Genomic DNA, 57,671 nt, shown 5'->3' on the forward strand with positions numbered 1-57,671 from the left:
CATTTTAAATATTAATATACTAAGTATAATTAAAAGAATAATGACAAAAATGGCTGTAATAAGGCTAGATATTAATGTTAATAAAAATAATTTCATTTTTCCTCCTTGTTTTTTAATATGGTTTATTATATCATAAAAATATATTTTAATGAAAGAGGTGGTAATGTGAACTACGGTTGGCTTTTAATTACAATAGGAGCTACTATGTGGGGGATAGATGGTGTACTTTTAACACCTAGATACTTTATGTATGGTTTTTTTGATGTTAGATTTATTGTATTTATGTCACATTTTGTACCGACTATAATTCTATCAATTCTATTTTGGAGACAATACAAATATTTAAAAACTTTTAAAAAGAATGACTTCATATATTATGGACTAATTTCCTTATTTGGAGGATGTATAGGGACTTTAGCTATAGTTAAAGCATTACAATTAAGTAATTTTAGTTTAAGTATGGTAACACTAATACAAAAATCACAACCAATATTTGCAATTATACTTGCATATATTCTGCTTAAGGAAAGACCTAAGAAAAAGTTCTATATTATACTAGTAATTACTTTAGTTGCTTTATACTTATTGATATTTGGACTTAAAAATCCTTTATCTTTACCTAAACAAAATTTACAAGCAGCTATTTATTCATTCATAGCAGCAGTATCGTTTGGTAGTTCAACAGTTTTTGGTAAAAAAATAGTATCTAAACATTCTTTTTTGACCACAACATTTTATAGATTCCTATTTACAAGTATTATAACATTTTTCATCCTTCTATTATTCCCACTAAATACTATTGCTTCATGCAAGCAGTACTTTAGTAATTCAAACATCTATATATTAACAGTAATAATTGCAGTGTATAGTTTGATTGGGTTAATAATATACTATAAAGGAATGATAACAACAAAGGCTACATATGCTACTATTTGCGAATTAGCATATCCACTAACATCAGTTGTAGTAGAAGCATTAGTATTTAAACACTACTTGAGTGTAATACAATTGATATCTGCGACTGTATTAGTTTTAGCTATTGTATATTTAAATTTAGATAAAGAATAAAGTTAGCAAAAATACTTGCACACGTTAGTGTTTTGTGCTAATATACCATTAAAGAGAGTACTTCCTTAGTGCATAAGCATGATGAGTAAAGGCTCTTTTTTTGGAATATATTCAAATGACAAAAATGTATAATTGTGATATAATTAAAAAAATAAATTGGAATTGAGGAGAAAGATGGCTAAGAATTGGGAAGAACACATTGTTAAAACACTAATTTCTAGGGAACAAATAGCGACTAGAGTAAGAGAATTAGGTGAACAAATTACTAATGACTATAAGGATGATGACGCTCCTTTTGTAGTGGTTGGAATTTTAAAAGGTTCTGTTGTATTTATGTCAGACTTAGTAAGAGAAATTAAATTACCATTAACTATGGACTTTATGGAAATTTCAAGTTATGGAGATAATTTTACTACATCTAGAGAGATAAAGATAATAAAGGACCTTGAACACAGTGTAAGAGGTAAGAATGTACTTGTAGTTGAAGATATAATAGACTCTGGATTAACTTTAAAGAAAATATTAAAAATGATAGGTAAACGTGAACCCAAGAAGGTTATACTTTGTACCTTATTAAATAAAGAAGAAAGAAGACAAGCAGATGTTGATGTTCAATATATAGGCTTTGATATACCTGATGAATTTGTATCTGGTTATGGATTAGACTATAAGCAAGAATATAGAAACATACCATATGTTTGTGTTTTAGATATACATGAAAACAAAGAATAATCATAAATTTAAGAAAAAGTATGGTCAAAATTTTTTAGATGATAAAGAGCTTTTAGAAAAAATTGAATCTGTAATTTCATTAGATAAAGATACAAGTTCAGTATTGGAAATAGGTCCAGGTAGAGGATTTCTAACTGGAATGTTGATTGATAATTCAAAAAGTGTAACGTCATATGAAATTGATGATGATTTGATACCATATTTAACAAATAAGTTCTCAAGCTACACTAATTTTAACTTGTGTCATGAGGACTTTATGAAAGCTAAAATAAGTGGTGATCATTTAAAGGTTATTGCTAATATTCCGTACTATATTACTTCACCTATCTTGCAAAAATTAATTGAAAATAGAGATAAAATAGATGAAATATACTTAATGGTACAAAAAGAAGTCGCTCAAAGAATATGCAGTAATGATGATGTTAGTATATTAACACATTCTGTAAACTTTTTTTGTGAGTCAGAATACCTGTTTACGGTTAATAAAGAATATTTTACTCCAAAACCTAAGGTAGATTCTGCATTTATTAAGCTTTCTGTTAGAAAAAGTGATAAGTATGAAGATAAAATTGATAGTAAAAGATATTTCAATTTCTTGAAATTAGCTTTTTCTAATAAGAGAAAGACCTTAGTAAATAATTTAAAAGGATATTTTGATAAAGATTTACTTGAAACAAAAATAAATAAAAATATACGAGCAGAACAGCTTAGTATAGATGACTTTATTTCTTTAATTAAGGAGCTACATTATGACTGAATATGAATACATTTTAAGAGTAGGTAGAGAAAATATTGATATAGTTAACAAGATAACAGAAGCATATGAGGGCATAGGAAATGTTAGAACTATGGATAATGTTGATGGAATAGTAAAAATACTGACAAATTCACATTTTTTAAATGATATTGATGAAATGTTAGAAAAAATATATAGAGTCTATGGTATAAAGATTGATATAATAGATAAAAGAGAATGGCAAGGTGTAATATAATGAGTAAATATCTAAAAACTGTTTCATTTTGGATAGATGAACTAATACAAGATAAAGACAAATATGAAATTAAAGAAGAAACACAAGGTAAAAACCTTAATATATATGTAGATGTTCAAAAATCATGTATGGGTAAAATTATTGGTAGAAATGGTAATATAATTACAGCAATAAGAAATCAAATTAATACTATTTCTAAAAAAGATAAGATGAATGTTAAAATTATAGTTAAGGACATTTAATATGGAAGAAAAATTTAATACCTATGTAGTAATGGGACTACAATGGGGTGATGAAGGTAAAGGTAAAATAATCAGTGAAATAGCAAAAGACTCTGATTATGTTGTACGTTATCAAGGTGGTAATAATGCAGGACACACTGCATATTTAGATAATAAAAAATATAGACTAGATATGTTACCTTTAGGAATATTAAATACTAAAGGGAAATGCATATTAGCACCAGGTATGTTCATAGATATAGAAAGTTTGTTTGATGAGATAGCTTTTCTTGAAAAAGAAGGTAAAACAATACATAACCTATATATCGATGGTAGAGCACAACTAATAATGCCTTATCACAACTTATTAGCTAGTTTGAGTAATAAAAAGACTAATGTTGCCTTATGCAATGAAGATAAATTCATGAAAGTTGGCATAAGAATGGCTGATCTTTTATCACTTGAAACTTTTTCTAATAAGTTACTGCATAATATTAAAGAAAAGAATGAAATTCTAAAAAGCTATAACGAAGATGTTTTAGATTTTTCATATATAAATTCAAAATATGAAGATTATGCAATGAATTTAAAAAATATAATAATTGATTCTACAAGTGAAATAAATAAAGCTATCAATGAAGGTAAAAAAGTACTTTTTGAAGCATCAGAATCTATGATGTTAGATGTAAATTTTGGAACTTATCCTGATATTTCATCAAATATTACAACTGTAGCAGATGTTATGGTTGGAGTAGGGGTTGCACCTAATAAGATAAAAAATATTATAGGTGTTTTCAAACCATATAGTACAAGAGTAAATAAGGGAATTTTACCAACAGAAATTGTTGGACAAGTTTCTAATTTTTTACGTGATAGAGGTAATGAATATGTTTCTGCAACTGGTGCTGCAAGACGTTGTGGTTGGCTTGATTTAGTAATATTAAAATACGGTTGCATGATAAACGGTATAACTAGCCTTTATATGACAAAATTAGATGTACTAACAGGATTAAAAAAGATAAAAATAGCTATAGGTTATGAAATAGATGAAAGAATTTACCAAGTATACCCAATAAATTATGATGAAGCAAAGGAAATTAATATACTATATAAAGAATTTGATGGTTGGGATGAAGATATTAGTAATATCACTGATTATGATGATTTGCCATATAATTGTAGAAGATTTATAGAATATATAGAAGGGTATTTAGAAACAAAAATAGAACTAATATCTGTTGGTGCTAAAACAAATCAAAGTATAAAGAGATAATAATAGCCCATATTGGGCTTTTTTTTTAGGAGAAAATATGAGTTATTACAAAGATTTTTTTGAAAGTATTAAAATTAAGGAGGAAACAATGAAGGGTACTATATGTATAGAAGGTGTTGTAGGTGTTGGAAAGACTACATTAGGTAGATTAATTGCAGAACGTTATGGAGTAAATCTTTATGAAGAACCTGTAGTCAATAACCCTATACTAGATAAATTTTATCATGACAAGAATAGATGGAGTTTCACATCGCAAATTTTCTTTTTAAATAAAAGATTTAAGATGATAAAGGATGCAAGTAAAAAGAATGCTTGTGTTTTAGATAGATCAATTTATGGTGATGTAATATTTAGTAAAATGCTTGTTCATGATGGATTTATGACTCAGGAAGAATTTGATATATATGAAGAACTTTTATACAATATGCTAGAACACGTAGAAAAACCAAGACTTATGATATATCTTGAAACTTCAGTTGACTGTGCTGTTGCTAAAATTAAAAAAAGAGGAAGAGACTATGAACAAATAGTTCCAAGACAATATTGGGAAAATCTTGATAAGAATTATAGGGAATACTTTAAACACTATAATCTATCTGATTTAATTGTAATTAATGTAGATAATAGAGATTTTTTAAATAATCCTGAAGATAGAGAATATATATTCGAATTATTAGATAAGAAGTTGAAATAATGTTAAGAACAAAGATAATAAGACCATATAAGGGAATAGAAAAGGCTTTTGGACTAGACAGTCTAGAAATTGTAGCCGTTAAGGTTATACCCTCACATATTAATGAACTATTAGTTAAAATTAAAGTAATAAATGCTAGTAAGATAGATGACTTTTTCAGATTAAATAGACTTATCACTAACTATTTATCAGAATATGAAAATAGTTATAAAACAGTATATTACATAGAGTTTGATAAAACTGCTAGCTATTTTGACGTAATTAAATATACTATAGCACAAATGACACTAGAAAAACCTGGTATAGTGCCTCTTCTATTAAACTATGAACTAATTACTGACATTAGTGGTATCATAGTTAAATTACCTTCTAAACTACAAGTCAAAGAATGTTTAGATAATACGATAGACATTGAATTGAGAAAAAAAATTGAAAAGATTTATCCCGATAGAAAAGTATCTATTACTTTTAAAGAACAAGGGGAAAAAGAAAAAGAAGTAGTTGAAAAAAAGAAAGTTGAACCTGAAAAAGTTTTAATAGTAGACTTATCTGTTGGTAAATTTATTGAATCTAGTGGTGAAGTATTTGATATTGTCGAAAAAGAAATTAAAACTAGAACTGGTCTTTTTAAGAAGATTCTAACTTTCTATATCACTGACTACAACACCTCATTATCTTGCCGTAAATTCTATAATATAGACGACAATATTGGAATTTCAATAGGAGATATTGTTACTGTAAAAGGGACTTACAAAAAAGATGACGCCTATACAAGAGAATATTATGTAGATACAAAAAGTATAGTTAAAACAGGTGTTGCAAACCACGAAATTGTTGATACTGCACCTAAAAAAAGAGTAGAACTTAATATTAAGACTAATATGAGTGAAATGTATGCGAATATAAATCCAAAAAAATTATCTAGTATGCTAGAACATATCGGATACACCTCATATGCAGTAGCAGATATTGGTGTTGTACACGCTTTCCCCTTCCTATACAATAATAGTAGTGAGAATATGAAGGTCATATTTGGAGTAGACGCATTTATGGTTGATGATGCTGAACAATTAGTTGTAAATCCAAGTGATAATAGTATAAAAGATGAAACTTATGTAGTATTTGACATTGAAACTACTGGTTTGTCACCATATAATGATAAGATAATAGAAATAGGGGCTGTTAAGGTTAAAAATTTTGATGTAATAGATACATATTCAGTATTTATTAACCCTGAAATACCCTTATCAGAATTTACAACACAACTTACAAGTATAACAAATGAAGATGTTAAGAATGCTAAAACTATAGATCAGATACTACCTGAATTTCTTGAGTTCATAGGTCAAGCTACACTAGTTGCACAAAATGCAAAATTTGACGTTGGATTTATGTATGAAAAGAGTAGACAATTAGGTATTGATGTTAAATTTAAATATATTGATACTATACAGTGGGCAAGATTGACTATACCAGATCAAAAGAAATTTAATCTTGATGCATTATGTAAAAGATTTGGCGTAGTAAATGAACATCACCATAGAGCGATAAATGACGCTGAGGTTACAGCTAAAATTTTTAAGTGCTTAATGGAACTTGTAATAAAAATGGGGGCTAATACTCTAAAAGAGGTTAATAATCTACATATAGATGATAAGATAGCACCCGTAAAAAAGACTACAATATTAGTTAAGAATAAAAGAGGATTAAAAACACTATACAAGCTAATTAGTGAATCATTCCTAGACTATTTTGGTAATTCTAAACCAAGAATACCTAAGAGTGTTCTAACGGAAAATAAAGAAGACTTTTTAATTTCACCATCACCATCATATGGTTTTAATGAATCTGGTGAATTAGTTGAACTATACTTTAGAGGTCTTCCTAAGGAATATATAGAACAAAAAGCAAAATACTATGACTATATCCAACTATTACCTGTTAGTTGCTATGAAAAAGAAATAAAAGAAGGGGAAGTTAGTAGCGAAGAACAAATACAAGAAATGAATCGTTACTTCTATACACTTGGTAAAAAACTAGGTAAAAAAGTTGTTGCTGTTGGAAATACCATGTATATGCATAAGTATGAGTATAAGTCAAAATCAGTATTACAAATTGCAAATGCAGATTTTAAAGCAGCTAAGTATAACGCTAATGCACATTTTAGAACTACGACTGATATGTTAGAAGAGTTTAAATATATGGGTGAAGATGTTGCTTATGAAATAGTTGTAGAAAACACAAATGATATATCTGATAGTATTGATAGAATACAACCTATACCTAGTGGATTTTATCCACCTAAAATTGATGGTGACAGGGAAATGGTTAAAAAATTAACCTATGATAAAGCATATGAACTATATGGTGAAAATATACCTGAGTTAATTAAAAAAAGAATAGAAAAAGAATTAAATGCAATAATAAATAACGGTTTTGCCGTTCTATACTTAATAGCTCAAAAATTAGTTAAAAAATCAGTAGATAATGGATACCTTGTTGGTTCAAGAGGATCTGTTGGTTCATCTATAGTTGCATATTTGATGGGAATAACTGAGGTTAATGGTTTGTCACCACATTATAGATGTCCTAATAAGGAATGTAAAAATATTGAAATATATGATCTTGAAACATCAGGTGTAGACTTACAAGAAAAGAATTGTCCTAAATGTGGTACAAAATATATACGTGATGGACACGCTATACCTTTTGAAGTATTTATGGGATTTAATGGTGAAAAAGTACCAGATATAGACCTTAATTTTTCTAGTGAATATCAAAGTGAAATTCATAAATACACTGAAGAAATTTTTGGTAAAAAATTTGTATTTAGAGCTGGTACAATTTCAACAACAGCAAAGAATAATGCAATAGGTTACGCTAAAAAATATTATGAAGAAACTTTAAAAGACTTTTTAAAGAAAGAATCTATAAAAAAATTTGGTACTTTTGAAAATACACCAATACAAGATAACTTTAGAGATACCTTACTAAAAAATGAATTAAGTAAAAATATGGCTGAAATAGTTAGACTAGCTAAATTAATAGAAGGTACTAGAAAAACAACAGGACAACACCCTGGTGGTATGGTTGTAATTCCTAATGATATGTCTGTATTTGACTTTACACCAATACAAAAACCCGCAAATGATTTAACATCAGATTCTACAACTACGCATTTTGATTATCACGTTATGGATGCACAACTTGTTAAATTAGATATATTAGGACATGATGATCCAACTACCTTAAAAATATTAGAAGATTTAACTGGTATAAGTCCATATACATTACCACTAACAGATCCCAAAGTATTAAGCCTATTTACCTCAACAAATGCACTAGGTGTAACACCTGAACAGATTGGTACTGAATTAGGGACAAATGGAATACCTGAATTTGGAACTAACTTTGTTAAGGAAATGCTAAAAGATACAAAACCTACAACATTTACTGAATTAGTACGTATATCAGGATTATCACATGGTACAGATGTTTGGTTAAATAACGCAAAAGACTATATTAATGCAAATGTTGCAAGTCTTAGTGAAGTTATTACCGTAAGAGATGACATTATGAACTATTTAATCTTACAAGGTATGGATAAGAGTTTAGCATTTAAGATTATGGAATTTGTAAGACGTGGTAAACCATCAAAATTAAAAGAACAATGGGAAGAATACAAAAAAGAAATGCGTAAATCTGGTGCAAAAGAGTGGTATATTGAATCATGCGAAAAAATTAAGTATATGTTCCCTAAAGGACATGCTGTTGCCTATGTTATGATGGCAATAAGAATTGCATACTTTAAAGTATACTATCCACTTGAATTTTATACTGCTTACTTAAATAGAAAAATTTCATCATTTACCATGAGTAAAATGTTTAAACCCGTTGAAAAATTAAAAGAACGTTTAAAAGAACTAGATATGATAGCGAATAAGAATGCAAATGATAAAGCAGAATTTGCCTTACTTGAAATTTTAATAGAAATGCATTACAGGGGTATAGAGTTATTGCCAGTAGATTTAGAAAAATCTGCTGCAAGGTCATTTATAATAAATGATGGGAAAATTAGAATCCCCTTTATAGGCATAGACCAATTAGGAGAAATAGCTGCTACTAATATAGTAAAGGCTAGACAAGTAAAGGCATTTACATCTCAAGAAGATTTAATGAAAAGAGCTGGAATCAATAATTCTGTAATGGAAACATTGAGAAAGTATAATATAATAACAAACTTATCACTTACAGAACAACAAACTTTATTCTAGGAGGAATAATGATAAAATATATTTACCACGATATTACAGAAAAAATTAATATACAGGGTAATGATAATACTGAGCTTGTTTTAAATAACAAGCTCGAATTATATAATTTCTTTGATAGAATACATATAACTAAAAAGATAGACTTAAAAGAAGAAAAAGAAGTTATCTTCTTCTATAATTCCCTTGATGATCAAGATAAAAAGCTTTTTAATATAAAGGAATATTTTGACTGTATAGATATTGCATACAATTTCTATAATTTAATGCAAGATATACACAATAATATGATAGAAAAAGAAGATATAGTTAATATATTGGATAGTTGGCAAGAAAAATATATAGATACAATATATAAAATAGATGCGAAGATGAAGTCTAATAAAAAATATTGTCCTAAATATTTAAAATATTTTGATTGTCGTATTGTAAATAACTATACAAAACTTTATTTAATTAATATCTTTAATATATCGAAAAGAGAAAAAGAAATTTTAAATAATCTTGGTATACCTGTAGAGTTTCACCTATATGTCAGTAAAGAAGATTATGATGAAACAAATAATATTTTAAAAAATATTACATATAAAAAAATAGATAATGTTAAAGCATATTCATTTAATAATACCGACACATTTTTAATATATTTAACTCAATACCTACAAGATAATATTCAAAGAAAAGAAAAAATAAGTCTTGTAGATTTTTCTGATAATAAGAAAATATATAAGCAGGTTTCGCAAAATTTACTAGACTACAAAATTGATAGAAAGTTTAATGTTTCAAAGACTGTTACCTTATTAAACCATATATATAGTATACTGGAAAATAATAATTTAATATATCCCATATTTTATGCAATTCTTGATAAAGACTTTGTTAATTTTTTTGAAATTAAAAAAGATGAGATAGAAAAGATTAATTCATATATGGAAAATTCTAAAAAGTATATAAATACAGATTTAATAGATAAAATTCATAGTACTAGTCTTGATGAAATATATGATAAGATAATAGATACGTATACAGATGAAGCAAGCACATTTGTTGAAGCTCTTACAGAAATAAATAGCATAAAAGATTTTGAAGGATTTAATATCTCAGATGATGAACTATTTAATTTAAAGTTATTAATCAAGTATCTAAATGATAAACCGTTCAAAAAAGAACTAGCTAGTACTAATTTTTCTTTCTCAACTATTAATAATATAGAAGAAAGTGATGAATTAATTTTACTTAATTTACAAGACGATTTATTAAAAAAAGAGAATAATTTTATACTTTCTAATCTGCAACGTTCTAAATTAAAATTAAGTAATAATCTAGATATGAAATATGAGAAGTACTATCCATATATTCGAAAGATGTATAATAAAAAAAGTGTCTTACTCTTTTTCATACAAAATATAGAAGAAGATATAGAAGTTTGTTCTGTTTTTAAAGATCTTATTTACCAAACTAACATAGATATTAAAAATATTTCATATACGCCAAAGGAAAAGATAGACTTTTTAAATTCTGCATATAGTCCTAGAAATATTGAGAAAAATGAAATATTCTTAACCAAAAAAGATAATATTACATTAAATAATGAATTTGATAATATACACATTAATGCATACAACTTCTATGAATTTATGGAATCGAATATAGAAATATATTTCTCAAATCTTTTAAAGAAAAATAAGATAAGAGACATTAATGTAGATGAAATTTCAATAGGTGCTAATGTAATAGGAAATATTGTACATAAAATCTTTGAAATTGCCATTAATAGAAAAGAGTATAATAATCTTGATAAAATAAAAGACGAAGTACTTGAACAATACCGTTCGTATATTATAACCGATTACTTCAATCTATATAACACACTTTTATTCACACCAGTTTTAAGTGGTATTTTAAAATTTTTAAAAGATAATATGGAAAATAACCTATTATCAGAAATAAAACTACTATTAGACTATAAGAATTTAAATATTAATATAAGACAAGATATATTAGTAGAAAGTGAAAATGGTGTAGATATAGTGGATATTAAAACAGGTAAGTACAACAAAAAAATTGATAAACATCAAAAGTATCAGTTAATGGCATATAGACTCTTTAATGAATTAAATGGTAAGAACATTAATGATACCTATCTATATTTTCCATTTAATAAAAATAGTGTAAAAGAAAATGAAAATATTACAGTAGTAGAATTAAATAAACGTATAGATGAAATAAATAAATTAACTAAAATAGAAATGGATGCTAAGGATATTAACTACGGTCTAATAGATATTTTAAGGGGGTCAGATTATGAAATGTGATATAATAAGTGCTAGTGCTGGTACTGGTAAGACATATACAATGGCTATAAAATATCTTTTAGCCCTAAATGAGGGTGTAAATTTTGAAAATATATTAGTAATAACTTTTACAAAAAAAGCAACTGCTGAAATTAGAGAAAGAATAATAATATTTTTGAAAAAAATAATATTTAAAGAACCAGGATATGAAGATATACTAGCTAGTATGTCTACACAAATAGACTATAAAAATTTAAAAAATGCATATGAAAATATGTTGAAAAATTCTGAAAATATTAAAATTTTTACAAACGATAGCTTTATTAACAAAATTTTTACTAAAACTATTTGCCCTAGATATAATATATATAACTTTGAAACAGAAGAAACTAATTCAGAAGAATATCTAAAAAAATTATTGAATGCTTTAGTCTCTAATAAAGAATATTTTAAAATTTTTAAAACTTTCTATAACCTAGATGAAAACTCTAAAGAAATTGATAAATACTATGATGTAATTAATAATATCTTAGAAAATAGACCTAATATATATAATTATCTTGATGATTTATCAAATGTACAAAGAGAAAGAGTAGAAGATTTTTGTGAAATAAAAGGTGAGATTATTCAATATCTTAGTGATAAAACTAATCTTACAAAATTAGCTAAAAGTTTTTTAAGTGCTAATAATATAACTGAGCTTGAAGACTTTACAACTTCAGGTCTAGTATCAAGAGCAAAGAATGAATTTGAAACATATTTCAAAGAAGAGTTAGTGCCTAAATTAGCTAAAATTTATATTAACGAGGTCATAATACCATATAATATAGCGTATAAGAAATTAGCTAAAATTTGCTATACTCTTGATGAAAAATTAAAATTTAACTATCATAATTTCACATTTTCTGATAAGGCTTTTTATACATATAAGTATAATATAGATCCTGTAGATGTATTTCCAAATATAGATATTATCATGATAGATGAATTTCAAGATACAGACCCTATACAGTTTGAAATTATCTTACGTCTTGTAACATATGCAAAAAAACTTTTCATAGTAGGAGACGAAAAACAAGCTATTTACTCATTTAGGGGAGGGGATGTAAGTCTATTTAGAAATCTTGAAAATATATTATCTGATAGATTTAAGGATATATCAATAAAAAGATCTACATTAACAACTTGCTATAGAAGTACTAATAATATAATAGACTATGTTAATAACTATTTTAAAGATATACCTAATTTTAATTATGATAAGGTCCTATGTAAAAAAACTGGTGGTTATGTAAAAGTCTTTAATAACGATGACCTTATTAACCACTTAGTAGAAAATAAGCTATACACCAATACTGCTATATTAGCAAGAACAAATAGTGACCTTGATGTATATAAAAAATATCTAGAAAAGAACAATATACATTATGAATCTATACAAAGTATAAGACTATATAACGATAAAAATGTCATAAATTTAATGTACTTAATTGACTATCTAGTAACAACTAATAGTTATTCCTTGTTTAAATTTTTAAGATCTGACTTAGTAGGATATACATTAGAACAAATAAAAGAAATAATTAATGGGGAAAAAGTATTAGAAGTAGAAAAATTAAAACTAGCAAAAAATAATTTTAAAAAAACATATTTAAAACTATTTGGTTATGGAATTAACTATGATAATGAAGATGTATTGAATATAAATAAATTTTTAAATCTAGTTGATCAGTATCCAAATTTAAAAGAATTTTATGACTACTTCAGAACTAAGGGTAAAAATATTTTAAAAGATAGTGCTAGTATAGAAAATGGTGTTAGCCTAATTACTATGCATAAATCTAAGGGTCTTGAATATGATAGTGTTTATGTACCTGTAAAATATAGTGAAGAAAACTTTTCTAAATTTACTCTAGTTAAGACAGATGATAATGTAATATTCTTAAAAAAGAAAAAATATGTTGTTCTTACTCAATTTGAAAAATATATAAATATTTATCAAGAAAAAGAAAAGTTAGAATTCTATAACCTAATATATGTAGCCCTAACAAGAGCAAAAAAGAACCTAATTATTATCCCAGATAAAAAAAGCATAGGAATATTTTCTGACTATGAAATAGGTAAAATAGAAAACAGTGATACTGTAGAACAAAATACTAGTACAGCTGTGTTTACAAATAAAGATTTCTTTGGTGTTACGGAGTATAAGAAAAAAAATTATGAGAACACCTCAATTTCTAAAGAAATAAGTAGAAAAAAAGGGCTTGCTGTACACTATTTCATGGAAAATATTAAGACTAAAAAAGACATAGACTTTGCTTATTCTATGTTTTTGCGAAAATATGCTAATCTTGTTGGTCCAATATTAACTGATAAAATTTATAAGGCATGTATAGAGTATATAAAAAAATATGAATATATATTTGCTGATCAGTTTGAGGTATACAATGAATACGAAATAGAAGATAGTATGGGAAATAAATTTAGAATAGATAGAATGAATGTTGATAGAAAAAATAATGAAATAATAATCTATGACTATAAGACTAAAAAAGATGCGGAATTATCAGAAACTTACCAACAACAACTCGACAATTATAAAAATATAATAGAGAATACAGAAGAATTTAAAAATTTTTCTGTAAAAACTAAAATTTTGCCTATTATTTTTTAAAAAATGTGGTAAACTAAATGTGAGGAGTGATAATATGGAAGTACTTGCAATGATTTTAGCTGGTGGTAGAGGATCTAGATTAGACATTCTATCACAAAATAGAGTAAAACCAAGCGTCCCATTTGCTGGAAAATTTAGAATTATAGATTTTGCACTAAGTAATTGTAGCAACTCAGGAATATATAATGTTGCACTTTTAACACAATATTTGCCCCTATCGTTAAATGAACATATAGGTGCAGGTAAACCATGGGATTTAGACAGACGTGATACATCTGTTACACTATTACAACCATTTCAAAATGCTAGTGGAACAATAGAATGGTATCATGGTACAGCCGATGCGATAAGACAAAATATTAGATTTATCCATCATCAAATGCCTAAATATGTACTTATATTATCAGGTGACCACATATATAAGATGAATTATTCAAAAATGTTAGAAAACCATAAGAAAAATGGTGCAAGTTTAACGGTTGCAGTACATAAAGTTCCTGAAAATCAAGCAAAAAGATTTGGAATATTAGGAACAGATGAAACAAATCGTATAACTTCATTTGAAGAAAAACCAAGTAAGCCTAAGAGTAATCTTGCTTCTATGGGTATATACATTTTTAACACTGACATCTTATTGGATTATCTATTAGCATCAAAACAAGTTGAACTTGACTTTGGTAAGGATATAATACCAGAAATGCTTAAAAACAATGAAAAAGTTTATGCACACTACTTTGAAGGTTATTGGATGGATATTGGAACATATGAATCATATCATGAAGCTAACCTAGACTTAATAAAAAAATCTGAAGAAGTAGGGATTAACCTATACGATAAAGATTGGAAAATTTATACAAAGAGTATAAATTCTGCACCAGTTAGAATAGGTGAAACTGGAAGTATAATCAATTCGTTAGTTTGCGATGGTTGTAAAATTGAGGGTAGAGTTGAAAATTCTGTATTAGGTCCTGGAGTAACAGTTAGAGTAGGATCTACAGTTACAAACTCTATAATATTTGAAGGAACTTATGTATCGGAAAATGCACATATCGATTATGCTATTATTGATAAATATGTAAATATAGGTAAATTTAGTTTAATAGGATATGGCGACGATTACACACATAATATAGAAAAGCCAGATTTACTTTATACAGGTCTTAGTGTTTTAGGAAAGAACACTATTGTGGGTGATAATGTAATTATCGGACGTAATATTAGAATTTATTCTAATATTAAAATAGATAGTAATACTAAAATAAAGAGTGGAGAAACAATAAAATGAAAATTCTATACTTATGTTCGGAGGCTTATCCGTTTGTAAAAACAGGTGGACTAGCTGATGTAATGTATGCATTGCCAAGAAAAATGCGAGGATTAGGACATGAGATTTCCTTATTCCTTCCTAAATATGATTTAATACCCAAGATATATACGGATAAGATGAAATATGTTAATAGCATACAAATACATGATGAAATATATAATCTATATACCTTAGTACAAGATGAAATTAATTACTACTTTATCGAAAATAGAACATTTTTTGAAAGAGGACATATTTATGGAGATCTTGATGAAGATGTACAATATACTAATTTTTGTGAAGCAATACTAAAGTTTTTAATTAAATTAGGTCTTGAATTTGATGTAATACACTGTAATGATTGGCAAACAGGTGTATTCCCATATTTCATGAAAACAAGATACCATATTCCTGCAAAAACAGTATATACTATACATAACTTACTATATCAAGGTAAATTTAACAATTATTCTTTCAATAAGTTAGGATATATGACAGATAGATATAATCTTAATTTTATGGAAATAGGAATAGAATACTCAGATGTTGTGAATACTGTTAGCCCTACTTATGCAAAAGAAATAAAATATCCATACTTTGCACAAGGACTCGAATGGATAACAAATAAGAAAAATATATTAGGTATATTAAACGGAATAGACTATGACTACTATAAACCTATAGATAACAAAAAAGAATATAAGACAAAATTATTAAATACTTTTAACTTACCTGATAATGGCAATATGCTAATTTGTGTCATATCACGTTTAGTTGAAGGTAAAGGAATTGATTTAATAGTCGCAAGACTAGAAGACATCCTTATACACGATAAAATTTCTATAATAATAATAGGAACTGGTAATAAATACTATGAAAACTTCTTTAGCTATTTAGAAAGTAAATATCCTGATAAGATTAAAACATATATGGGGAATAGTGAAGAATTAGCACTACTTACATATAAAGGTGCAGATTGTCTTTTAATGCCATCAAGATATGAACCATGTGGACTATCTCAAATGATAGCAATGAGATATGGAACTGTCCCTATAGTTAGAGAAACAGGAGGATTAAAAGATACTGTTAAAGCATTTGACATTGGAACTAAAAAGGGGAATGGCTTTACATTTTCTAATTTCAATGCCGATGATATGCTATACACTATACGATATGCCAAAAAAATATATTTTGAGCAAAAAGAAAACTTCAATATCTTAAGAAATAACTGTTTAAATACTAACAATTCTTGGAATATTGCTGCAAAATTATACGAAAAACTATATAAGAATTAAAATATTGACAAACCTTCATATTTATTATATCATTTGATGTATTAAATTTATGGAGGTTTTTCATGATACTTGGAGATAATATTTGGACCTTATGGTCTATAATCCTCGTTATAACAGCGTTAAGTATTTATTTGGAACAAACATATACAGTAGCAGCAAAAATTAGTGGAGCTATTATTGCATTAGTTTGTGCTTTATCATTATCAAACTTAGGCATTATACCAATAGAATCTACAGTATACGATACTGTTTGGTCATACATAGTGCCACTGGCTATACCATTACTTTTATTTCAATGTAATCTTTTACAGATATATAAGCAAAGTCAACGCCTTATTATAATATTTTTACTAAGTTCAATAGGAACAACAGTTGGAGCAATTGTAGCATATGTATTACTACATAAATATATTCCTTCTCTTAATTCCATCGCTGGTGCAATGACTGCTTCATATATAGGTGGAGGAGTAAATTTCGTAGCAGTATCAACTAGTTTAAAAATAGATCCAAAACTAGTTTCTGCAACTATTGTAAGTGATAATCTATTAATGGTACTATACTTTTTAGTATTAATTACTATGCCTAGCTTAAAATTCTTTAATAAGCACTTTAAAAGAGAGTATACAAAAGAAGAAGAAAGTTGTATAAGTATGGAGAATAAAAAAGCTTCAATTAGCTTAAAGGACTTAGCATTATCTTTTGCTGCTAGTATAGTGATAGTTACAGTATCATTTAAAATTTCTGATATAATCTTAGGTAATTTTAATAATAGCTTCGCATTATTTATAGGTAATAAGTACCTAATACTTACAACAATTAGTGTCTTATGTGCAACAGTATTTTCAAAATTCTTCGAAAACCTATCTGGTACACAAGAACTAGGAACATTTTTAATATATATATTCTTTGTTGTAATAGGTATTCCAGCATCAGTAACATCTATTATTAAAAATTCACCATTACTTCTAGTGTTCTGTTTGATAATAGTTGTAATAAACATGATAGTAACTTTATTCTTTGCTAAAATACTTGGATTTAGTTTGGAAGAAGCCATATTAGTTTCTAATGCTAATATTGGTGGACCTACTACAGCAGTTGCTATGGCAATGTCTAAAGGTTGGAAGAAATATGTAGCACCTATTATGTTAGTAGGAACTTTAGGGTATGTTATCGGAAACTATGTAGGGTTATTTATAGGATATCATTTAGTGTAAAAAGGAGTATATTCATATGTTGATAATTACATATATTGCAATACTTTTAATATTTTTAAAATTTATACTTGCAATCATACTATTTTTAGGTCTATTTTCAAAATTGAAGGAAATAAACTATATATCTATATTCGTTCTATTTATAGAGTGGATAAGCATAATTTTTTCTTTCTTTACGTATAAGTTATCAGTATTATTACCATTTTACTTAACTGTATTTGAAAGAGCATATTATCCATATGTAAATATAGGGTTTCTTGTAGTTGTAAGTATACTTTTAATTCTATTTAGAGGTATAGATGACAATTTAATATATATACACAAATTATTAATATCAATATACTTATTATTCTCAGCACTGCCATACATATTACTTTATATATAATGGAAGATTTTTCTTCCATTTTTTTTTAAATATTGATATAATAACTGTATAAGAACTATTGCGATATAACTAATTGCCTAGTTAGGAGGAATGAAGTTGAAGACTATGGACGGTAATCAAGCCGCCGCATATATTGCTTATGCTTTCACAGAGCTTGCAGCTATATATCCTATTACACCTTCATCAACAATGTCAGAATACATTGATGATTGGGCTAATAAAGGAAAGAAAAACATCTTCGGTCAACCTGTAAAATTAATAGAAATGCAGTCTGAAGCAGGAGCTATTGCTGTTGTTCATGGTGCATTACAATCAGGAGCTTTAGCAACAACTTTTACAGCATCGCAAGGGTTATTATTAAAAATACCAAATATGTTCAAAATATCAGGTGAATTACTTCCAGGTGTTATACACGTAGCATCAAGAAGTATATCAACTCATGCCCTATCAATTTTTTGCGATCATCAAGATGTATATAGTGCAAGAACTACAGGATTTGCAATACTAGCGAGTGGCTCAGTACAAGAAGTTATGGATATTGCACCAATTGCACACTTATCTACCATAAAAGGAAGAGTACCTTTTATGCACTTTTTTGATGGATTTAGAACTTCACATGAAATACAAAAAGTAGATGTACTTTCTTATGATGACCTTAAATCTTTAGTAGATAATGATGCAATAGTTAAATTTAGAAATAGATCACTAAACCCTGAAAACCCTGTTATACGTGGTACTTCACAAACTGAAGATATCTTTTTCCAAGTAAGAGAATCACAAAATCTTTTTTATGAAAATTTACCAGATATCGTTAATGATTACATGAAAAAAATTAAAGACTTAACTGGAAGAGAGTACAAACCCTTTGTATACCATGGTGCACCTGATGCAGAGTATATAATAATTGCAATGGGATCTGTAACACAAACAATTAGAGAAGTAGTAGAATATTTAGTAAAAAAAGGTATGAAAGTTGGAGCTATTAGCGTTCATTTATATAGACCTTTTTCTACAAAATATTTATTTAATGTAGTACCAAAAACAGTAAAAAAAATAGCTGTATTAGATAGAACAAAAGAACCAGGAGCTTCTGAGCCCCTATACCTTGATATACGTAACGCTTTTTATGCAAGTGACTTACATCCAATAATTGTTGGTGGTCGTTATGGATTATCATCTAAAAATACTAATCCTAGCCATATTATGAGCATCTTTGAAAACTTATTCCAAGATGAACCTAAAAATGATTTTACTATAGGTATAATAGATGATGTTACATTTAAATCACTAGCAACTACAAAGGATTTTGATATAGAAAAGGAAGATATAGAATGTATTTTTTATGGACTAGGTTCAGATGGAACTGTAAGTGCTAATAAGAATACACTAAAGATATTAGGTGACCATACGGACCTTTATGTTCAAGGTTTCTTCTCATATGATTCAAAAAAAGAAGGTGGACTAACTAGATCTTATGTAAGAATTTCTAAAAAACCTATTAATTCACCATATTTAATAGAAAAGCCTAGTTTTGTAAGTTGTTCTAGCTTTGCATATTTAACAAAGTATGATCTTTTAGAAAATATTAAAGATGGTGGAATATTCTTACTTAATACACTATATGATAAAGAAACAATAAAACAAAAATTACCAGATGACTTTAAAAAGAAATTAGCTGAAAAATCTATTAAGTTGTATATTATAAACGCAACAAAAATGTCATTTGAATTAAAGATGGGAACAAAGATTAACACCATAATGCAGTCAGCATTCTTTAAATTAATAAATATACTAGATTTTGAAACAGCAAAAAAATATATGAAAGAATTTGCAAAAAATGTTTATTCAAAAAAAGGTACAGAATTTATACAAAAAAATTATGATGCTATAGACTTAGGAGATAGGGTAGAAGAAATAGAAGTAAATCCTGCATGGAAACATCTAGAATTAATTATGAAAGAAATGAAACTAACTACTTTCATGCAAAAGATAATGAATCCTATAAATTCATTACATGGTAATGAGATACCTGTATCAGCATTTAAAGGCTATGAAGACGGTACATTTATGCCAGGATCTAGTGCATTAGAAAAAAGAAATATTGCAACTATGGTGCCACGTTGGAGACCTGAGGCATGTATACAATGTAACCAATGTGCTTTTGTTTGCCCACATGCAACAATTAGACCTTTCCTTTTAGATGATGAGGAATTAAAAAAAGTACCAAATGTTATACAAACTCTAAAACCTGTAGGTAGAGGAATGGAAAATTATAGATTTGTTATACAAGTTTCTCCTGAAGACTGTACTGGATGTAGAGCCTGTGTTGATGTATGTCCAGTAAAGAATAAGGCATTAGAAATGGTGCCTATAGAAGAAGAAATTGAAAACGGTACAGATCAAAATGCAAGATATATATATGAAAATGTAACGTATAAGAAGACACCATTACCTGATGCATCAGTAAAAGGTTCTCAATTTAAAAAGCCTTTATTTGAATTTTCTGGTGCTTGTGCTGGTTGTGGTGAAACACCATATATTAAACTATTAACACAACTTTATGGTGAAAATATGATAGTTGCAAATGCAACTGGTTGTTCATCTATATACACTGCATCTGCACCTTCAACTGCTATGACAACAAATAGCTGTGGTAGAGGACCAGCATGGGCTTCAAGCTTATTTGAAGATAATGCTGAATATGGATATGGACTATTTGAAGGTAGTGAAACGGTAAGAAGAGAAGCACTTACCCTCATATCTCAAGCAATTAACGAAAAAATTGGTAGTGAACAACTACAAAATGAACTTAATATTTTCTTCAACGAACAAAATGATGAAAATATGAGAAAATTAATCGAAGTGTTAGAAAAAGAAAAAATGAATAACGAAGTATTAGCTAAGATATATAACTATAGACGCTATTTACTAAAAAAATCAATATGGATTATAGGTGGAGATGGATGGGCATACGACATTGGATATGGTGGATTAGACCATGTACTTGCTAGTGGTGTAAATGTTAATGTGTTAGTACTTGATACAGAAGTTTACTCAAATACAGGTGGTCAAGCATCTAAGGCTACACCTCTTGGTGGTATAGCAAAATTTGCTGCAGGTGGTAAAAGAACTAATAAGAAGGACTTAGCTGCACTAATGATGACATATGAAAATGTTTATGTTGCCAAAATTTCCATGGGTGCAAACCAAAATCAAACCATTAAAGCTTTTAAAGAAGCTTATGAATATGATGGTCCATCACTAATAATTGCATATTGTCCATGTATAGAACATGGTCAAAAAGGTGGTTTATCTAGCCAAAATGAAGAAAAACTCGCAGTTGAAGTTGGATATTGGAATCTATTGAGATATAACCCTTCTTTAATAGAAAAGGGTAAAAACCCCCTACAAATAGATTTTAAACGTCCTAATTGGGATAAGTACCAAGACTTCTTAATGAATGAAAATAGATTTTCACGTCTAGTTAAGGAAAATCCTAGTGAAGCAGAACGTATACTAGAAATTAATAAAAAAGATGCTATAAAACGTTTTGAATATTATGAAAGATTGTCCAAACTAGAGTATTAGGGGGACAAATATGAAATTAATTGAACTTAGTTTAGCAGCCTTTTTGTTTGTTGCAACTAGTTACCTTATTGTTAGCAATTATACATACAATATTAATAGGGCAAGAAGTCACAATGTTAAAACAAAGATAATTAATGCTGTTAACTATACACAAAAAAAGTCTTTAGTAGATGATAAGGAGTATAATATACGGTTTAACTTAGATAATAGTCAAATCGATTATATTAACAACACCTTAAAACTTGATGATGTATTCTTATATGAATGTAAAAACAGTAGTAATAATTTTACTCGTACAATGACTAAGAAAAATAACTTGGATAAAGGTTTTACAATAATCATTAAGGATAAAAAAAGTAAGAAGATTTACGATACTATAACATACAATACAACTAATGGTTTAAATCTTGCGGTACTAAATCATGAAGGCTAAAAGCTTTGTTATTTTTCTTTTTATATTCATATATCCAATTTACCTATATTTGTATACGTATAATAACGAAGAAGTTCATACAAAATCAGTATATGTAGATGGTGATAATGTGATTGTAAAAAAAATTAATGGTAAATTGCTAATGAAAAAAGAGCATGATTACAATTTATATAATTTAGAGGGTAGTGGTTCATATACCCTCTATTTTGAAAATGATGAATTAATAGGTACAAGAGAAAGCTATTTTAATTTTTTGCGAAAAAGCCTAGATAGAAGATTAAGAAAAATCTTCAATAATGACTTGTACTATTTCTCAAAAGCAATATTACTAAATGAGAAGTATTATTTAGACACCAAACTAAAGTCAAGATTTAAAGCAATAGGGCTTATGCACCTTATAGCCATATCTGGTTTACATATGTCTATAATATATTCTTTTATACTATCAATATTTAGATATTGTAATTTTAGAATAAGAGAGTTTATTTCACTTATTTTTCTAACTGTTTATTCATTAGTTGTTGGTTTTACACCTTCAATTACAAGAGCGTATATAATGATACTTTTACTTATAATATCAAAAATTCTATATGAAAGTATTGATAATAGAAGAGCCTTTTTAATATCCTTGTTAGCTAATGTGATATATAACCCATATCAAATTGCAGAGTATAGCTTTATACTTACATATGCTTGTACATTTTGTATTATTTATATACCTATAAAGAATATATTAGTTAAAAATCTTTGTATGCAAGTCATATTATTACCTTTAAACTACCTTTTCTTTAAGAAAGTCTATTTACTGTCATTTATAATAAACACTATATTTATACCTTTATTTACTATTTTAATATTTTTAATATTATTCAACATTTTTTTACCAACAAAACCTAGTCTTGAGTTATTATATGCTTATTTTTATGGTTTACAAAAAATTGTAATTAATGATATAATACCTTGAAAGAGGGGTAAATATGTACGAAACTAACTTTAATAGGGAAGCATTAGAATTTATTTACAACGAGGTAACAAACCATTTTGGAGAATATAAGTATATAGGTCCTGACTACTCAATAACTGGATACTTTTATGAATTACTTGTTAGGACAATAAAAAAATTTAATATAGATAATGAGGTATTTATTTACATAACAAAAATTGATGATGATGAATATGATGAATTCTGTGATAAATTAGAGCATAGGATGGTAGATTTAAATATTCTACCTTATGATTAATGCATAGTTTTAGATATTTTGAACCTTTACATATTCATGCATTACTTACATGGATATTTATCTCATTTATAATAATACTTATACCTCTTTTAAAAAAAGGGCTTGAAAAAGGAATATACACAAAACTTTTAGGAATATTTATGTTATTTGCTAAGGTATTTGACATATATTTTAGAATAGTTTTTGAGCGTGAACCTTGGTATAGCACTATGCCTTTAAACCTTTGCAATATCAGCTTAATTCTAGCTGGTATATACCTATTAACGAATAATAACTTAATTTTTAATATAGTTTATTTCTATTTTACAGGAGCTATATTAGCTGTAATATTACCTAATACTAATCCATATATGTATAGATTCTACATCTATGTATTTATTGGAACACATATATTAGAAATATTAGCAGTTACTTATGCATTTATATTATTAAACGCAAAAGTTACAAAAAAAGGACTTTATGTATCTTTAGTGCTTTATTTAATACTTTCATTTATTGCAAGAGTATATAATAATCACTTTGGTACTAACTTTATGTTCTTAAATGACTATGTAATATCTGCAGTTAATTTTATAAAGCCATTGAATTTATATGCAGTACTATACACATTACTATTTATGACATCAATGATAGTAACTTATCTACCATTTATTTATGTAGATAATACAGAATTAAGGAAGAGAATATATAAAAAAACTGGATTTACTATCCAGCTTTTTTTATAACATAACCTAATATGCAAAATACTATTAAAAATAGGCTTCTAATAAAATGATCCTTATCTTTTTTTATACCAAAATATGCGATTATAATACAAGATATAACTATTGCTGTAGCAGTCATATATGTATTAATTGCTGATAAACAAATAAATATAAAGTATAAGATACCCATCCGTAAATTTGTTCTTTTTTCACTTTTCTTTTTAGAGAATAATTCTGAATAATCTCCAGTAGAACAACAAGGACAGTGATCTAAATTATGTTCATGTTTAAGTTCCATACCAACCTCCACTAAGATTATAACTTTAAAATTAAAAAACTCAAGTACGTGTTGACTAATCCACTTTTATATGTTACTATATAAGTGTAATAGCTATTTTATCTATTTTATGATATAATAAACCTAAAAAAAGGGGTAATTTATGGATAGAGTAGCAATTTTAGGTAATTTTGATGGAGTTCATATGGGCCATCAAAGATTGATAAAAAAAGCAATTGATTTTGCTAAAAAAAATGGTTATGAAACTGTTGTATACACATTTTCTACCTTACCTAATAATAAAAAATATATAATGACAGTAACAGAAAAAATTAATGAAATCAAAAAATTAGGAGTTGATAAAATTTTTGTTGATGATTTTTACAATGTAAAGAACTACACACCAAGTGAATTTGTAACGGAAATTTTAATGCACACACTAAAAGCAAAAAAGGTATTTTGTGGATATAACTACACATTTGGTGTAAATAAGTCAGGAAATATTCATACCTTATCAAAATTAATAGATACTACAATAGTAGATGAGATAAAAGTTGATGATATTATCACATCCAGTAGTGTAATACGAAGTTTTTTAGAACAAGGTAATATAGAACTTGCAAATAAGCTATTAGGTAAAGCATATAAAATTTCAGGTGTAGTAATACATGGTAAAAAATTAGGTAGAACTATAGGTTTTCCCACTGCTAATATACGTCCTAATGCACTTAAGGTCTCTATACCCCTAGGTGTTTATGGAGTTAAACTAACTATAGATGGTGACGAAAAAGTATATACTGCAATAATGAATATAGGGAAAAATCCTACTGTTAATACTACTGATACCATAACAGCAGAAGCTAATATTTTAGATTTTAATGAGGACATATACGGTAAGAGTATAACTATTTCTATACTAAAAATGCTAAGACATGAAAAAAAATTTGATAGTTTAGAACAATTAAAAGAACAAATAAGTAGTGATAAAAAAATGTGGAGGTCTATTGCTGATGATTACAATCAAAATTGAAAATTTTGAAGGTCCATTAGATCTTTTATTACACTTAATTGAAGAAAAAAAGATGGATATACAAAATATTAGTATAAGCGAAGTTATAGACGAGTATTTAGATATTATTAATACCTATGAGAAAAATAATCTAAAAGTTAAAGTAGAATTCTTGCAAATGGCTTCTATACTTATTGAAATTAAGGCTTTTTCTATTCTAAGAAAAGATACACTTAATGAAAATAAGGTAAGACTTGAAAGTAGATTAAAGGAGTACAAAATATTTAAAGAATTTTCTGAAATATTTTCTAACAATGAAGATAGATACTTTAGAACTTTTTCTAAACAAGGTGATATGGATTATGATTCGTATATAATAGAACATGATAATACCATATTATCTAGTAAAAACTTACAAGATTGCTTAAATAATATAGTTTTAAAGTTGGTTGGTAATAAGAATAGTATCAAAATAGATACAGAAGAAGATTTTACAAAAGAAGATGCTATAAGTATAATAAATAAAGTACCAATAAACACAAAAACTAATTTTATAGATCTACTTAACGGTAAGTTTTCCAAAAAATGTATAGTTGTCCTATTTACAGCAATATTAGAACTGTACAAAGAAAACTTATTGGATATAATAATAGAAGAAAATAGTTTTTCAATAAGAAGGGATTATTAATGTTTAAATCAGGATTCATAGTTATGGGTATAAATATGTTAAGTAGAATACTCGGTCTAATAAGAGAAATACTTGTAGCATATTTTTACGGTAGTACAGGACTAACAGATGCATATTTTGCAAGTGCAAAAATATCTAATTTTTTTACAACTTTACTAGGTGAGGGGTCACTTGGTACGGTTTTCATACCACTATATACAGAAAAAAAAGAAAAACTTGGTGTAAAAAGTGCTAATGATTTTGTTTATTCAATAATGAATTTAGTATTCAATTTTACATTAACAACATCAATAATAACAATAATTTTCTCGAAGTTTATACTTAAATACTTAATTGGTTTTACAGATACACAAAGAATGCAAACTGCTAATATATTACTTAAAATTATGGCAGGTTACTTAATATTCATTGCTTTATCAGGAGTAATTGCTTCATTTTTAAATAATCATAAAAAATTTATTGTTTCTACATCAACAGCATTAGTATTTAACATCACAATAATTACTGGAACACTTTTATCATACAAAACAATAGGAATAGTAGGACTTGCAATAAGCTTCTTACTATCTGGTGTATTTCAATTTTTAATACAAGTTCCAAGCTTTATTAAAATAATAAAGACATATAAGTTTACGATAAATATTAAAGACCCTTACGTTAAAGAGTTCTTTAGACTAATGTTCCCTACATTAATTGGAATATTTGGTTATCAAATAAATGAGTTAGTTGATACTAACTTTGCTGCCTATTTAAAAGTTGGTACAATAAGTGCAATAAATTATGCTAGTAGACTATACCTATTACCAGTTGGAGTATTTGCAATATCATTATCTGTTGTAATATTCCCAAGTTTATCTCTAGCAGTTGTCAAAGAAAATACAGACTTAGAAAAAAGTATTTTCACAAAAGGACTTAATATGCTTGTATTTTTAATAATTCCTTCATTAGTAGCATTATTCTTTTTCTCTAATGATATTATTAAACTAATATTTGGTTATGGTAAATTTAATAAAAATAGTATACTAATGACCTCAGAAATACTTAAGTGCTATTCTCTAGGTTTACTATTTTTCTCAACAAACCACCTTTTAACAAGAGCACATTATGTTCATAAAAACAGAAAAATTCCTGTTATAGCTTCATTTATTTCTATTGCAATAAATATATTCTTAGACTATATGCTATACAAGAATTATGCACATGTGGGTATTACTTTAGCAACAACTTGCTCAGCAATGATAAATTTTTTAATATTATTTGTCTCTGTAAAAATTCAATATATAGATTTTTCACTAAAAAAATATCTAATTTTTACTGGAAAAGCACTAATTTTTTCTCTAATATGTGTGAAGGTTTCTTCATATCTACACAATATATTTCTTAAATTAATAGTATTTTCTCTAATTTACTTTATACTTTGGGGATATGATCTAATCACTAAAAAGAATAAGATTTTCAATTAAGGAGGCTTTATGAAAACTAGGTTTATAGTTTTTTCACTTACTCTTATTCCGTATATTGCTCTAGCTAATATACCAACACCACCTAACTTTACAAAATATGAAAAACAAAAACGTTTAGGTGCAAAATTATATGACTTTAATGATGTAAATGAAGAATTTAATATTGACTTTGATACTAATAACAAAGTTTTATTTAAAAATACAGTAACATTTGGAGTATTATCATATAGTTTGGGATATAATCAAGATCATAATCAAGGTCTTTCAAATACAATAGGAATTTCCAAAAATTTAAAAGACTTCTTTTTAAGCAAAAAATATCTATCAATTAATGAATATTATGAAAATAAGGAAAAAGTTCTAGAAGAATACAACAATATTTTAGATATTTATTCAAATCTAATAATTAAAAAACACGAACTTGAATCTTTAAGTGAAATGATAAATAAACTTAATAGTGATAGAAAAATATTTAAAACTGAATACAGCGTAGGTAAAATTTCAAAAATAGATTACGAGTCTTTATTAGTAGACTTATTAACTTTCCAAGAAAAGATTGAAAGTACTAAGGATGAAGCAAATGACTTATTAGATCAATTGCATGAGTATGGATATAATGAATCAATTGAAAATATAGAAGACTTTGATATAAAAGAAGTGGATAATGAAAAAATTGAAAAGTATGTCAGTGAACAAAATGAAAAACATCACATACAAGAAGAATTAGCTAAACAATATAGAATTCATAAGCTTTTACCAGATATGAACCTATACTCATCCTATAACTTCGAATCTAAAAACTTCGGTATAGGATTTAAAGTTAATAAGTCATTCAAAGTAGATGGTAGTGATATTACTGAAGCTAAAATGGGATATGTAAAAAAGGCTAAAGTTTTAACTAGCAATGATATACTAAAAAAATATAATGCTCTTATGCGTTACAACAGAGTATTAGAACAAAAATTAAGTCTACAAGAAAAAATATATAAGATAAATAAGGTTAAGTATAGCGTGGGTAATATAAGCTATAAAGATTTAACAGATTCAAAAATAAAAGAGAATGATGCTAGAATAGAATTATTAAAAAATAAGAATAATATAGCCTTATTCTTCTTAAAGAAGGGGATGTAACATAATATGAAATTTAAGATAAAAAGAAAAAAGACTGTAATAGCTATTTCATGCATTGCTATAATTCTAATAGCATTGGGTGCAAAAAAAGTACTTATAGGGAATAAATTACCACGTCCTGAAATTTATGAAGTAAATAAATCAAATATGAATTTCTCATATAATGTTACAGGTAAAGTAGAGTCACAAAAAGTTATTTCTGTTTTCTCAACAAATATGTCTGAAGTAGAAAATGTTGTAGCTAGATTAAATGATACTGTTAATAAGGGTGATGTCTTATTAAACTTCAAAAAAGATACTAGTAACACTCAAGCACTAAATATAGCGAAAGCAAATTCAGTTTTACCTAATTTAAGACAAAACTATGAAGCTGCTAAAAAAATATATAGTGTTGGTGGTATATCAAAAGAACAACTAAATGATGCAAGACAAGCCTTACAATCTGCAGTAATTGATTCAAAGATTGCAAGTAGTGGATATAAAACACAAGAACGTGTATTACGTTCCCCTATATCTGGTGTAATAGTAGAAGCTAATGCAGATGATAACTATAAAATAGACCCAACAAAGCCTTTGTATAAAATTGCAGATACAGAAAATTTAAAAATAACTTTAGATGTTCCAAACTATATGGCTAAAAATTTAAAAGTAGGACAAACTGTTGATATAACTTCTGACTCTTTAAATGATGATGAAGTTCTACATGGTGTTGTAAAAAATATAGCTAAAATATCAACTAAGAGTGAAACTTCAAATGATGCCATCACAAGTGTTGAAGTTAGCCTAGATAATTATTCTACATTAAAACCTGGTGATATAGTTGATGCAAAAATTAATTATCTAACTCTAAATAATAATATTATTATCCCATTACAATACATAGAATTTGAAAATGATAAGACATATGTATATATTTTAAATAATAAAAATATAGTAGAAAGAAGAGAAGTTAAATTAGGTAAAAACAATACAATAAACTATGTAGTTAAAAGTGGATTATCTGTACATGATAAACTAATTAATAATTCTTCAAAAATATACAAACAAGGAGATAAGATAAAATGATAATATCAGTTAATAACGTAACCAAAACATATATAACTGGTAAATTATCTGTTGAAGTATTAAAAGGTGTTAATCTTTGTATAAATGAGGGTGAATTTGTATCTATTATGGGACCATCTGGTAGTGGTAAGTCAACTCTATTAAATATATTGGGTTGTCTTGACCTATTAACTAGTGGTGAATATATTTTAGACAATACAAATATAAAGGATTTAACTGAAGATCAATTATCTAGTGTTAGATGTGAAAAAATTGGATTTGTTTTTCAAGCATATAATTTACTACCTAAACTTACAGCACTTGAAAATGTTGAACTTCCTGCTATGTATCTAGGTACAAAAAAAGAAGTACGTAGAGAAAAAGCAATAGAACTACTTAAATTGGTTGGATTAGCTGATAGAATAAATCATAAACCTAATGAAATGTCTGGTGGGCAAAAACAAAGAGTTGCAATAGCAAGATCCCTTATAAATAGCCCCAAAATTATACTTGCAGACGAACCAACTGGAAATCTTGATAGTAAATCAACAGAAGAAATACTAGAAATATTTAAAAAATTAAATGATAGTGGAGTTACAATAATTATGGTAACACACGAAGAAGACGTTGCAGAACACACAAAAAGAATCGTGCGTTTAAAAGATGGAGTAATAAAGAGTGATACACCTGTATTAGAAAGAAGAGGTGTGTAAATGAATATACTGGAAATAATAAAATTATCTATAGAAAATTTATTAAATTTTAAATTAAGATCATTTTTAACAATGCTTGGTATTATCATAGGTATAGGTTCAGTAGTATTAATATCATCTCTTGGTGCAGGATTTGAAAAAAAGATGCTTGCTGATGCTAATACAGCTCTAAATTCAGTACTTGATGTAACAATAAATGAAAAGTATAGTGGTGATCAATCAAAAATATCTGAAAAAGAATATATTACTGATGAAGATATTGAAAATATTTCTACACTATCTTTAGTAAAAAAAGCAGCACCAATGATAAATCTTGATACTATGGTAGTCGAAGAAAAGACAAATACTTATACATACCCCTCTGTAGTTTCAAAAAATTCATATGAAGTTATGAAACCAAATATACTTGAAGGAAGATATTTTACAAATGAAGAAATGAAAACAGGTGCAAATGTTATTTTAATTAACAAAGCAAGTGCTGTTAGCTTATTAGGTCCAAATCCTTTAGGTAAAGAAATTACACTTAAATTCTATGATACAGAAAAAATAACATTTACTATTATCGGACTAACAAAGGAAATTGGAGAAGATATTTCAAGATCATTTGGAGATAGAACAGTTCGTGCAACACTAACTAAAAAAACTGCTGAATTAATTAGTGGACAAAAATATACGAAATATAAGGAAATACTTGTAAATGCAAAGAGCGAAAAGGATATAAAAGAAGCAAAAGAAGAGGTTGAACAATATCTAAAAACTAAATCTAGTAAGACTGATTTATATAAAATAAAACCTTTAAAAGAAGAAACACAACAAATTACAGGTATATTGCAAAAAATTTCGTTATTTATAATGGCAATAGCTGCGATATCAATAATAGTTGGTGGTATAGGTGTTATGAATATAATGCTTGTTAGTGTAAAAGAAAGAATTACAGAAATTGGCTTAAGAAAAGCAATTGGAGCTAAAAACAAACAAATTATCGGACAATTTATAATCGAAACCATAATATTAACAATTATAGGTGGACTTATAGGAATATTATTTGGATTTAGTTTATCATTATTAATTGGCTTATTATTAAAAATCTTACCAGTACTGAAAATTAAAATCGTTATGTCTGCATTTATAGTATCTACAGTAACAGGATTAATATTTGGTATATATCCAGCAAAACAAGCTGCGAAGTTATCACCAATGGAAGCATTAAGAAAAGAATAGATAAAATTACATAAGATACATTATCGGACTTAAATTCTCTCAAAATAAATTGGGAGAATTTTTTTTATTTCTTTATAAAAAAGCACCCATAAGGATGCTTAAATTGCAATTAAGTTAAATATAATAATGCCTTTTGGTATTTATTATATCTCTTTTTATCTTTATCAGTTATTTCTTTTAATCTACTTAAATCTGAATTATGTGTTAGATCTGCTATTTTTACTTTTCTAGCTAATTCATTATCTTTAATTTTTGCAACATAATCCATATATGGTACATTTTTATTATGTGTCAATAATTTTACTGCTTCGACTATTTTATTTGAAAATCCATAATTCAATAAATCTTGTTCAGTAATATTTGTATCTTCAATAGTATCATGTAATAATGCAACTATCTTTTCTTCTTCTGTATCAACAAGACTTGCTACAGTTAAAGGGTGATTAATGTAAGGTACACCTGCTTTATCTACTTGTCCTTTATGTGCTTCAGTTGCTATTTTCAAAGCTAATTCATAATTACTCATAATATTCACCTAATCTCATTTTAGCTTCTTGTTGTGTTAAAATTAAAAAATCGTACCTATCTTCAAAATGTGCTGCGAAATATGTATCATCATCTTCTTGCCATTTATTATTTTTAAAGACATATGCTAAACTATACAATTGATTAGCAATTCTTCTATAAATATTTCCGTTTATATCAAAATAATTATATTTCATTTTATCAACTCCACTCCTTTAGAATCAAGATGTTTTTTACAAAAAGCACCCCTAAGGATGCTTAAATTGCAATTTATCTGGTACAGCGGTTGTGTTTGTACCCGCATTTCCATTCATGCTTTCGCAAGGGTGATAGCAACACAATTCTCTATCTTTGTACCACTATAATTTTACTTCTTTTTTTTTATAAAGTCAATTTTTTTAATACCAAGCTATTATACCTTTTTTACTTAATTTATTATTTTTTTTAAAATCTGTGTAATAGTTTAACATAAATTTACTCCAACCGCCAAAAATATCTTCTTTTGCTTTTTCTAACAATTCTACACTTTCAAATCGATTATCAGTTGTTTTATTAAATTTAATTTTTCCTTTTGCATTTTTATTATTTTCAATATAATATTCAATTATAGCATAATCTTCATATTCTTCAATAACTTCATATGTAAGCATTAACTCCCACCACTCTTCATTATTTCCTTAACTAATTTAGCGTAATTATATTTTAATTCTGCTTTATTATGTGCAGTAATATAATCATTTTTACAAACATTCATATATTCATATTCTAGCCTTTCGTGTAGTACCATAATTAAATCATGATACTTAGGGATGCCTTGGCTTAATCTTTCCCATGATACTGCCATATAAAAATCAGGTATAAAATTAGTGACTTTCCCATTTAATTCGTATTTATTTATAAAAATATGTTCATAAACTTTAGCAACATCTTTTCTTGTTAAGTGTTTTGTTTCTTTATGTAATATTGTTGTTTTATAAATTCTATCTATTTCTTTTTCTAACACTTTCGTAATATTGTAACTGAATGTATACTTCTTTTTATATATTTAGAGTCATTTACATTTTTAAAGTACCACTAATTTTTGTATCTTCATTATACTTTTTATTTCTATCAATTTCAACTTCTTTTTTAATAAACTTCTCTTTGTATTGTCTATATGTCATATCGCTAGATACATAAACATTCTTGTTGCTTTCATCTCTTGCTATTATTCTATCTTCGTAAGTTCTATCATCTAATGTAACTATTAATAGTATCTTCTTAAAAAAAGTTCTAAACTCTCAAGATCCGTTATTTTATATATTTGTACATTTATATATTAGCATATACAATAAAAGACACCCCTAAGGGTGCTTTTTTTGAATAGGTTGGGACAGCTCCCCCAACGTCTCTTTCTACCATAAAGGTGTGATAGCGCTATAACTCCTATCCTCTATTCAAATGCAGTCTATCACATATTTTTATAATAGTCAAATTTTACTTTATTTTTTATTTTTTTATTATTTCTTAACAAACTTTTCAAAATTCTTTTTCTTTTTTCATTACATATTATTAAAGATAAGGATTCTTTATATAAAAAACGCCTCTAAGGGTGTTAAAATAATTTTATTTCTTTTTATTTATAGTAATTCCATAAAATATTCTACCAAGTTCTAGTGTACATATCCTTTCACTACAAGGTAACATTTTAGATTTTTTTTCTTTATAATCATTAAAAATAAAATCAATTTGTTTTTCCCATTCTTCTTTAGTTAGATTTTTAGGTGTCATTTTTTTATAATATTCTATATTTATTATACCCCCCCTCCCGAAAAATTTTTTGCAAATGTTTTTATTTATTTAATATATTGTTATTTAACCAAATTATAACTAACCAATTATCCTTTAATATATAATTTAAAGCAGTCTTTACGATTTATTAACTTAATAAAAAATAACTTTTTAATACTTTTCAACAGGGGTTGTTGAAAACTTGTTTGTTTATTTTTGTGAACAAGTAAAATTGGTGTTCGTGGTGGCTGTACACTGAAAAAGTTTTCAACTTTTCAACAAAAAAATGTAAACCTTTTTAAAGTTTACATTTTAATCTTCTATTTATTATTTATTAGGCTTAATATATCTGTTGGATTTATTGTATCCTTTTTTTCTGATAAATGCCTTCCAATTTTCGCTTGTTGATATGTTGCATATATTACTGCATCTCTTGTCTTATACCCTTGTGCTAAATATGAAGCTATCATGCCCGATAATAGATCTCCCATACCTGCATTTGCCATTTTACTATTACCTATGTTTACAATATAGAACTTATGACCATCATAGATTATATTATTCTTCCCTTTTAGTATAATTGTTCCTTTGTACTTCTTACCAAACTCTTCCATTTTCTCAAATGGTTTTTCTAATATCTCGCTTAAATCATAGCCACTTATACGTGAAAACTCTAGTGGATGTGGTGTTAATACACAGTCTTCTGTTAAGCTATCTAATATTTTTAAATTATTTGAAATATATGTTAGTGCATCAGCATCTATAACCATTTTCTTATTTAGATTCATATATATAATAGAAGCATAATCAAAATCTACTCCATTATTAGGACCTAGGCATATTACATCATATTTTGTAGTATCACCATTTATACATTCTGGATTAAATGATAAATTAGCTTTTCTTGTTTCATCATCACTAATTAGATAAGTATAACCTGAACCAGATTTTACACTTGCACGACTTGCAAGTAATGCTGCACCTTTTTTTGCATATATCTTTACTCTACCAAAATCACTCTTATTACAAAATTCATTTTTCTCTTTTTTTATTGACCTTATATATTCTTCATCGACTATATATTTATTACTTACACACTCATATATCTTTTCATTTACCCCTATTTTCAAAACCTTTTTAGGTATACTAGAATTAAGTAGCGTCTGCTTATATGTCGACAGCATTAATACATAATCTGAATTAATATGTGCTGTATTCAAATCAATAGATACTATCTTATACTCCTTCTTTTCATTTATTTCATCTATTAATTCCTTATAGTACCCCTGAATTGGTCCACTAAATCCAAAGCCAAATATTGCATCTATTAGAATATCACAGCTTTGTACATGCTCTATACTAGGTATTCCAATTTTTAAAGCAATTTTATGGTATATAGACATATTTTTCTTGCATATTATCTTTACATCCTTATTAATACTATGCAGCAGTATAGCTAACGCTAACCCATCTGCACCGTTATTACCAGGTCCTACTGCAACTATATACTTATTAACCGTCTTATCTATTTCATTAAAAAGAGAATGTGCTGCATTTTGTATGAGCACATCTTCTGTATAGTTATATTCATTTAAAAGTAATGTATCTACCTTTTTAGCTTCAATATTATCTGTAACATTAATCATAATTTATCAACCAGACCTTTTAAATATTCTCTTATTCTATCCTTTAATTCAGGGTGTCTTAAACCAAATTCTACATTTGCTTTAAACATACCAAATTTATCCCCTGTATCATATCTTAGAGCATCAAAATCATATGCGTATAATGGATTATTATCCTTTGTCATTGCTAATATTGCATCTGTTAATTGTATTTCTCCATCAGCTCCTGGCTTTATTGTCTTTAAATATTTAAATATTTCAGGTTTTAAAACATATCTACCTAATGCCGCATAGTCACTTGGTGCCTTATCAACACTAGGTTTTTCAACAAATTCTTTAACTAAATATGTTCTATCATCAATTTGTTCTTTAATATCAATAATACCATACTTACTTGTTTGATCGTGAGCAACTTTTTGTATTCCTAATATATTTCCACCACCAACTTCATAATATTTATTGACAAGTTGTTTAGTTACTGGCATATTTTCAGTATACATAATGTCATCACCTAATAGTACAACAAACGGTTCATCACCAACAAAGCTTTCTGCTTTTGAAATTGCATGTCCTAATCCTAATGGTGCTTTTTGTCTAACATAATATATATTAGCTAATTTTGAAATTTCTTCAACAACATTTAAAAGTTCTGTTTTACCTTGTTCCTTTAATATACTTTCTAATTCATATGAATAATCAAAATGATTTTCTATAGATTCCTTATTTCTACCAGTGATAATTAAAATTTCTGTTATCCCTGAATCAATTAATTCTTCAACTAAATATTGCATAGCAGGCTTATCAATTATAGGTAACATTTCTTTTGGTTGTGCTTTAGTTGCTGGCAATACTCTACTTCCTATTCCTGCTGCAGGTATTACAGCCTTTCTAATCTTTTTCATAATCCTCCCTAGTTAAAAAGAACTTACTTCTTTTTATTTTCCCACGACAAATTACATCTACTATTCCTAAGTATCTATTATTCTTATCATAGCAGTGTAGCATCTTATCATCACACTTTTTATCTAAGTTTAAAGTCATACCATTTAATATACTCTTTATTTTTTCATCACATAACACTATATTATTTAATTTAAAATAGTCATGTATGCTATACATTTCAACATTATCACCAATTGGTGCTTTAAAAATATCAATTTGTTCTCTAAATAAATATATCATTGTGGCACAGGTATTTAATTCATACGCAATATCTCTTACCAATGATCTTATATATGTTCCACTTGATACACTGGCTTCAAACTCAATTACACCATTATTATACCTTATATTTTTGATATAGTTTATATTTATTTCACGTTCTTTTATATCTACCACTATATTTTGTCTTGCTAATTTGTATAGCTTTTGCCCATTATGCTTTATTGCTGAATACATAGGTGGTTTTTGCTTTATTTTACCCACAAATTTATTCATAGCCTCATTTATTTTATCTAAAGTAACATCTTCATAAGGCATACTTTTAATTACACTACCCTCACTATCTAGTGTATCTGTTTCACTACCCAACTTCATCTTAACAAAATAAACCTTATCTTTTTTCATAAGTAAGTCCGATAATTTTGTTGCGTTATTACTCATAGCTACTATTAATCCTTGTGCCATAGGATCTAATGTTCCTGCATGACCAATTTTTTTAAATCCATATTTAGCTTGTATTTCTTTTATAACCTTATGAGATGTTATGCCATGCCTTTTATTAATTAATATTATTTTTGAATCTTCCATTATCTCTTCTTTCTGTTAAAAAAAAGCTAGTTTTTTCTAGCTCTTTTCCTTATGAATTTTTGATGGTATATGTAGTATAAATTCTGAACCCTTATTTATTTCTGATTTTACTTCTACACTACCAGAATGTATAGATATTATCTTCTTAACTATTGATAAACCTAATCCTGTTCCACCAGTATCCTTTGTTCTAGATTCATCAACTCTATAGAATCTTTCAAATATTTTATCAAAATATTTTTTATCTATACCTATTCCTTCATCTTTAATTGATATTACAGCTTCTTTTTTCTCTTGATCATAAGATGAATTTACATATATACTAGAACCCTTAGGTGAATATTTTACACTATTTTCTATCATTGTTCTAATAGCTTGTAATAGCAAGCTTCTATCTGCTAGTATAGTATATTTTTCATTTCTATCTATTACTATTTCATGATCTTTAGCAAAGAACAGTGCATCTGTATACACTTGATTGATAAATCCAACTGAATCAAATGTTTCTATATTTATCTTAACAGTATTTGCATCTCCTTTTGCTAAGAATAGTAATTTATCTACCAAGTTCTTCATATTCATTGATTCATTAATAATTAAATCAACTGATTCATTTATTAAATCATTAGTAGATGATCCATGACGTTTCATAAGTTCTGCATAACCTTTAATAATGGCAAGAGGCGTTCTTAATTCATGTGAAACATCTGAGATAAACTTAGACTGATTATCAAAAGCTATATTAAGTCTTTCTAACATATTGTTTATTATATTAATTAGAGTATCTAATTCGTCACCAGTATTTGTATTATTAATTCTCACTGTCAAATCGTTAGTTGATATTGAAGATGCAGTTTTAATAATGCTATTTACTGGTTTTAAAATTTTAGATGTTAATATATTAGTCATGAAAACAATTATCGCAAGTGATAAAAGGGTGTATAGTAAGAATAAAAGTATTAATGTTTTTATTATCGTAATATCACCTGTCACATCTTTAACTATATACACATCAAATACATTTCCACCTATATTTCTACTAATTCTTATTACATCATAAATATGTTCATTCTTTTTGTAGTGTATAGGATGATTCTTATTAATTTTGTTTTTACCAATCAACTTATTAATTTCAGATATATCCTTTTTTATATCATGAACTTTTCCTGTATTCTTAGATGTAAAAGTATTTAATGCGATTTCATCATAATTTTTTGCATTTCTTATTCTAATTATATATTCATATTTTTCTATACCTGGTTCAAATGGTTTTGAATAAACAACTGACTGATTTTCTATTTTAGGATTAAATTCAAGTGTTATTGTATTGTATTTTTCAGAAAAACTTGAAACCTTATTTAAAAAGTCATTAATCTCAACCATTTTTTTCTCATATGATATCTTGTTGTTATTCTTATTTTGAAAATTAAAGAAATTTACAACGAAAAATCCACAAAAAAACATGATTATTAGGAAAAAGATAACAAATGTTACAGATATTCTATCTGCTAATTTTAATTTAATTCGCTTAATCATTTAAATACAAAACCTACCCCTCTTACAGTTTGTATAAATTTTCTGCGATGATTTTTATCAATTTTATCTCTAACATATTTTATGTAAAGGTCTAATATGTTATCGTTTCCTTCATATCCATATCCCCAAACATCCTCTAGTATTCTATCTCTAGAAAGTACAATCCCTTTATTTGTGACCAAGCAGTCTAAAAGGTCAAATTCTTTCTTTGACAATGTTATTAACTCTTTTCCCCTATATACTTCGTATGCCTTGTAGTCTATTCTTAAATCCTCATATTCAAAAACATCTGGCTTAACCATTGTTACTGTTCTACGTAACAATGCCTTTATTCTAGCGATAAGTTCTTCATTAGAAAAAGGCTTAGTCATATAGTCATCTGCACCATAATCTAATCCTATTACTTTATCAGTAATATCATCTTTTGCAGTTAGTATTATGATAGGAACAGTTGATTTTTCTCTTAACCTCTTACATACTTCCATACCATTCATTTTAGGTAACATAAGATCTAGTAAAACTAAGGCATATTTACCTGTAGAAGCTTTTTCTAATCCTGTTCGTCCATCAAAGGCCTTTTCAACATCATAGCCTTCAAATTTTAATTCCATTTCAATCAATCTTGCGATTTTTTCTTCATCTTCGATGATTAATATTGTTTCTTTCATAACTACCTCTAAATATTTTCAGTATCTATATCTGATTCAGCTTGCCCTATAGGCAATTTTATCCTTAATAAATCAAGTTCTCCCATTTCTACATCTGTTGATATGATAGCAATTGTGTTTGGATTAACAACTGTAGTAAATTCATCATTTTTTGTGTTAATAAAACCATCAATTCTGAATTTAATAGGATCAACATTTGGTCTTATTAACTCTAATTCTTCTTTAGTTGCATCCAACTTATTTCTAATATATATCTTGTACTTATTATCTCCCAAGACTTCCATAACATTAGCAACTAACTGATAAGTTTGACTATATGATATATTTGTATCATAATTTTGGTCATTTTCATTAGTTTTTCCAAAGAAGAATCCTTTAGAATACAATCTATGACTTATTGTTTGAAGTTCATACTTCCAATTAGGGTCATATTCGTAATTACCTGAATAATATTTATCTATTGCCTTTCTGTATTGCTTTGTTACAGTAGAGTTATAGTAAATACTCTTCATACGACCTTCAATTTTTAATGAGTCAACTCCTGCTTCTATTATTTTATCAATAAATTCTATTGTACACAAGTCTTTAGCATTAAATATATATGTACCTTCTTTATCTTCAATAATATCATGTGCACCATGTGCCTCATGATCTTCTGCAACTACCTTATACTTCCATCTACAATCTTGAGCACATACTCCTCTGTTTGCATCTCTATTTGTAAAATAGTTACTTAATAGACATCTACCAGAATATGCCATACACATTGCACCATGTATAAATACTTCAATTTGTATTCCTGGAACTTTATCCTTAATTTCTTTAATTTCCTTTAAAGTCATTTCACGTGCTAGTATTACTCTAGTTGCTCCCATATCACGCCATGCTTTAACGGTCGCCCAATTTATACTATTTGCCTGCGTACTAATATGTATATCAAGGTTAGGACCATATTGTTTAACTTGGCTAAATACCCCTAAATCGCTTACTATTACACCATCTGCTTTTACACTATCCAGAAATTTTATAAACCGTGGCATATAGTCTATATCTTTATTATGTGCAAATATATTTAGTGTTACGTAGATTTTCTTACCTAATTTATGTGCATATTCTATAGCTTCCTCTAACTCCTTATTTCTGAAATTAGCTGACATTCCTCTTAAATTAAATGCACCTCCACCTATATAGCAGGCATCTGCCCCGAAGTGAAATGCTTCTTTTAATTTTTCCATGTTTCCTGCTGGTGATAGTAATTCTACTTTATTCAATTATTCCCTCCTTGTGTATAAATATTGTCTTTAAATTTTTGACAACTTAAGTCAAAGCTTAAAAATAGTGTGCCTGTTGAACCATTTCTGTGCTTTCCTATTATAACTTCAACCTTTTGTACATTGTCATTACCCTTTTTTTCCCCTTTATCTTCTTCTCTTTCGTAATAATCATTTCTATGTAAAAAAATGACTTGATCGGCATCTTGTTCTATGGCACCAGATTCTCTTAAATCTGATAACATTGGTCTTTTATCAGATCTATTTTCAACTCCTCTTGATAATTGCGATAATGCAAGTATAGGAACATTTAACTCTTTCGCTAATAGCTTTAATGATCTAGAAATTTCTGATACTTGTTGTTCTCTTTGCTTATTTTGTGATGTACTACTTATCAATTGCAGATAGTCTATTACTATAAAGTCAAGATTATTATTCATCTTAAACTTTCTTGCATAATTTTTAATATCTAGAACTGTTACAGTAGCATCACCTGCAATATATATAGGATAATCCTTTATAACTTCTTCAGTTTTTGTACTCTTAAAAAGTTCTTCTTGATTTAAGTTATTTTCCTTTATTTTCTTAGCAGATAAACCTGAACAAATTGAAAGTATTCTATTATATAACTGTTCATTACCCATTTCTAGTGAGAAAAATAGGACAGTCTTTTTTTGCTTTGCAACATTTATTGCAAGATTTATTGCAAATGCTGTCTTACCCACAGCAGGTCTTGCTGCTAATATTAATAAGTCTGACCCATGCAATCCTCCAGTTATTTTATCATATTCACTAAATGAAGTTTGTATACCTAGTATGTCTTTATTACCAGTTTCACTAAGCTCTATTATCTTTCTTCTTCTTTCTTCACCTAATGACTTTATGCTAACTATAGGATCTTTGGTTTTTTCAGCTTCAATTGAAAATATTTTTGCTTGTGATAAATCAAGTAATTCCTTTGCTTGCTTATAGTCTCTATTTATCTCGCTAACAATGGTATCGCAAGCTTCTTTTAATCTTAACTTTATGGATTTATCCTTCAATATATCAACATAAGCTTCTAAATTAGTCGCAACTGGTGCATTTTCTAGCAATTCTGCTATTTTACTACGCCCACCAAATAAATTTAATTTACCATTTTTTGATAACTCTTTTTCTAATACTAAGGCATCAAATGATGTATATTCATTATATAAATTTACCATAACTTGGAATACATCACCATTAATCTTTTTGGTAAAATCTTCAGGCATTAATCTTTCAATTATTGGCATTATACTATCTGAATTTGATATCATCATACCTAGTATTGCTTCTTCAATATATTCAATGTTTAAATCTTCTGACATTTTAAACACCTACTACAGTAACTTTTATTTCTGCACTTATCTTATTATGTAACTTCAATACTATTTTATGTATACCAATTTCTTTTATACGTACATCTGTTGGCATTTGTTTTTTATCTACACTGTAATTTAAGTCTTGTTTTATCTTTTCAATAATTTCCTTAGAACCTATAGAACCAAACACTTTACCGTTTTCTCCTGATTTTACACTCAATGTTATTGACTTACCATCTAATTTTTCTTTAAGTTCTAAGGCTTTTTTTACTTCTTTTTCTTCATCTTTAAGTTTCTTTTCACCTTTTTGTCTTAACTTATTTAAGTTTTCTGGTGTAGCAGGTACACCTTTTTTTGATGGGAAAAGGAAATTATTTGCATATCCGTCTTTAACTTCTACAATTTCATCTTTTTTACCAATTCCCTTAATTGTATCTAGTAATATTACCTTAATTTTCATTGTGTATCCTTTCTAAATCTTTTCAGCTTCAAATAGACTTCTAACCTTGTCATAGAAACCGTCAAAATTTTTCATATATTTTTTATCTATAATCTCTAGCGTGTATCTAACACCTAGCATATCATATATTTGCTCTTCTATTTGGCGTCTATACTCATAGTCACTTATTATCGCTTTCGTATATTCTCTATTAGTTGTTTGCTTAATATATATACTTGCATTTTTTATCTCAACAAACTTAAACTCTGATAAAACTGAATATGGTATTAACATCCCTTGTTCTTTTAATTGATTTAAGAATTTCTTGTAGTCAAATTCAACATTTTTAACATTAGTAGATACACTAACTGTACTTACAGTCTTTTTAACCTTAAGTATATTGTATATTATGATATAGACTATAATACGTATATCGTCTTCATTCTTAAATATATTTAAAGAAGAATAGATGTTTGTTATTACCAAACTAATGTAGTCTATATCTTTTTCATTTGCTTTTAGAAAATCACAAAAATCTTTTAAAAACTGTTCAATCTGTATTCCATCTTCATACATTTCATCAACAAATTTAATTAACTCTTCTTTTTGTTCATTTTTCAAGTATTCATTAAATTTAACAAAATATTCACGAGGCACCATACCTAAAGTCTTTTTAACTAATTCTTCTGTAATATCTTCTCCAAAATTAGTTGATGATATTTGTTCAAGTATAGAAAAGGCATCCCTTGCACTACCACCTGATTTTTTAAATATTAACTTTAGACTGTCGTCATCTATTTTAATATTTTCTTTTTCTACACAATTTCTCATCATATCTATTGCTTCATTTTCACTTAATGTTTTGAAGTTATAGCATATACAACGAGAAATAATAGTATCTGGGAGTTTATTAATTTCAGTAGTTGCAAGTATAAAGATTGCATGTTTAGGTGGTTCTTCTAATGTCTTAAGTAGTGCATTAAATGCTTCATTAGTTAACATATGTATTTCATCTATAATATACACTTTCATTCTGCATCTAACTGGTTGGTAATTAATACTTTCTTTTAATGAACGTATTTCATCAATACCTCTATTAGAAGCAGCATCTATTTCTATTATATCTAAATTATTACCCTCTGCTATACTTACACAATTTTCACAACTAAGGCAAGGTTTTGAACTTATTCCATTTTTCATGCAATTAACAGATTTTGCAATTATTCTTGCAATTGTAGTTTTACCTACACCTCTTGGACCACTAAATAAATATGCGTGTGCTAATTTATTTTGATCTAATGCATTTTGTATGGATTTTTTAATGTATTCTTGCCCAAATACAGTATCAAAATTATTGGGTCTATACTTTCTGTATAAAGTTTCACTCATTTCTTTCTCCCATAATTAAATATTTTGCTAATAAATCTTGTAAATATACTTTGATTTTTAAAGAATATATCTAAACTACCTGTAAATTCATCAAAAATCTTATCACTGTTTGTTAATATATATTCTGGTATATTATCTATTGAAATTTTATCGTTGCAATAAAAGTCTATACGTAAAAAATTTTTTTCTAATAAGTTTTCAGTTAGTATATTTACTGCCTCTACATTAGTTTTTAGACTAAGTGGTACAATGTCTTTAGACCATGAAATTAAACCACTTTTTTCATTTTTTAATTCTTCACTATTCTTACCTGTGCCTATAGATAATATCTTTATATCCCTCATCTTTTTAGCAAAACCTTTTTTAGATATAGCCTCTACTAGTGCTACAAGGCTTGGGTTATTAGACCATATACAACCATCTATATATTTTTTACCTTTAATTTTATGAGGTTCAAAATATATAGGTGCTGATGCTGATGCCATAACAGCATCAATTAATCTAACTCCTTTAGAATCCCATGACTTAAATATTTGAGGTTCTGAACTTAATATATCTGTTGCTGTAATTAAAAGATTGGTTTTTGCATCTTTAAAATCTTTGTTCTTATAGTTATTCTCAAGCAAAACTCTTAGCTTATCACTCTCATATTTACTTGAAAAAATACCTTTTAGTATTGATGATTTAAAAACATTTTTATACTCTTCTAGGTACATTCTAGTAATATCTTTTGCATCAACATCCACTGCTATTGCACCTGCTATTATTGCTCCCGTACTTGTACCTACAATTAAATCAAAATACTCATTAACCTTTATATTATATCTTTTTTCAATATTTTCTATTATACTTGCTGTAAAATATCCTCTCGATCCACCACCATCAAGACAAAGTATTCTAAACATTATAGGTAAAGCTCCATTTTATCAGTTGGTATGCTTTCAATAGTATAATTTTGTCTTGTCTTATTATCAAATAAGGTACTGTATGAATCTTCTTCATTTGGTATCTTTTCTACAAAGTCCCCTATTTTTACATCTGGTGCATCTTTTATTTCAGTTTTTAATTTATATATTTCTCCATAAATTTCTTCCAACTTTTGACAATCAAAAACAATAAAGTCATCCATAGCTTTTAATTGTTTTAAAGTTTCTTTAGGTAAGACATAATATATCATTGATTCATAACCAACATTAAGTCCAAAAATATCCATAGTCTTATCCACCATATTGTATCTTACATCACTTACTAAAATATCGAATAAAGTTTCTGAATAGTAGCTTTCTTTTTCACCATAATCATCAAAGTCTACATAATTCATTTTTACCTCATTATTATTTAAATATTTTTTAATAACCTTAACATAACCCTTTGCTCCTACATTATGAAAGAAACAATTTGTATTATCGGCTAGATAATAGTACCAGAATTGTGCAAATTCTTGTATTTCACCATCATCTTCATAGCCTAAATAATCTGCTATGCACATATATTTATCTTTAAAAAACTCTTCTTTTGCACTATAATATTTATCCATATCTGCACCCAAAAGTTTAGCTGCTTTATCTAAATTTTCATATTGATTCATCTACATTTCTCCTTTTCTAATATATAGTCATATATCTTACTTACTTGTGAATAGTCATCACAATTTATACTCTTTAACACCCTATAAATTAGGAGTATAAGGCCTGAATAAACTTTTGCACCTTTTAATTCATATTTTCTTAATAAGCTTGTTTTAAAAGGATAAGTAATTAAATCAAAAGCATAGTTAGTTGGTATTAAGTTCACACCCTCTAACATACATGTATTAATTGCCTTTACATTACCCATCTCTGTTGCGTTAATAATGTAGTCTGCTTTTAATAGATTGACAATTTCAATCTTACGTATTTTTCTATCCCCAGGTCTTAACTTTATATCTAATTCATCAGTAATAGTTGCAATATATACAACAGGATCTGATATATCCTTTAGAGCGTTGTATATTGAAATTGCTTGTTTTGTACTTCCAAGAATTAATATTGTTTTTTGTGAAATATCAAATTTTTCATCTAGTAAAAACTCTTTAAATCCTTCATATATTGTATTTCTTGGATTAATTTCACCATTTTCTAAAGAAATATAGTTTATATACTTATACAGTCTATAATACGTCTTTTTAAAATTACTTTTTAAATAATCTTTGTAATTATTATCTAAAAAAATACCCTCATATTGTTTGGATTCAATTAAATCTAATACTTCTTCAGTTGTCTTTTCACAATATGTATATTCAATATTTAAATAGTCTAGTATCATAGAAATTAATTCATGCTCATCATTCTTATTAACAATATATACCATAATTATTCCTTTAATAATTTTAATTCACTGTCACTTAATTCTCTATACTCACCTTCATTAAGATTTGCATCTAGAACTAAATTATTCATTTTAACCCTTTTTAAATAGGTTACCTTATTACCAACTGCATTAAACATTTTCTTTATTTGATGAAATTTACCTTCAGATATTGTAAGATAACATGAATTACTAGATAATACCTCTATTTTTGCATCACTTTTAGTAATATATCCTCCAATATCTACACCCTTTTGCAAATTAAGCTTATCTTCATTACTAAGTTCATTCATATATTCAACATAATATGTCTTTTTTATATGTTTCTTAGGACTTAATAAATTATGAGCTAACTTGCCATCATTTGTTAAGATTAATAGCCCTACAGTATCAATATCTAATCTTCCAATAGGAAATAGTTCATATGTCTTGTAATCACCATTTAATATATCTATTACTGTTTTTAATTTTTTATCAAATGTTGCACTTACTACACCATTCGGTTTATTTAACATAATATACACATATGGCTTATATGTAACCACCCTATTTTCAAAAAGAACTATATCATTTTTTTCATCTACATTAAATGATGTATCTTTAACTAATACATCATTAACATATATTTTTTTCTGTTTTATAATTTTTCTTACTTCTGATCTTGAACCAACACCAGAATTTGCTAAAAATTTATCTATTCTCATACCGTTCCTCTTAGGAAATTATAGCAAAAAAAAGGCTTTTAGTCAAAAACTAAAAGCCATATTTAACTACAATCTAAATGAACCTACTTCACCTTTTTTTGCTTTATCTTCTAAAAATCTAAATAATTCTTTAAAATCTGATGAATAATTATTATTACCTAAATCAATTTTAACACCATCAATAGTGTTGCGTTCTCTTATACTTTGTGATAAGCTCAATGTTTGATTGGCAAAGAAATTATCACTTAATTTTAAACTATTCCCATTTGCCATCTTTTCATCAAATGATACAGACATTATCTTACCATTTCTACATATGATTGTCATTTCTGAAGTTGATGAACCATTACTTTTCTTAGCAGAATAAGTTCCATTAACAAACGAAAAAGATAGAATTGTAATTAAAGTTGATAATAGCACAATTAACTTTTTCATATCTATCACCTCAACATATTTTAGCATATTTTTTATTATTTTTCTAATTAATTTTTACAATTTTCTCCTTCTATATCTCTTATAAATCTATTCTTTATTAAAATATACATTGAACTAAATAATACTAGAATTATAATTCTACTTAAATATAAATAAAGTATATTATCATCTAATAATTTTATGGTCAACACTAACGATATCCAACATTTATTAACAACTAAACCTGATATTAACAAAATGTAATAAATTCCATAAACTATAATATTTTTATTAAAATATAAAGACATAGAAAAAATTATTATTATAGATACCAATATTTCAATAATCATGAATAACACATAATGTATATTAATATTTCTATTTATTATAAAAAATACCACTTGTCCTATCAAGAAAAAAAATATATTTGTAAAAACTACATCAAACAATATTCTGCCTATATATTTTTCTAAATCTTTTATATACAACTTTAAATAATTACTGATAATTCTAATATTTTTTTCATTTATATACTTATTAACAATATATGGTATAGTAAATAATATTATTATTTGATGTGTAATAAATCTATATGAAAACATATACTCTGTTGTCAAAATAAAATGAAACTTTGTATCTATTATACCAAATACAATATAAACCAATATATAGTATAATATATTTTTTACTCTATTCATGTTTTTTACCTCTAAATGCTTCAGTTATAATATAATTAACATCTTTATCGTAGTATAAATTATTAAATTTATTTTTCAATAATTCTATAAATTCTTTATCATTATTTATTTTATAACTCTCTAAATATAGTCTCTTAAATTCATCAGTATTTTTTATATAAATATATCCAGCAACATTATATACATAATTAAACCTATTAGGTCTATATTTTGTATTATAGAAAAAATTCAAATAATAGTCATAATAGTTTTTTAGTTTATTATATTTCAATCTAGTACCAACATTTCTGCCAATAGCACTTGATATACCTTGTAATAAATGTCTTTGATATCTATTTTTAGGTACATTTATATAATTATCTACATCTATAACATCATCTACATAATTTTTTGAAAAAATATCTATATTATTAAAATTAATCATTGCATCAGATAAAACATTTATAGTAACTTTATCTTTATCCGATAAAAAAGATTTTGGTTTACTATTACCTATCCATAACACATCGTTTAAATATGCTTTTTCTATATAGATTTTTCTTTTTTCACTAACATCTAGTATTTTGTCATATTCTTCTAAAGAATATACTAATATTTCGCCCAATAGCTTAGCATCTTTCTCTTTTAATCCTTTATAATAGCACATATATCCGTCTATATTAAAGCTTTTATAACTTTCCTTCTTTACTTTCATATAACTTAAGTATTCATAGCCTATAGAAAATACATTGATAAAAACAGGAATAAGTAATAAATATAGAAATTTTTTCTCCTTAAAAAAATAGAATGTTATACATAAAAAACTAAATATGCTAATACATAAAATTGATAAAATACTTGAATAATTCAGAACATCAAGATTATACAAAAATGTATTTACAGATAATACATTATTATACGATGTTGCATTATATACATTAAAAAATATAAAATTAATAATCGCCAGTATAAATATAGGAATTATATTAAAATACACCCCTAAAAATATTCCAAATGAAATTGAAAATAAATATTGAAACAAGCTATACAGTATAGCTATATGGGCTTTAGAACCTAACATGACTAATTGTAAATTTATAAATAAAAAATAAGGTATATTTATTAAAAAACACAATATTATAACTTCTTTTGATTTTGAAAATAAAACTAGCCAACTTCTTTTATCACTAAAAAATATCTTACATGAATAATATGAATTAATCATTATAACAATAACTGCGAATAAATTAGCAAACATTTGAGTTTTAACATCATGAATATCAAAAAATTGTAAAAATAGCAGAAATAAAATTAGTATTATATGAAATATTACATAATTTTTTACATTTTTATATCCCTCATTGACAAATATCTTTACTAGCTTAAAATACGTATTATTCAAGCTGACCACCTAAATTCATAATATAAAAATAGGCATCTTCAAGAGTTGGTTCAGCTTTAATAAAACCTGTATTTTCATTCTTCGAATACATTCTTATTTCATAAGAATTCTTTTTTCTTAATATTGAGATTAAATTCTTATATTCTTCTATTTTTTCATATTGTTTTATTTCTTTAATATATATCTTATTCTGCATTTTTTCTATTAAATTATCAACAGATCCTGTATATACAAGTTCTCCTTTTTTCATTATACCTATATTCTCACATAGTATAGCTATATCAGAAATTATATGAGAAGATATAATAATTATTCTATCTTTTGACAAGGAAGTTATAATGTTTCTAAATCTTAATCTTTCTATAGGATCAAGTCCATTTGTAGGCTCATCTAATATTATTATTTTAGAACCACCTAAAATTGTTTGTAATATAGCTAATCTTTGTTTCATACCACCAGATAAGGTTTTTATTTTGCAATATTTTTTATCTAAAAGATTAAATTCTCTTAATAAATTATCAATTTCTTCCTCAATAACCTTATTTTGTTTTAATGTTGATATATACTCAAGCATTTCATAACATGTCAGGCTCTCAAAAAATTCAAAATCTTGTGGTAAATATCCTATTTTCTTTCGAAATTCTAATATATTTTTAGATACATCTTCACCATCAACACTTATATTTCCACTTTGTATGGGTAAAATTGTGGCAATCGTCTTTAGAAACGTACTTTTACCAGAACCATTTTCACCTATAAGTCCATATACTCCATTACAAATTTGTGTATTTATATCTTTTATAGAAAAATTTTTATTTAATTTATATTTTTTTGATAATTTCTCTATTTTTATAATCATACATATCATTCCTTAAAATATTATTATAAATTATACCATTTTTTTTATTTTTTTCAATTTATTTTTTAATTTTTTATTTATAATAAAAATAGAGACCTTTTAAATCTCTATTCTTCTAATATTTTTCTCACAACATAACTTGCTAACATCAATCCCCCAACAGATGGTACAAAGCTAACACTTCCTGGATGAGGTTTATCGTGTTTTATTGCGTGTTCTGTTGATGCAACTACATTAATATTCTTATCCTTAAATTCTTTTCTTAATCTTCTTGCAAGTCCACAACCTATGGTATTTTTTAATTTACCTATGTAGACTTTTGTTGGATCTAATCTATTAGCTAACCCCATTGATGATATTATCTTTATTTTTTTATACAAACAATAACTAATTAAAGCTATTTTGGCATCCATATCATCAATTGCATCAATTACATAATCATATTTTTTATCAAAAAACTTTTCTATATTTTCTTTACTAAGCTTTTCAGTACATATATTTATATTACAATTTGGATTAATGCTTAATATTCTTTTTTTCATAAGCTCTACTTTTAGTCTACCTACAGTATTTATATTAGCATGTATTTGTCTATTTATATTAGTAATATCCACAGTGTCAAAGTCTACTAAGGATATATTTCCTACAAAGCTTCTTGCTATTGCTTCAGCAGCAAAAGAACCTACTCCTCCAACACCGAATATTATACAACTTGATTTATTTAATTTTTCTATGCCTTCTTTTTTTACTAATATTTCTAATCGTTCATAACTAGTTGCCATCATTCACTCGCTTTCAATGCTTCTATCATATTTATTTTATTTATTTTTTGGATTAATAAGCTGCAGACTAAGACTACAAAAAACATTGATAATACAAATGAGAATAAAAATGGCTTATAGTTTAATGCAACTACTGGTTGTATAGGTGATGTCTTAAACATTAGTGCTAAGAACAAATGTAACTTACGCCCTATATACAAGCCAAATAATGTTGAGATTATGGCAAGTATAAATATTTCCCTAAAGATGTACAAATACATTTCACTTTTTCTATATCCTAAAACTTTTAATGTACTTAATTCTCTTTTTCTTTCTATTATATTAATATTCCCAAGATTATATGTAACAATAAAGGATAGGCTTGCACCAAGTATTATCATTAATACTACTACATTAGATAAACTCTTAATTTGTTTTTCAAAAAATTCTTTTGTATCTTCCTTAGTGTTAATGCTATATACTATCTCATTATCTAATAATTTTTCTATATCTTTTGTCTTGTTATTAAACTTAACTAATACTGCATTGGGTTCTTTTGTTGTATCTTTTGTATAAATATATTGGTAGATATAGTTTTTAAATACACCATTTACATTGATTTTATTAGGTCTATTATATATATCATATACTGTAATATTACTACCTTTTTTCTTATGTAATATCTTAGATGTTTTGATTGATATAACAGACTCATTTTGATTTAATTTAAAATTGAAAAAGTCTTCATCATTATTACTTATCAAATACTCATGTGATAATTGATAATCAAGACCATCTTTACTGTACTTTACAGGCACAGTGTATAGTTTAAATATCTTTGAAAACTTAGAGATATTCTTAAAATATTCTTCTTTCTTTTCAATAGGTGCATCGTATTGGAAATATACAACAGCATCATATTTTTTAACTTTATTATATTGATATCTTGTAATATCTGATATTGAATAATGTAATGATATACCTAGATATATTAATGCTGTACAAGCTCCTATTCCAAGTATGGTCATAAACATTCTTCCCTTATACTTAAGTAGGTTTCTAAATAGTATTTTTTTAGAAAAATTCAATCTCTTCCATAATATACTTTTTTCTAGTAATATTCTCTTACCTTTTTCATTTTCTCTACCTGTTAAAAGGTCTACAACCTTTTCATTCAATTGTTTAATTACAACAGCAAGTATTGCTATTGTTATTGAGAGTATAAATGCAATGGCTATTACAATAGAATATGTAGGAACAAAATATATTTTAATATTTTTGAATATAGGGATAAAGTCAACAACTAGTGTTGGTGCTATTATTTTTGGAAGTACTATTGTTCCACCTAAACTTCCTAAAAATAGTCCTATTATTGTTGGAACTAAACCATATATTAAGAATTTTTTTATAATATACTTATTTTTATATCCTAAAAACTTATATACTCCTATAGTAACTCTTTGTTCTGTTGAAAATCTAATCATAGTAGTTACTGTAACAAAAAGTCCTATTACAAAAAAGCAAGCAGGGAATAGATAACACATAATCTTAGTTGATTTTATATTATTATATAATGTTAAAAAAGCGTTATTATCATATCTTGTACCTACTACATAAGCTGGCTTTAATAAATATTTCTTTTTCTTATCAAGATCATTCTTTTTATTTTGCAATTCCATCTTAACTTTGCTTATATCTTTATGACCTTTAACTAACTTTATTTTAGCCTCTTTTAATTTTTCATATGAAACATTAAATTTATTTAAATTTTCACTATATTTTTCATTATATTCTTTTTCTTGATTTGATAAATTTCTTTCTTTATCCTCTAGTGTATTAGAAGCATTTTTTAACTCAGCTAATCCTTTTTCTAGTTGTGCTTTTATTCCTTCTAGAGATTTTTTTTGTTCCAAAGTATTATTTATCTTTTCTTTTTCTAAGTTTAATTTAGCTCTACCATCGCTTATCTTTTTTCTATATTCCTGTATCTTTTCCTTACTTAAATAGCCTAAATTATCATTTAACTTCTTTTCATTTTCATCTATCTTTTTTTCTTCTACACTGATTTTTGCAAGACCTTCTTGCATCTTATTTAAATTTTGATTTATTTTATTTAAACCATCTAGTACTTCAGCATATTTTCCATTTAAAGTAGCAGTTTTTTCATTTATTTTTTCTTCATTTTCTTTTATTACTGCTTTACCATTTAAAATTTCTTGCTTTGCATTTAAAAACTTTATTTTTTCTTCTTTTAATTTACCTTCACTAATTAGAATTTTATTCCTATTTCTAATTAAGTCTTCTCTTTTACTATTTAATTTGTCTAACCCTTGATTTAACTTATTTAAACCTTCATCTAATTCCTTATTTATCTCTTCTTTTCGCTCAAGTGGTCTTTTAGCAAGTAATACATTTAAATTTTCCTTAACATTTTTCACATAATCTAGATATTTCTTACTAAAAGTATTATACTTTTTACTATTTTTCAAATATATTACAGCAACATTTTTTAAACTATCCTTTTTTGGTGCAACAAAACTGACTTTTTTAATGTTTATACCTGATTTTATTATCTTATTTTGTAAATATGACATATCGTATTTTGTATTTTCTGATTCTATGTATAGAATCTTTTTATCATAGTCTATAGTTTCGTTATAGAATACAATCTTATCTACATCCTTAAAATTTTTAAGTAAATTTATATCATAATCTGTAAACCCAGCTGGTGCATCAAGCCTAATATCATACATATTATTCTTTTTAATTGTAGTATCTACAGATTTTTTTATGTCATATACTGTTGAATTTAAACCTACATAGGTTAAAGAGCCTAAAAAAACAATCAAGATTAGGGTTAAAAATCTACTTTTAGACTTTACAATTTCCCTCAATATATCTTTATTTATTGCTTTCATACTTACCACTCTATCTTTTCTATAGGTGTAATAACTTCATTAATATATTCATCTTTTACCTTAGCATCGCTTATTTCTATAACCCTATCAGCCATCTTTGATATTGCTTTATTATGTGTTATTACTACAACAATGGTATTAGTTTTTTTACATATATCATAAAGTAATTTCAATACTTGCTTACCTGTATTATAGTCTAGTGCTCCTGTAGGCTCATCACACAAAAGTATCTTAGGTTTTTTAGCAATCGCCCTTGCTATTGCAACACGTTGTTGTTCACCTCCAGATAATTCTTGTGGGAAATTGTGTAGCCTATGAGTTAGACCGACTAGTTCTAATGCATATTTTGCATCTATACTATCTTTTACTAGTTCTGAAGCAAGCTCTACATTTTCTAAAGCTGTTAAATTTGGCATTAGGTTATAGAACTGGAATACAAATCCTACATATTCTCTTCTATACTCAGTTAATTGCTTTTCGTTCATACTAGAAATTTCTTTTGAATTTATTTCAACTTTCCCCTCACTAGCAACATCAATACCACCCAATATATTTAGTAATGTAGACTTACCTGCTCCTGAAGGTCCTAAAATTACAACAAATTCTCCATCATTAATAGTAAAGTTAATATTATTATTCGCCAAAACCTTGCCATAATACTTGTATAACTTACTTACTTTTATCAATTATAGTCCTTCTTTCAAATCATTTAATACTTGTATTACCTTTTCTAGTCTATTTTTAAATATTTTTCTACATTTTTCATCTATATTTTTTTTATTTACTTTTACTAGTGTATAGTATTTACCAGTATTTCTATCTTCCCAAACACCTTCAATATCATATCTATTTTCTTGTATCATACGAGTTGCTAATTCATCACCAAATTCAGCCATTTTATATTCATTAAATCCTTCACCAACTAAATTAGCCTTCTTTAAGTATCCAACTAATACAGATTTTGCATATGATGAAATTTGCTTTTTCAATCCATTTAATGCATCTTCTTTACTTCTTATGTCATCAACACTTTCATCTGAAACTACTGCTATATCATTTTGACTATCAAATCTACCTTGTATTTTTTCAGATACCTCTTTTTTTATTAAAATCTTGTCAAAAAAACCTTTATCACTTGAAACTACTTTTGAAGCTTGCAAATTAACTGATAATACTAGTAAACTAAATAATAAATATTTTTTCATAAATATTCCTCCTAGATGAATATTGGTATAATTCCTATATTCTTTTTAATCTTTTCAACATCTGTCTTATTATCACATGTTAAATATATATTTTTTATATTCAATTCGCACTTTCTTATTAGTGAGCAAGTTGTTATTAAATTTTCAAACTTATCATCTGATAATATATTAATGTTAGAGCACTTAACAAACTCTGCCATTAAGTCTAATACCTCATATTTACCTTCTATTCTACTAGAAATACTATGTGGTATTAAAATAGCAATCTTTCTATCTTCACCATGCAATTTTAGTATATTTTCTCTTATTTCTTTTACTTTTTTGCTTATATCTAACTTTACTATATTATATCCTGATAAACTTTTAATATTCTCTATTTTCTTACTATCACTATCTAATTGTACTACAAACTCAATTAAATTTGGATTTACTGTTCTTTTTCTAACAATATGATGCATTCTACATCTTGCTTCATATTTTTCATCACTTCCAACTGCAACTAAAGGATCATCGTCATATGCTGGCTTACCATCAATTAATCTTTGACTTGCATATGCCTTATTACCACAAACTGTACATATGGCCGATAATTTTTCAACTTCATCTGCTATTGCCATTAATTCTGGTAATGGTTGGAAAGGAACTCCCTTAAAATCTAAATCCAAGCCTGCTACTATCACCCTTTTACCTAATTCTATACATTTTTTACAAAAATCTACTACATTCTTTTCAAAAAATTGTATTTCGTCTATTCCTATTACTTCAGTATCAGGATTTCCGTATAATATCTTAGTCATTTCATTAACATCTTTTACTGAATATGCACTAACATTATTTTTATTATGTGAATAAATACCATTTACTCCGTATCTATCATCTATTGTTGGACTAAAAACAAGCATTTTTTGTTTTGCGTATTTTGCCCTTCTTAATCTACGTATTAATTCTTCACTCTTTCCTGAAAACATACTACCAGTTATTACTTCAAGACTTCCTACATGTTTTTTCAATTTAACTCTCCAATCCTATATACTCATCATATGTTGATAATGAAACTACTACTTTATCTTCCTTAATATCAATTATCTTATTAGCAACAGTTTGATTAAATTCATGGTCTTTTGTTGTGAATAAGATTGTTCCATTGAACTTAATTAATCCTTTATTTAATGATGTTATAGACTCTAAGTCTAGGTGATCTGTTGGATTATCTAGCAATAGTACATTTGCAGTAGATAACATCATACGTGCTAACATACATCTAACTTTTTCTCCACCTGATAAGACTTTAGCTTCTTTTTTAGCCTCTTCACCTGAAAAAAGCATTCTTCCTAGATAACCACGTATATACTCTTCATGTTCATCTGTCGAATATTGTCTCAACCAATCAATTAAATTCAATTCTACATTTTCAAAATATTGATTATTGTCTTTAGGGAAATATGATCTACTTGTTGTAATACCCCATTCATAAGTTCCAGAATCTGCTTCTAATTCTCCACTTAATATTTTAAATAAGGTTGTTATTGCTAAGTCATTATCAGATAAAAAGACTACCTTTTCACCTGTATTAATGTCAAAGCTAATATCATCTAATATTTTTTCTCCATTAATAGTTTTAGAAATATTCTTAACTTTTAACATATTATTGCCAGCTTCACGTTCTGGTTTAAAATCTATAAATGGATATTTTCTGTTTGAAACTTGTATATCTTCTAATTGTAATTTTTCTAATTCTTTTTTTCTACTAGTTGCTTGCTTTGATTTTGAAGCATTAGCTGAGAAACGAGATATAAAGTCCTGTAACTCTTTTCTTTTTTGTTCTATTCTCTTATTTTGATTTCTTAATAGTTCTTGTAAAAGTTGACTAGATTCATACCAGAAATTATAGTTTCCAACATATATCTTTACTTTACCATAGTCTATATCTGCTATATGTGTACAAACTTTATTTAAAAAGTGTCTATCGTGTGAAACTACTAATACTGTTGTATTTTCTAAATTAATTATGAAATCTTCTAACCAATTACATGCCTTTATATCCAACCCATTTGTCGGTTCATCTAAAAGGAGTATATCAGGTTCTCCGAATAAAGCTTGGGCTAACAATACTTTTACTTTATCTGCTTCTATTAATGA

56 protein-coding genes (2 of these 56 running past the window's edge) are annotated in these 57,671 nt (G+C 26.6%); 26 read left to right on the forward strand and 30 right to left on the reverse strand.

What is annotated here, in order from left to right:
- A protein-coding gene (locus tag IMK15_RS00635; protein WP_192941509.1) for a S49 family peptidase crosses the window boundary here: on the reverse strand, positions 1–96 show its 5' portion. Its footprint begins 1,494 nt before the window's first position; only the first 96 of its 1,590 coding nucleotides appear in the window; it begins with the start codon at positions 94–96; its stop codon lies beyond the left edge, outside the window.
- Positions 97–165: 69 nt separating this feature from the next.
- Here IMK15_RS00635 and IMK15_RS00640 point away from each other — a divergent pair, with 69 nt between their 5' ends.
- The 19 genes from IMK15_RS00640 to IMK15_RS00730 all read left to right on the forward strand — a co-directional run bounded on the left by IMK15_RS00640 (position 166) and on the right by IMK15_RS00730 (position 24,406).
- Positions 166–1,068, forward strand: coding sequence for a DMT family transporter (locus tag IMK15_RS00640; RefSeq protein WP_285162357.1), 903 nt, complete (start codon positions 166–168; stop codon positions 1,066–1,068).
- Positions 1,069–1,242: 174 nt separating this feature from the next.
- Positions 1,243–1,800 (forward strand): hypoxanthine phosphoribosyltransferase, encoded by a 558-nt coding sequence (gene hpt, locus IMK15_RS00645; protein ID WP_046328690.1) that lies wholly within the window; start codon positions 1,243–1,245, stop codon positions 1,798–1,800.
- Positions 1,784–2,557, forward strand: a complete 774-nt coding sequence (gene rsmA / locus IMK15_RS00650) for a 16S rRNA (adenine(1518)-N(6)/adenine(1519)-N(6))-dimethyltransferase RsmA (protein WP_192941511.1) — start codon at positions 1,784–1,786, stop codon at positions 2,555–2,557. Before hpt ends, rsmA begins: the two co-directional genes overlap by 17 nt.
- Positions 2,550–2,792: a DUF4911 domain-containing protein gene (locus tag IMK15_RS00655; RefSeq protein ID WP_046328688.1), complete on the forward strand. Its 243-nt coding sequence runs from the start codon at positions 2,550–2,552 to the stop codon at positions 2,790–2,792. The genes rsmA and IMK15_RS00655 overlap by 8 nt, the downstream gene beginning before the upstream one ends.
- Positions 2,792–3,034: a KH domain-containing protein gene (locus IMK15_RS00660; RefSeq protein ID WP_046328687.1), complete on the forward strand. Its 243-nt coding sequence runs from the start codon at positions 2,792–2,794 to the stop codon at positions 3,032–3,034. The genes IMK15_RS00655 and IMK15_RS00660 overlap by 1 nt, the downstream gene beginning before the upstream one ends.
- Position 3,035: 1 nt before the next feature.
- Positions 3,036–4,286 carry an adenylosuccinate synthase gene (locus tag IMK15_RS00665; RefSeq protein ID WP_192941512.1) on the forward strand — a complete coding sequence of 417 codons (1,251 nt, stop codon included), beginning with the start codon at positions 3,036–3,038 and terminating at the stop codon, positions 4,284–4,286.
- Between the two features lie 88 nt (positions 4,287–4,374).
- A complete protein-coding gene (locus tag IMK15_RS00670) occupies positions 4,375–4,980 on the forward strand; it encodes a deoxynucleoside kinase (RefSeq protein ID WP_226869144.1) in 606 nt (201 codons plus the stop codon).
- Entirely contained in the window at positions 4,980–9,254 is a 4,275-nt protein-coding gene (locus tag IMK15_RS00675) for a PolC-type DNA polymerase III (protein WP_192941514.1), read from the forward strand. The genes IMK15_RS00670 and IMK15_RS00675 overlap by 1 nt, the downstream gene beginning before the upstream one ends.
- 8 nt (positions 9,255–9,262) lie before the next feature.
- Positions 9,263–11,566 (forward strand): PD-(D/E)XK nuclease family protein, encoded by a 2,304-nt coding sequence (locus IMK15_RS00680; RefSeq protein WP_192941515.1) that lies wholly within the window; start codon positions 9,263–9,265, stop codon positions 11,564–11,566.
- Positions 11,556–14,219, forward strand: coding sequence for a UvrD-helicase domain-containing protein (locus tag IMK15_RS00685; protein ID WP_192941516.1), 2,664 nt, complete (start codon positions 11,556–11,558; stop codon positions 14,217–14,219). Before IMK15_RS00680 ends, IMK15_RS00685 begins: the two co-directional genes overlap by 11 nt.
- A 34-nt stretch (positions 14,220–14,253) precedes the next feature.
- Positions 14,254–15,504 (forward strand): glucose-1-phosphate adenylyltransferase, encoded by a 1,251-nt coding sequence (locus tag IMK15_RS00690; RefSeq protein WP_192941517.1) that lies wholly within the window; start codon positions 14,254–14,256, stop codon positions 15,502–15,504.
- Positions 15,501–16,820 (forward strand): glycogen synthase, encoded by a 1,320-nt coding sequence (locus IMK15_RS00695; RefSeq protein WP_192941518.1) that lies wholly within the window; start codon positions 15,501–15,503, stop codon positions 16,818–16,820. The genes IMK15_RS00690 and IMK15_RS00695 overlap by 4 nt, the downstream gene beginning before the upstream one ends.
- 62 nt (positions 16,821–16,882) lie before the next feature.
- Entirely contained in the window at positions 16,883–18,034 is a 1,152-nt protein-coding gene (locus IMK15_RS00700; protein WP_192941519.1) for a DUF819 domain-containing protein, read from the forward strand.
- A gap of 16 nt (positions 18,035–18,050) precedes the next feature.
- On the forward strand, positions 18,051–18,419 hold the full coding sequence (locus IMK15_RS00705; protein WP_192941520.1) for a hypothetical protein: 369 nt from the start codon (positions 18,051–18,053) through the stop codon (positions 18,417–18,419).
- A 90-nt stretch (positions 18,420–18,509) separates the two neighbouring features.
- Positions 18,510–22,007: a pyruvate:ferredoxin (flavodoxin) oxidoreductase gene (nifJ, locus tag IMK15_RS00710; RefSeq protein WP_192941521.1), complete on the forward strand. Its 3,498-nt coding sequence runs from the start codon at positions 18,510–18,512 to the stop codon at positions 22,005–22,007.
- Positions 22,008–22,017: 10 nt separating this feature from the next.
- Entirely contained in the window at positions 22,018–22,440 is a 423-nt protein-coding gene (locus IMK15_RS00715; RefSeq protein ID WP_046328677.1) for a hypothetical protein, read from the forward strand.
- 49 nt (positions 22,441–22,489) lie between these two features.
- On the forward strand, positions 22,490–23,404 hold the full coding sequence (locus tag IMK15_RS00720) for a ComEC/Rec2 family competence protein (protein WP_192941522.1): 915 nt from the start codon (positions 22,490–22,492) through the stop codon (positions 23,402–23,404).
- 13 nt (positions 23,405–23,417) lie between these two features.
- A complete protein-coding gene (locus tag IMK15_RS00725; protein WP_046328675.1) occupies positions 23,418–23,681 on the forward strand; it encodes a hypothetical protein in 264 nt (87 codons plus the stop codon).
- Complete coding sequence (locus IMK15_RS00730; RefSeq protein WP_192941523.1) at positions 23,681–24,406, forward strand: TIGR02206 family membrane protein; 726 nt, start codon at positions 23,681–23,683, stop codon at positions 24,404–24,406. Before IMK15_RS00725 ends, IMK15_RS00730 begins: the two co-directional genes overlap by 1 nt.
- Here IMK15_RS00730 and IMK15_RS00735 read toward each other — a convergent pair.
- Positions 24,387–24,683, reverse strand: coding sequence for a hypothetical protein (locus tag IMK15_RS00735; RefSeq protein WP_192941524.1), 297 nt, complete (start codon positions 24,681–24,683; stop codon positions 24,387–24,389). The two genes, IMK15_RS00730 and IMK15_RS00735, sit on opposite strands and share 20 nt — an antisense overlap.
- A gap of 142 nt (positions 24,684–24,825) precedes the next feature.
- Here IMK15_RS00735 and IMK15_RS00740 point away from each other — a divergent pair, with 142 nt between their 5' ends.
- The 7 genes from IMK15_RS00740 to IMK15_RS00770 are packed head-to-tail and all read left to right on the forward strand — an operon-like array spanning position 24,826 to position 31,931.
- Positions 24,826–25,692 (forward strand): bifunctional riboflavin kinase/FAD synthetase, encoded by an 867-nt coding sequence (locus IMK15_RS00740; protein ID WP_192941525.1) that lies wholly within the window; start codon positions 24,826–24,828, stop codon positions 25,690–25,692.
- Positions 25,673–26,359 (forward strand): segregation and condensation protein A, encoded by a 687-nt coding sequence (locus tag IMK15_RS00745; protein WP_192941526.1) that lies wholly within the window; start codon positions 25,673–25,675, stop codon positions 26,357–26,359. Before IMK15_RS00740 ends, IMK15_RS00745 begins: the two co-directional genes overlap by 20 nt.
- Positions 26,359–27,822 carry a murein biosynthesis integral membrane protein MurJ gene (murJ, locus tag IMK15_RS00750; RefSeq protein WP_046328670.1) on the forward strand — a complete coding sequence of 488 codons (1,464 nt, stop codon included), beginning with the start codon at positions 26,359–26,361 and terminating at the stop codon, positions 27,820–27,822. The genes IMK15_RS00745 and murJ overlap by 1 nt, the downstream gene beginning before the upstream one ends.
- A 9-nt stretch (positions 27,823–27,831) precedes the next feature.
- Entirely contained in the window at positions 27,832–28,953 is a 1,122-nt protein-coding gene (locus IMK15_RS00755; protein WP_192941527.1) for a hypothetical protein, read from the forward strand.
- 6 nt (positions 28,954–28,959) lie between these two features.
- Positions 28,960–30,018 (forward strand): efflux RND transporter periplasmic adaptor subunit, encoded by a 1,059-nt coding sequence (locus IMK15_RS00760; RefSeq protein ID WP_192941528.1) that lies wholly within the window; start codon positions 28,960–28,962, stop codon positions 30,016–30,018.
- Positions 30,015–30,710 (forward strand): ABC transporter ATP-binding protein, encoded by a 696-nt coding sequence (locus IMK15_RS00765; protein ID WP_226869145.1) that lies wholly within the window; start codon positions 30,015–30,017, stop codon positions 30,708–30,710. The genes IMK15_RS00760 and IMK15_RS00765 overlap by 4 nt, the downstream gene beginning before the upstream one ends.
- Complete coding sequence (locus tag IMK15_RS00770; RefSeq protein WP_192941529.1) at positions 30,711–31,931, forward strand: ABC transporter permease; 1,221 nt, start codon at positions 30,711–30,713, stop codon at positions 31,929–31,931.
- A gap of 109 nt (positions 31,932–32,040) precedes the next feature.
- Here IMK15_RS00770 and IMK15_RS00775 read toward each other — a convergent pair whose 3' ends face one another.
- From IMK15_RS00775 to IMK15_RS00910, 28 genes are all read right to left on the reverse strand, one after another.
- Positions 32,041–32,457: an HD domain-containing protein gene (locus tag IMK15_RS00775; protein ID WP_192941530.1), complete on the reverse strand. Its 417-nt coding sequence runs from the start codon at positions 32,455–32,457 to the stop codon at positions 32,041–32,043.
- Positions 32,450–32,653 (reverse strand): hypothetical protein, encoded by a 204-nt coding sequence (locus IMK15_RS00780; RefSeq protein ID WP_192941531.1) that lies wholly within the window; start codon positions 32,651–32,653, stop codon positions 32,450–32,452. The genes IMK15_RS00775 and IMK15_RS00780 overlap by 8 nt, the downstream gene beginning before the upstream one ends.
- A gap of 201 nt (positions 32,654–32,854) precedes the next feature.
- Entirely contained in the window at positions 32,855–33,106 is a 252-nt protein-coding gene (locus IMK15_RS00785; protein WP_192941532.1) for a hypothetical protein, read from the reverse strand.
- Positions 33,106–33,459 carry a hypothetical protein gene (locus IMK15_RS00790; protein ID WP_192941533.1) on the reverse strand — a complete coding sequence of 118 codons (354 nt, stop codon included), beginning with the start codon at positions 33,457–33,459 and terminating at the stop codon, positions 33,106–33,108. The genes IMK15_RS00785 and IMK15_RS00790 overlap by 1 nt, the downstream gene beginning before the upstream one ends.
- A gap of 602 nt (positions 33,460–34,061) precedes the next feature.
- Positions 34,062–34,226 carry a hypothetical protein gene (locus tag IMK15_RS00795; protein WP_192941534.1) on the reverse strand — a complete coding sequence of 55 codons (165 nt, stop codon included), beginning with the start codon at positions 34,224–34,226 and terminating at the stop codon, positions 34,062–34,064.
- A gap of 320 nt (positions 34,227–34,546) precedes the next feature.
- Complete coding sequence (locus tag IMK15_RS00800) at positions 34,547–35,872, reverse strand: bifunctional ADP-dependent NAD(P)H-hydrate dehydratase/NAD(P)H-hydrate epimerase (RefSeq protein WP_192941535.1); 1,326 nt, start codon at positions 35,870–35,872, stop codon at positions 34,547–34,549.
- Complete coding sequence (gene galU / locus IMK15_RS00805) at positions 35,869–36,753, reverse strand: UTP--glucose-1-phosphate uridylyltransferase GalU (RefSeq protein ID WP_192941536.1); 885 nt, start codon at positions 36,751–36,753, stop codon at positions 35,869–35,871. Before galU ends, IMK15_RS00800 begins: the two co-directional genes overlap by 4 nt.
- Positions 36,740–37,600 (reverse strand): tRNA pseudouridine(55) synthase TruB, encoded by an 861-nt coding sequence (gene truB / locus IMK15_RS00810; RefSeq protein ID WP_052727681.1) that lies wholly within the window; start codon positions 37,598–37,600, stop codon positions 36,740–36,742. The genes galU and truB overlap by 14 nt, the downstream gene beginning before the upstream one ends.
- 36 nt (positions 37,601–37,636) lie before the next feature.
- A complete protein-coding gene (locus IMK15_RS00815) occupies positions 37,637–39,136 on the reverse strand; it encodes a HAMP domain-containing sensor histidine kinase (protein WP_192941537.1) in 1,500 nt (499 codons plus the stop codon).
- Complete coding sequence (locus tag IMK15_RS00820) at positions 39,133–39,804, reverse strand: response regulator transcription factor (protein ID WP_046328663.1); 672 nt, start codon at positions 39,802–39,804, stop codon at positions 39,133–39,135. The genes IMK15_RS00815 and IMK15_RS00820 overlap by 4 nt, the downstream gene beginning before the upstream one ends.
- 8 nt (positions 39,805–39,812) lie before the next feature.
- Positions 39,813–41,075 (reverse strand): peptidase U32 family protein, encoded by a 1,263-nt coding sequence (locus IMK15_RS00825; RefSeq protein WP_046328662.1) that lies wholly within the window; start codon positions 41,073–41,075, stop codon positions 39,813–39,815.
- Positions 41,072–42,424 carry a replicative DNA helicase gene (gene dnaB / locus IMK15_RS00830; RefSeq protein ID WP_192941538.1) on the reverse strand — a complete coding sequence of 451 codons (1,353 nt, stop codon included), beginning with the start codon at positions 42,422–42,424 and terminating at the stop codon, positions 41,072–41,074. The genes IMK15_RS00825 and dnaB overlap by 4 nt, the downstream gene beginning before the upstream one ends.
- 1 nt (position 42,425) lies before the next feature.
- Entirely contained in the window at positions 42,426–42,878 is a 453-nt protein-coding gene (gene rplI / locus IMK15_RS00835; protein ID WP_046328660.1) for a 50S ribosomal protein L9, read from the reverse strand.
- A 12-nt stretch (positions 42,879–42,890) separates the two neighbouring features.
- Complete coding sequence (gene dnaX / locus IMK15_RS00840; RefSeq protein ID WP_192941539.1) at positions 42,891–44,246, reverse strand: DNA polymerase III subunit gamma/tau; 1,356 nt, start codon at positions 44,244–44,246, stop codon at positions 42,891–42,893.
- The gene (locus IMK15_RS00845; RefSeq protein ID WP_192941540.1) at positions 44,243–45,151 is read right to left on the reverse strand and encodes a CBASS cGAMP-activated phospholipase; all 909 of its coding nucleotides are present in this window, start codon (positions 45,149–45,151) and stop codon (positions 44,243–44,245) included. Before IMK15_RS00845 ends, dnaX begins: the two co-directional genes overlap by 4 nt.
- Positions 45,151–45,834, reverse strand: coding sequence for a hypothetical protein (locus tag IMK15_RS00850; RefSeq protein WP_192941541.1), 684 nt, complete (start codon positions 45,832–45,834; stop codon positions 45,151–45,153). Before IMK15_RS00850 ends, IMK15_RS00845 begins: the two co-directional genes overlap by 1 nt.
- Positions 45,831–46,595, reverse strand: coding sequence for a hypothetical protein (locus tag IMK15_RS00855; protein ID WP_192941542.1), 765 nt, complete (start codon positions 46,593–46,595; stop codon positions 45,831–45,833). The genes IMK15_RS00850 and IMK15_RS00855 overlap by 4 nt, the downstream gene beginning before the upstream one ends.
- A 2-nt stretch (positions 46,596–46,597) precedes the next feature.
- Positions 46,598–47,296, reverse strand: a complete 699-nt coding sequence (locus IMK15_RS00860; protein ID WP_192941543.1) for a pseudouridine synthase — start codon at positions 47,294–47,296, stop codon at positions 46,598–46,600.
- 66 nt (positions 47,297–47,362) lie between these two features.
- On the reverse strand, positions 47,363–47,731 hold the full coding sequence (locus IMK15_RS00865; protein WP_192941544.1) for a hypothetical protein: 369 nt from the start codon (positions 47,729–47,731) through the stop codon (positions 47,363–47,365).
- A gap of 47 nt (positions 47,732–47,778) precedes the next feature.
- The gene (locus IMK15_RS00870) at positions 47,779–48,408 is read right to left on the reverse strand and encodes a hypothetical protein (protein ID WP_192941545.1); all 630 of its coding nucleotides are present in this window, start codon (positions 48,406–48,408) and stop codon (positions 47,779–47,781) included.
- On the reverse strand, positions 48,401–49,102 hold the full coding sequence (locus tag IMK15_RS00875) for a hypothetical protein (RefSeq protein WP_192941546.1): 702 nt from the start codon (positions 49,100–49,102) through the stop codon (positions 48,401–48,403). Before IMK15_RS00875 ends, IMK15_RS00870 begins: the two co-directional genes overlap by 8 nt.
- A 679-nt stretch (positions 49,103–49,781) precedes the next feature.
- Positions 49,782–50,648 (reverse strand): ATP-binding cassette domain-containing protein, encoded by an 867-nt coding sequence (locus IMK15_RS00880; protein ID WP_192941547.1) that lies wholly within the window; start codon positions 50,646–50,648, stop codon positions 49,782–49,784.
- Positions 50,649–50,755: 107 nt separating this feature from the next.
- Positions 50,756–51,433 carry a ThiF family adenylyltransferase gene (locus IMK15_RS00885; RefSeq protein WP_408022185.1) on the reverse strand — a complete coding sequence of 226 codons (678 nt, stop codon included), beginning with the start codon at positions 51,431–51,433 and terminating at the stop codon, positions 50,756–50,758.
- A complete protein-coding gene (locus IMK15_RS00890) occupies positions 51,430–54,327 on the reverse strand; it encodes an ABC transporter permease (RefSeq protein WP_192941548.1) in 2,898 nt (965 codons plus the stop codon). The genes IMK15_RS00885 and IMK15_RS00890 overlap by 4 nt, the downstream gene beginning before the upstream one ends.
- A 2-nt stretch (positions 54,328–54,329) precedes the next feature.
- Positions 54,330–55,013 (reverse strand): ABC transporter ATP-binding protein, encoded by a 684-nt coding sequence (locus tag IMK15_RS00895; protein ID WP_192941549.1) that lies wholly within the window; start codon positions 55,011–55,013, stop codon positions 54,330–54,332.
- Positions 55,014–55,532 (reverse strand): hypothetical protein, encoded by a 519-nt coding sequence (locus IMK15_RS00900; RefSeq protein ID WP_192941550.1) that lies wholly within the window; start codon positions 55,530–55,532, stop codon positions 55,014–55,016.
- 11 nt (positions 55,533–55,543) lie between these two features.
- Positions 55,544–56,542 (reverse strand): thymidine kinase, encoded by a 999-nt coding sequence (locus tag IMK15_RS06600; protein ID WP_192941551.1) that lies wholly within the window; start codon positions 56,540–56,542, stop codon positions 55,544–55,546.
- A gap of 1 nt (position 56,543) precedes the next feature.
- Positions 56,544–57,671, reverse strand: partial view of an ABC-F family ATP-binding cassette domain-containing protein gene (locus tag IMK15_RS00910; RefSeq protein WP_192941552.1) — the 3' portion only. The gene runs 462 nt beyond the window's last position; the window shows 1,128 of its 1,590 coding nt (coding positions 463–1,590); the start codon falls outside the window, past its right edge; the stop codon is at positions 56,544–56,546.

This window comes from Sneathia sp. DSM 16631, from assembly GCF_014892235.1.
GTDB lineage: Bacteria > Fusobacteriota > Fusobacteriia > Fusobacteriales > Leptotrichiaceae > Sneathia > Sneathia vaginalis.

Excerpts from the sequence above, each read along its gene's own strand:
- galU (WP_192941536.1), bottom strand. The coding sequence starts at position 36,753 with ATGAAAAAGATTAGAAAGGCTGTAATACCTGCAGCAGGAATAGGAAGT.
- rplI (WP_046328660.1), bottom strand. The coding sequence starts at position 42,878 with ATGAAAATTAAGGTAATATTACTAGATACAATTAAGGGAATTGGTAAA.
- IMK15_RS00870 (WP_192941545.1), bottom strand. The coding sequence starts at position 48,408 with ATGAATAGAGTAAAAAATATATTATACTATATATTGGTTTATATTGTA.
- IMK15_RS00680 (WP_192941515.1), top strand. The coding sequence starts at position 9,263 with ATGATAAAATATATTTACCACGATATTACAGAAAAAATTAATATACAG.
- IMK15_RS00745 (WP_192941526.1), top strand. The coding sequence starts at position 25,673 with ATGATTACAATCAAAATTGAAAATTTTGAAGGTCCATTAGATCTTTTA.
- IMK15_RS00770 (WP_192941529.1), top strand. The coding sequence starts at position 30,711 with ATGAATATACTGGAAATAATAAAATTATCTATAGAAAATTTATTAAAT.
- IMK15_RS00740 (WP_192941525.1), top strand. The coding sequence starts at position 24,826 with ATGGATAGAGTAGCAATTTTAGGTAATTTTGATGGAGTTCATATGGGC.
- IMK15_RS00820 (WP_046328663.1), bottom strand. The coding sequence starts at position 39,804 with ATGAAAGAAACAATATTAATCATCGAAGATGAAGAAAAAATCGCAAGA.
- IMK15_RS00780 (WP_192941531.1), bottom strand. The coding sequence starts at position 32,653 with ATGAAATATAATTATTTTGATATAAACGGAAATATTTATAGAAGAATT.
- IMK15_RS00715 (WP_046328677.1), top strand. The coding sequence starts at position 22,018 with ATGAAATTAATTGAACTTAGTTTAGCAGCCTTTTTGTTTGTTGCAACT.
- IMK15_RS00765 (WP_226869145.1), top strand. The coding sequence starts at position 30,015 with ATGATAATATCAGTTAATAACGTAACCAAAACATATATAACTGGTAAA.
- IMK15_RS00860 (WP_192941543.1), bottom strand. The coding sequence starts at position 47,296 with ATGAGAATAGATAAATTTTTAGCAAATTCTGGTGTTGGTTCAAGATCA.
- IMK15_RS00695 (WP_192941518.1), top strand. The coding sequence starts at position 15,501 with ATGAAAATTCTATACTTATGTTCGGAGGCTTATCCGTTTGTAAAAACA.
- IMK15_RS00730 (WP_192941523.1), top strand. The coding sequence starts at position 23,681 with ATGCATAGTTTTAGATATTTTGAACCTTTACATATTCATGCATTACTT.
- dnaB (WP_192941538.1), bottom strand. The coding sequence starts at position 42,424 with ATGTCAGAAGATTTAAACATTGAATATATTGAAGAAGCAATACTAGGT.
- IMK15_RS00890 (WP_192941548.1), bottom strand. The coding sequence starts at position 54,327 with ATGAAAGCAATAAATAAAGATATATTGAGGGAAATTGTAAAGTCTAAA.
- IMK15_RS00875 (WP_192941546.1), bottom strand. The coding sequence starts at position 49,102 with ATGAAAGTAAAGAAGGAAAGTTATAAAAGCTTTAATATAGACGGATAT.
- IMK15_RS00725 (WP_046328675.1), top strand. The coding sequence starts at position 23,418 with ATGTACGAAACTAACTTTAATAGGGAAGCATTAGAATTTATTTACAAC.
- IMK15_RS00700 (WP_192941519.1), top strand. The coding sequence starts at position 16,883 with ATGATACTTGGAGATAATATTTGGACCTTATGGTCTATAATCCTCGTT.
- IMK15_RS00845 (WP_192941540.1), bottom strand. The coding sequence starts at position 45,151 with ATGTTTAGAATACTTTGTCTTGATGGTGGTGGATCGAGAGGATATTTT.
- IMK15_RS00675 (WP_192941514.1), top strand. The coding sequence starts at position 4,980 with ATGTTAAGAACAAAGATAATAAGACCATATAAGGGAATAGAAAAGGCT.
- IMK15_RS00670 (WP_226869144.1), top strand. The coding sequence starts at position 4,375 with ATGAAGGGTACTATATGTATAGAAGGTGTTGTAGGTGTTGGAAAGACT.
- IMK15_RS00880 (WP_192941547.1), bottom strand. The coding sequence starts at position 50,648 with ATGATTATAAAAATAGAGAAATTATCAAAAAAATATAAATTAAATAAA.
- IMK15_RS00795 (WP_192941534.1), bottom strand. The coding sequence starts at position 34,226 with ATGACACCTAAAAATCTAACTAAAGAAGAATGGGAAAAACAAATTGAT.
- IMK15_RS00660 (WP_046328687.1), top strand. The coding sequence starts at position 2,792 with ATGAGTAAATATCTAAAAACTGTTTCATTTTGGATAGATGAACTAATA.
- nifJ (WP_192941521.1), top strand. The coding sequence starts at position 18,510 with ATGAAGTTGAAGACTATGGACGGTAATCAAGCCGCCGCATATATTGCT.
- IMK15_RS00760 (WP_192941528.1), top strand. The coding sequence starts at position 28,960 with ATGAAATTTAAGATAAAAAGAAAAAAGACTGTAATAGCTATTTCATGC.
- IMK15_RS00755 (WP_192941527.1), top strand. The coding sequence starts at position 27,832 with ATGAAAACTAGGTTTATAGTTTTTTCACTTACTCTTATTCCGTATATT.
- rsmA (WP_192941511.1), top strand. The coding sequence starts at position 1,784 with ATGAAAACAAAGAATAATCATAAATTTAAGAAAAAGTATGGTCAAAAT.
- IMK15_RS00815 (WP_192941537.1), bottom strand. The coding sequence starts at position 39,136 with ATGATTAAGCGAATTAAATTAAAATTAGCAGATAGAATATCTGTAACA.
- IMK15_RS00655 (WP_046328688.1), top strand. The coding sequence starts at position 2,550 with ATGACTGAATATGAATACATTTTAAGAGTAGGTAGAGAAAATATTGAT.
- IMK15_RS00705 (WP_192941520.1), top strand. The coding sequence starts at position 18,051 with ATGTTGATAATTACATATATTGCAATACTTTTAATATTTTTAAAATTT.
- IMK15_RS00735 (WP_192941524.1), bottom strand. The coding sequence starts at position 24,683 with ATGGAACTTAAACATGAACATAATTTAGATCACTGTCCTTGTTGTTCT.
- dnaX (WP_192941539.1), bottom strand. The coding sequence starts at position 44,246 with ATGAGTGAAACTTTATACAGAAAGTATAGACCCAATAATTTTGATACT.
- IMK15_RS00665 (WP_192941512.1), top strand. The coding sequence starts at position 3,036 with ATGGAAGAAAAATTTAATACCTATGTAGTAATGGGACTACAATGGGGT.
- IMK15_RS00685 (WP_192941516.1), top strand. The coding sequence starts at position 11,556 with ATGAAATGTGATATAATAAGTGCTAGTGCTGGTACTGGTAAGACATAT.
- hpt (WP_046328690.1), top strand. The coding sequence starts at position 1,243 with ATGGCTAAGAATTGGGAAGAACACATTGTTAAAACACTAATTTCTAGG.
- IMK15_RS00785 (WP_192941532.1), bottom strand. The coding sequence starts at position 33,106 with ATGCTTACATATGAAGTTATTGAAGAATATGAAGATTATGCTATAATT.
- truB (WP_052727681.1), bottom strand. The coding sequence starts at position 37,600 with ATGGAAGATTCAAAAATAATATTAATTAATAAAAGGCATGGCATAACA.
- IMK15_RS00690 (WP_192941517.1), top strand. The coding sequence starts at position 14,254 with ATGGAAGTACTTGCAATGATTTTAGCTGGTGGTAGAGGATCTAGATTA.
- IMK15_RS00800 (WP_192941535.1), bottom strand. The coding sequence starts at position 35,872 with ATGATTAATGTTACAGATAATATTGAAGCTAAAAAGGTAGATACATTA.
- IMK15_RS00855 (WP_192941542.1), bottom strand. The coding sequence starts at position 46,595 with ATGGTATATATTGTTAATAAGAATGATGAGCATGAATTAATTTCTATG.
- murJ (WP_046328670.1), top strand. The coding sequence starts at position 26,359 with ATGTTTAAATCAGGATTCATAGTTATGGGTATAAATATGTTAAGTAGA.
- IMK15_RS00900 (WP_192941550.1), bottom strand. The coding sequence starts at position 55,532 with ATGAAAAAATATTTATTATTTAGTTTACTAGTATTATCAGTTAATTTG.
- IMK15_RS00775 (WP_192941530.1), bottom strand. The coding sequence starts at position 32,457 with ATGAGTAATTATGAATTAGCTTTGAAAATAGCAACTGAAGCACATAAA.
- IMK15_RS00850 (WP_192941541.1), bottom strand. The coding sequence starts at position 45,834 with ATGAATCAATATGAAAATTTAGATAAAGCAGCTAAACTTTTGGGTGCA.
- IMK15_RS00865 (WP_192941544.1), bottom strand. The coding sequence starts at position 47,731 with ATGAAAAAGTTAATTGTGCTATTATCAACTTTAATTACAATTCTATCT.
- IMK15_RS00885 (WP_408022185.1), bottom strand. The coding sequence starts at position 51,433 with ATGATGGCAACTAGTTATGAACGATTAGAAATATTAGTAAAAAAAGAA.